The sequence below is a fragment of the Streptomyces sp. NPDC030798 genome (assembly GCF_055572275.1).
The window spans coordinates 1-56,655 of record NZ_JBVIDR010000017.1 but is presented as its reverse complement, the minus strand read 5'-3'; the positions used below and the strand labels follow the sequence as shown (position 1 = coordinate 56,655).

General features: G+C 70.7%; 51 protein-coding genes, 1 tRNA gene and 2 pseudogenes (1 of these 54 only partly in view). 30 read left to right on the top strand and 24 right to left on the bottom strand.

Features of this window, described 5'->3' with window-relative positions:
• Positions 1-84 carry the final stretch of a hypothetical protein gene (locus tag ACZ404_RS31645; protein WP_468445870.1) on the top strand. Its footprint begins 1,176 nt before the window's first position, so 84 of the gene's 1,260 nt are visible here — the last part of the coding sequence; its start codon lies beyond the left edge, outside the window; the stop codon is at positions 82-84.
• A gap of 498 nt (positions 85-582) precedes the next feature.
• On the opposite strand, the gene ACZ404_RS31640 is transcribed toward ACZ404_RS31645, so the two are convergent.
• From ACZ404_RS31640 to ACZ404_RS31620, 5 genes are all read right to left on the bottom strand, one after another.
• A complete protein-coding gene (locus ACZ404_RS31640) occupies positions 583-819 on the bottom strand; it encodes a hypothetical protein (RefSeq protein ID WP_468445868.1) in 237 nt (78 codons plus the stop codon).
• 318 nt (positions 820-1,137) lie between these two features.
• Positions 1,138-1,722: a hypothetical protein gene (locus ACZ404_RS31635; protein WP_468445866.1), complete on the bottom strand. Its 585-nt coding sequence runs from the start codon at positions 1,720-1,722 to the stop codon at positions 1,138-1,140.
• A 440-nt stretch (positions 1,723-2,162) separates the two neighbouring features.
• Complete coding sequence (locus ACZ404_RS31630) at positions 2,163-2,414, bottom strand: hypothetical protein (protein WP_468445864.1); 252 nt, start codon at positions 2,412-2,414, stop codon at positions 2,163-2,165.
• Positions 2,415-2,467: 53 nt separating this feature from the next.
• Positions 2,468-2,857 (bottom strand): hypothetical protein, encoded by a 390-nt coding sequence (locus tag ACZ404_RS31625; protein WP_468446059.1) that lies wholly within the window; start codon positions 2,855-2,857, stop codon positions 2,468-2,470.
• The gene (locus tag ACZ404_RS31620) at positions 2,851-3,216 is read right to left on the bottom strand and encodes an ATP-binding protein (protein WP_468445862.1); all 366 of its coding nucleotides are present in this window, start codon (positions 3,214-3,216) and stop codon (positions 2,851-2,853) included. The genes ACZ404_RS31625 and ACZ404_RS31620 overlap by 7 nt, the downstream gene beginning before the upstream one ends.
• 45 nt (positions 3,217-3,261) lie before the next feature.
• Here ACZ404_RS31620 and ACZ404_RS31615 point away from each other — a divergent pair, with 45 nt between their 5' ends.
• Positions 3,262-3,543, top strand: a complete 282-nt coding sequence (locus tag ACZ404_RS31615) for an ATP-binding protein (protein WP_468445860.1) — start codon at positions 3,262-3,264, stop codon at positions 3,541-3,543.
• Between the two features lie 445 nt (positions 3,544-3,988).
• Here ACZ404_RS31615 and ACZ404_RS31610 read toward each other — a convergent pair whose 3' ends face one another.
• On the bottom strand, positions 3,989-5,866 hold the full coding sequence (locus ACZ404_RS31610) for a HEAT repeat domain-containing protein (protein ID WP_468445858.1): 1,878 nt from the start codon (positions 5,864-5,866) through the stop codon (positions 3,989-3,991).
• 879 nt (positions 5,867-6,745) lie between these two features.
• On the opposite strand from ACZ404_RS31610, the gene ACZ404_RS31605 reads away from it, so the two are divergent.
• From ACZ404_RS31605 to ACZ404_RS31565, 9 genes and pseudogenes are all read left to right on the top strand, one after another.
• Positions 6,746-7,600, top strand: a complete 855-nt coding sequence (locus ACZ404_RS31605) for a helix-turn-helix domain-containing protein (protein ID WP_468445856.1) — start codon at positions 6,746-6,748, stop codon at positions 7,598-7,600.
• A gap of 97 nt (positions 7,601-7,697) precedes the next feature.
• The gene (locus ACZ404_RS31600; RefSeq protein WP_468445854.1) at positions 7,698-8,087 is read left to right on the top strand and encodes an ATP-binding protein; all 390 of its coding nucleotides are present in this window, start codon (positions 7,698-7,700) and stop codon (positions 8,085-8,087) included.
• Between the two features lie 175 nt (positions 8,088-8,262).
• The gene (locus tag ACZ404_RS31595) at positions 8,263-9,114 is read left to right on the top strand and encodes a sigma factor-like helix-turn-helix DNA-binding protein (protein WP_468445852.1); all 852 of its coding nucleotides are present in this window, start codon (positions 8,263-8,265) and stop codon (positions 9,112-9,114) included.
• Positions 9,111-9,932, top strand: a complete 822-nt coding sequence (locus ACZ404_RS31590) for an integrase (RefSeq protein ID WP_468445850.1) — start codon at positions 9,111-9,113, stop codon at positions 9,930-9,932. Before ACZ404_RS31595 ends, ACZ404_RS31590 begins: the two co-directional genes overlap by 4 nt.
• Positions 9,933-9,961: 29 nt before the next feature.
• A pseudogene (locus tag ACZ404_RS31585) lies at positions 9,962-10,126 on the top strand (integrase); the annotation flags it as partial.
• Positions 10,127-10,534: 408 nt separating this feature from the next.
• Positions 10,535-11,752 (top strand): Shedu anti-phage system protein SduA domain-containing protein, encoded by a 1,218-nt coding sequence (locus tag ACZ404_RS31580; protein ID WP_468445848.1) that lies wholly within the window; start codon positions 10,535-10,537, stop codon positions 11,750-11,752.
• Positions 11,749-12,072, top strand: coding sequence for a hypothetical protein (locus ACZ404_RS31575; RefSeq protein WP_468445846.1), 324 nt, complete (start codon positions 11,749-11,751; stop codon positions 12,070-12,072). The genes ACZ404_RS31580 and ACZ404_RS31575 overlap by 4 nt, the downstream gene beginning before the upstream one ends.
• Before the next feature lie 662 nt (positions 12,073-12,734).
• Complete coding sequence (locus ACZ404_RS31570) at positions 12,735-13,001, top strand: ribbon-helix-helix domain-containing protein (protein ID WP_468445845.1); 267 nt, start codon at positions 12,735-12,737, stop codon at positions 12,999-13,001.
• Positions 12,998-13,441 carry a PIN domain-containing protein gene (locus ACZ404_RS31565; protein WP_468445843.1) on the top strand — a complete coding sequence of 148 codons (444 nt, stop codon included), beginning with the start codon at positions 12,998-13,000 and terminating at the stop codon, positions 13,439-13,441. Before ACZ404_RS31570 ends, ACZ404_RS31565 begins: the two co-directional genes overlap by 4 nt.
• 298 nt (positions 13,442-13,739) lie before the next feature.
• Here the strand turns inward: ACZ404_RS31565 and ACZ404_RS31560 are convergent.
• Positions 13,740-13,813 (bottom strand) — tRNA-Gly (locus tag ACZ404_RS31560).
• A 522-nt stretch (positions 13,814-14,335) separates the two neighbouring features.
• Here ACZ404_RS31560 and dcd point away from each other — a divergent pair.
• The 3 genes from dcd to ACZ404_RS31545 all read left to right on the top strand — a co-directional run bounded on the left by dcd (position 14,336) and on the right by ACZ404_RS31545 (position 16,027).
• The gene (gene dcd / locus ACZ404_RS31555; protein WP_468445841.1) at positions 14,336-14,911 is read left to right on the top strand and encodes a dCTP deaminase; all 576 of its coding nucleotides are present in this window, start codon (positions 14,336-14,338) and stop codon (positions 14,909-14,911) included.
• Between the two features lie 13 nt (positions 14,912-14,924).
• Positions 14,925-15,440 carry a phosphoribosyltransferase gene (locus ACZ404_RS31550; protein WP_468445839.1) on the top strand — a complete coding sequence of 172 codons (516 nt, stop codon included), beginning with the start codon at positions 14,925-14,927 and terminating at the stop codon, positions 15,438-15,440.
• A gap of 125 nt (positions 15,441-15,565) precedes the next feature.
• Entirely contained in the window at positions 15,566-16,027 is a 462-nt protein-coding gene (locus ACZ404_RS31545; protein ID WP_468445837.1) for a pyridoxamine 5'-phosphate oxidase family protein, read from the top strand.
• Between the two features lie 103 nt (positions 16,028-16,130).
• Here ACZ404_RS31545 and ACZ404_RS31540 read toward each other — a convergent pair whose 3' ends face one another.
• The 4 genes from ACZ404_RS31540 to ACZ404_RS31525 form a co-directional block, all read right to left on the bottom strand.
• Positions 16,131-17,141: a Yip1 family protein gene (locus ACZ404_RS31540; protein WP_468445835.1), complete on the bottom strand. Its 1,011-nt coding sequence runs from the start codon at positions 17,139-17,141 to the stop codon at positions 16,131-16,133.
• A 120-nt stretch (positions 17,142-17,261) separates the two neighbouring features.
• A complete protein-coding gene (locus tag ACZ404_RS31535; protein ID WP_468445833.1) occupies positions 17,262-18,656 on the bottom strand; it encodes an FG-GAP and VCBS repeat-containing protein in 1,395 nt (464 codons plus the stop codon).
• A gap of 152 nt (positions 18,657-18,808) precedes the next feature.
• Positions 18,809-20,290: an FG-GAP and VCBS repeat-containing protein gene (locus ACZ404_RS31530; RefSeq protein WP_468445831.1), complete on the bottom strand. Its 1,482-nt coding sequence runs from the start codon at positions 20,288-20,290 to the stop codon at positions 18,809-18,811.
• Between the two features lie 217 nt (positions 20,291-20,507).
• A complete protein-coding gene (locus ACZ404_RS31525) occupies positions 20,508-21,785 on the bottom strand; it encodes an FG-GAP repeat domain-containing protein (RefSeq protein ID WP_468445829.1) in 1,278 nt (425 codons plus the stop codon).
• Positions 21,786-22,027: 242 nt separating this feature from the next.
• On the opposite strand from ACZ404_RS31525, the gene ACZ404_RS31520 reads away from it, so the two are divergent.
• A complete protein-coding gene (locus ACZ404_RS31520; protein ID WP_468445827.1) occupies positions 22,028-22,354 on the top strand; it encodes an antibiotic biosynthesis monooxygenase family protein in 327 nt (108 codons plus the stop codon).
• Positions 22,355-22,401: 47 nt separating this feature from the next.
• Here ACZ404_RS31520 and ACZ404_RS31515 read toward each other — a convergent pair.
• The 5 genes and pseudogenes from ACZ404_RS31515 to ACZ404_RS31495 form a co-directional block, all read right to left on the bottom strand.
• Positions 22,402-23,637 (bottom strand): annotated as a pseudogene (locus tag ACZ404_RS31515) (glycoside hydrolase family 27 protein); the annotation flags it as partial.
• 32 nt (positions 23,638-23,669) lie between these two features.
• Entirely contained in the window at positions 23,670-24,464 is a 795-nt protein-coding gene (locus ACZ404_RS31510; RefSeq protein ID WP_468445825.1) for a WecB/TagA/CpsF family glycosyltransferase, read from the bottom strand.
• Positions 24,461-25,534 carry an NAD-dependent epimerase/dehydratase family protein gene (locus tag ACZ404_RS31505; protein ID WP_468445823.1) on the bottom strand — a complete coding sequence of 358 codons (1,074 nt, stop codon included), beginning with the start codon at positions 25,532-25,534 and terminating at the stop codon, positions 24,461-24,463. Before ACZ404_RS31505 ends, ACZ404_RS31510 begins: the two co-directional genes overlap by 4 nt.
• Positions 25,531-26,793, bottom strand: a complete 1,263-nt coding sequence (locus ACZ404_RS31500; RefSeq protein ID WP_468445821.1) for an O-antigen ligase family protein — start codon at positions 26,791-26,793, stop codon at positions 25,531-25,533. Before ACZ404_RS31500 ends, ACZ404_RS31505 begins: the two co-directional genes overlap by 4 nt.
• 544 nt (positions 26,794-27,337) lie before the next feature.
• A complete protein-coding gene (locus ACZ404_RS31495) occupies positions 27,338-28,504 on the bottom strand; it encodes a glycosyltransferase family 4 protein (RefSeq protein WP_468445819.1) in 1,167 nt (388 codons plus the stop codon).
• A gap of 387 nt (positions 28,505-28,891) precedes the next feature.
• Here ACZ404_RS31495 and ACZ404_RS31490 point away from each other — a divergent pair, with 387 nt between their 5' ends.
• Entirely contained in the window at positions 28,892-30,352 is a 1,461-nt protein-coding gene (locus tag ACZ404_RS31490) for a sugar transferase (RefSeq protein ID WP_468445817.1), read from the top strand.
• 5 nt (positions 30,353-30,357) lie between these two features.
• Here the strand turns inward: ACZ404_RS31490 and ACZ404_RS31485 are convergent, their stop codons facing one another.
• On the bottom strand, positions 30,358-31,848 hold the full coding sequence (locus ACZ404_RS31485; RefSeq protein WP_468445816.1) for an oligosaccharide flippase family protein: 1,491 nt from the start codon (positions 31,846-31,848) through the stop codon (positions 30,358-30,360).
• 325 nt (positions 31,849-32,173) lie between these two features.
• On the opposite strand from ACZ404_RS31485, the gene ACZ404_RS31480 reads away from it, so the two are divergent.
• From ACZ404_RS31480 to ACZ404_RS31470, 3 genes are read left to right on the top strand one after another with little or no spacing between them, the layout of a single operon-like run.
• Positions 32,174-33,181, top strand: a complete 1,008-nt coding sequence (locus ACZ404_RS31480; protein ID WP_468445814.1) for a UDP-glucuronic acid decarboxylase family protein — start codon at positions 32,174-32,176, stop codon at positions 33,179-33,181.
• A 16-nt stretch (positions 33,182-33,197) separates the two neighbouring features.
• Positions 33,198-34,229 (top strand): UDP-glucose 4-epimerase GalE, encoded by a 1,032-nt coding sequence (gene galE, locus ACZ404_RS31475; protein WP_468445812.1) that lies wholly within the window; start codon positions 33,198-33,200, stop codon positions 34,227-34,229.
• A gap of 20 nt (positions 34,230-34,249) precedes the next feature.
• Positions 34,250-35,626, top strand: a complete 1,377-nt coding sequence (locus ACZ404_RS31470) for a UDP-glucose dehydrogenase family protein (RefSeq protein ID WP_468445810.1) — start codon at positions 34,250-34,252, stop codon at positions 35,624-35,626.
• Positions 35,627-35,804: 178 nt separating this feature from the next.
• On the opposite strand, the gene ACZ404_RS31465 is transcribed toward ACZ404_RS31470, so the two are convergent.
• Positions 35,805-37,058, bottom strand: a complete 1,254-nt coding sequence (locus ACZ404_RS31465; RefSeq protein WP_468445808.1) for a glycosyltransferase — start codon at positions 37,056-37,058, stop codon at positions 35,805-35,807.
• Between the two features lie 140 nt (positions 37,059-37,198).
• Here ACZ404_RS31465 and ACZ404_RS31460 point away from each other — a divergent pair, with 140 nt between their 5' ends.
• Complete coding sequence (locus tag ACZ404_RS31460) at positions 37,199-38,749, top strand: tyrosine-protein kinase domain-containing protein (RefSeq protein ID WP_468445806.1); 1,551 nt, start codon at positions 37,199-37,201, stop codon at positions 38,747-38,749.
• Between the two features lie 50 nt (positions 38,750-38,799).
• On the top strand, positions 38,800-39,429 hold the full coding sequence (locus tag ACZ404_RS31455; protein WP_468445804.1) for an arsenate reductase/protein-tyrosine-phosphatase family protein: 630 nt from the start codon (positions 38,800-38,802) through the stop codon (positions 39,427-39,429).
• A gap of 83 nt (positions 39,430-39,512) precedes the next feature.
• Here the strand turns inward: ACZ404_RS31455 and ACZ404_RS31450 are convergent, their stop codons facing one another.
• The 3 genes from ACZ404_RS31450 to ACZ404_RS31440 form a co-directional block, all read right to left on the bottom strand.
• Positions 39,513-41,375, bottom strand: a complete 1,863-nt coding sequence (locus ACZ404_RS31450; RefSeq protein ID WP_468445802.1) for a DUF4012 domain-containing protein — start codon at positions 41,373-41,375, stop codon at positions 39,513-39,515.
• Positions 41,376-41,386: 11 nt separating this feature from the next.
• Positions 41,387-41,815 carry an LPXTG cell wall anchor domain-containing protein gene (locus tag ACZ404_RS31445; RefSeq protein ID WP_468445800.1) on the bottom strand — a complete coding sequence of 143 codons (429 nt, stop codon included), beginning with the start codon at positions 41,813-41,815 and terminating at the stop codon, positions 41,387-41,389.
• Between the two features lie 207 nt (positions 41,816-42,022).
• Positions 42,023-44,305: a (Fe-S)-binding protein gene (locus ACZ404_RS31440; RefSeq protein ID WP_468445798.1), complete on the bottom strand. Its 2,283-nt coding sequence runs from the start codon at positions 44,303-44,305 to the stop codon at positions 42,023-42,025.
• A 419-nt stretch (positions 44,306-44,724) separates the two neighbouring features.
• Between ACZ404_RS31440 and ACZ404_RS31435 the strand changes: the two genes are divergently transcribed.
• The 7 genes from ACZ404_RS31435 (at position 44,725) to ACZ404_RS31405 (ending at position 52,943) form a co-directional block, all read left to right on the top strand.
• A complete protein-coding gene (locus ACZ404_RS31435) occupies positions 44,725-45,744 on the top strand; it encodes an MraY family glycosyltransferase (RefSeq protein WP_468445796.1) in 1,020 nt (339 codons plus the stop codon).
• Positions 45,745-45,838: 94 nt separating this feature from the next.
• Positions 45,839-47,674, top strand: coding sequence for a molecular chaperone DnaK (gene dnaK / locus ACZ404_RS31430; RefSeq protein ID WP_468445794.1), 1,836 nt, complete (start codon positions 45,839-45,841; stop codon positions 47,672-47,674).
• A complete protein-coding gene (grpE, locus tag ACZ404_RS31425; RefSeq protein WP_468445792.1) occupies positions 47,671-48,333 on the top strand; it encodes a nucleotide exchange factor GrpE in 663 nt (220 codons plus the stop codon). The genes dnaK and grpE overlap by 4 nt, the downstream gene beginning before the upstream one ends.
• Positions 48,334-48,405: 72 nt before the next feature.
• The gene (dnaJ, locus tag ACZ404_RS31420; RefSeq protein ID WP_468445790.1) at positions 48,406-49,578 is read left to right on the top strand and encodes a molecular chaperone DnaJ; all 1,173 of its coding nucleotides are present in this window, start codon (positions 48,406-48,408) and stop codon (positions 49,576-49,578) included.
• 5 nt (positions 49,579-49,583) lie between these two features.
• Positions 49,584-50,036: a heat shock protein transcriptional repressor HspR gene (locus ACZ404_RS31415; RefSeq protein WP_468445788.1), complete on the top strand. Its 453-nt coding sequence runs from the start codon at positions 49,584-49,586 to the stop codon at positions 50,034-50,036.
• Positions 50,037-50,384: 348 nt separating this feature from the next.
• Positions 50,385-51,491, top strand: a complete 1,107-nt coding sequence (locus tag ACZ404_RS31410; RefSeq protein WP_468445786.1) for a sugar ABC transporter substrate-binding protein — start codon at positions 50,385-50,387, stop codon at positions 51,489-51,491.
• A 408-nt stretch (positions 51,492-51,899) separates the two neighbouring features.
• Positions 51,900-52,943, top strand: coding sequence for a helix-turn-helix transcriptional regulator (locus ACZ404_RS31405; RefSeq protein WP_468445784.1), 1,044 nt, complete (start codon positions 51,900-51,902; stop codon positions 52,941-52,943).
• Here the strand turns inward: ACZ404_RS31405 and ACZ404_RS31400 are convergent.
• The 3 genes from ACZ404_RS31400 to ACZ404_RS31390 are packed head-to-tail and all read right to left on the bottom strand — an operon-like array spanning position 52,906 to position 55,843.
• A complete protein-coding gene (locus ACZ404_RS31400; RefSeq protein ID WP_468445782.1) occupies positions 52,906-53,886 on the bottom strand; it encodes a helix-turn-helix transcriptional regulator in 981 nt (326 codons plus the stop codon). The genes ACZ404_RS31405 and ACZ404_RS31400 overlap by 38 nt on opposite strands.
• On the bottom strand, positions 53,883-54,887 hold the full coding sequence (locus ACZ404_RS31395; RefSeq protein ID WP_468445780.1) for a helix-turn-helix transcriptional regulator: 1,005 nt from the start codon (positions 54,885-54,887) through the stop codon (positions 53,883-53,885). Before ACZ404_RS31395 ends, ACZ404_RS31400 begins: the two co-directional genes overlap by 4 nt.
• Positions 54,887-55,843, bottom strand: a complete 957-nt coding sequence (locus ACZ404_RS31390; RefSeq protein WP_468445778.1) for a helix-turn-helix transcriptional regulator — start codon at positions 55,841-55,843, stop codon at positions 54,887-54,889. Before ACZ404_RS31390 ends, ACZ404_RS31395 begins: the two co-directional genes overlap by 1 nt.
• A gap of 201 nt (positions 55,844-56,044) precedes the next feature.
• On the opposite strand from ACZ404_RS31390, the gene ACZ404_RS31385 reads away from it, so the two are divergent.
• Both ACZ404_RS31385 and ACZ404_RS31380 read left to right on the top strand, forming a co-directional pair.
• Positions 56,045-56,182: a hypothetical protein gene (locus ACZ404_RS31385; RefSeq protein WP_468445776.1), complete on the top strand. Its 138-nt coding sequence runs from the start codon at positions 56,045-56,047 to the stop codon at positions 56,180-56,182.
• The gene (locus tag ACZ404_RS31380; RefSeq protein ID WP_468445774.1) at positions 56,179-56,514 is read left to right on the top strand and encodes a hypothetical protein; all 336 of its coding nucleotides are present in this window, start codon (positions 56,179-56,181) and stop codon (positions 56,512-56,514) included. The genes ACZ404_RS31385 and ACZ404_RS31380 overlap by 4 nt, the downstream gene beginning before the upstream one ends.
• The last annotated feature ends 141 nt before the right edge of the window (positions 56,515-56,655 follow it).

The following is a 56,655-nucleotide window of genomic DNA, read 5'->3' as shown; positions in this document are numbered from 1 at the left end:
GCCGACCCGAACGCCAGCTACTCCGTGACCGACACCACCTACGGTCCGTTCAGCTGGCAGCGGATGTCGCAACCGCAGTTGTAACCGGCTGATCGCACAAGACGGGCTACGGATTCCTGTGTGGGAGTCCGTAGCCGGTCGCATTCCGGCCGAAAGCCCGGTGCGTACTCCATCGGCCGAAGTGTGCTGCCGCTCTCCCCAGGAGTAGCGCCTCGCGCTTTTTAGCCGACAGACCCCGACGCCCAGCCGTGCCATCAGCAACTCCGGGCAGGCGATCTGCCCCGGCCAGACGGTGTGAGGTGCCTGCGAGCAGTCGGGGCAGGGGCCGGTAATCACTGCCCGTCACCGCAGAGGGGAACAGGTCGTCGTCGGCCTGCTGCGCCTGCAGCACAAAGATTTCAGTTCGGACCACGCGGGGCCCTTGATGCCGGACAGAGGTGCTGGTGTGCGCCCTCGTCCGGCGTTGTTGATGTCGGCCGTGGATGTCAGAAGCCTTCTGATCCGTAGCTCTGTGCGGAGCGGTCAGTGACAGTCATACCGGTCGCGCTGGTGAGCTGGGCTTCCCACCGGATCTAGCGGCAGTCAGTCGTGATCAGCAAGCCAGGATCGTGCGTGCTCAAGTGCAGCTGCCGTGAGGGCGGGAGACAGCTCTGCGGACGCCCAGACCTCTAGTTGGTCATCGGGTGCTTCGAATGAGCGCGACACAGCAATCGCCAGATCGCCGCCCAGCTCCGCATACTCCATGGTCCAGCAGTCATCGATGATGTTGGTGAATCGAGTTACAGCAAAGCGTCTTCCGGCGAGTGTCACGTCACTCACGGCCGTTCATCTCCCCCAGCAACGGTCAGTTCTCCTGGAAGTGACAGGCCGGACCTCTGGTCCCCGGATACGTCGCGGATCTGCTGGAGGGTCCACCCTGGAGGTGGCTGTGCGTCTGCCATCCACAGATGCTCTCACCCGCCAGGTGTGGACCACCGCTTCGGGAGCGAGGCGGGCGGGTGCCCTGGTGGCCAGCGGATTGCGGCCTCGGGCGCGCTTGGCGCTGAGTGCCGTGGCGCACCGCGCTTCCCCGTGAGTCCCCGAACTACGGGTGGGACGGCCGCTGAGGTTCTTCACGCTGGCCAGGGCCCTGCATGCCTACGCCTCGACATCAAATCTGGGAAGATCCGGAATTCGGCCAGTGGCCACCCAGGATCTGATGACCGGCTCCGGCGGCGATCCGAAGGCGCCCGCCAGCAGGATGTGTAGCAGGAGATCGACGGCCGTTGCGAATAGCACGGGGGAGGGCTTCTGGTCGTAGCCCGCCCGGTCGATCACCAGATGGCCGGCTGGTAGGGCCCCTCTGTTGAGGTTTGCGTTCAGGCCGCCCGTCGCTTCATCACCCAGCCTTTCGGGCAGGCCCGGCAGCAGTGCACCGGGCAGCAGCCCCTGCTGTGGAGTAGGCCGGACCGTCTCCCAGAACCTGACGCGCCAAGCTATCCGGTCGCCCTCTGCCGGCACGAACTCGCCACCCACCAGAGCCCTGTGCTGCAGACGGCCGTAATTCTGTCGCAATTCCAGAACTGCGCGGGACCGGATGCCCGTGGTGACCGGGCGTGCGAGGTCCAGCCCGCTGAGCTGTCTCCTACCCAGGAGTTGAAACTCACGGCGGTCGTCGTCGACTGCCGCGCTTCGGCCGGACGTTCTCACCACAAACACGCAGAACTCCCCTGTTTCGTGCAAGATCAGAATCCGCGACGTAAGCGCGCGTTGCGGTCACATGATCCGCCGGACAGAACCTAGACGTCCGCTTTCCTCAACCACCACTCACCCCCGCTCCCATCCCGTCTGCCGTCGACCCACACACCGTGGAGCGGGCGTGGTTTAGGGCGTCAAGGTGGAGCGCCCTGCTGGACCAACGACCTTGACGCCCTGCGCCGCGTCTGCTCGGCTCTGCCTGGGTCGATGGCAGACGGGATGGGAGCGCCCCCGCGCATGCCACACTCGGATGGCACCCGCGAACGGCGCCCCCGCCATCTCGGAGCCTGAGCGCCCCCGCCGGAGGCACGTTCTGACCGGGGCGCTCCGTGTCCGGGTCTCTACTCATGGGCCGTCGCTTGCTGTGGTCCCAGGAACCAGCCCGCGCTCGTGCGGGCACTTGAACCAGTGGAGGAAGTTGTAACTCAGTCGCTGGAGCCGGTGGTTTGATCAGTCTCCGGCTTGCGGGCTTCCGCGATACGCCGGCCGTCTTGGGCTGCTCGTAGCAGTGACTGGGCTACCCGTTCGGCGTCGTCGGGGTGAAGGTAGATCTCCTGGGTCCACAGCACGGACAGGCGAACGGTGCCGTCCAGCAGGTTCGTTGCCACGTCCACCTCGACACCGCTGCCGGTGGCGTCGGTGACCTCCAGGTCCTGGTCGCTGCTGTAAGCGCTCATACCCCAGAGCATGCCTGAGGCCCGGCTTCACGTACGAGACCGGGCCTTCGGGGTCAGCCGAGAGGGGTCACCCTCGTTCGGGGTTTGAACTCGTAGGCACAGAGTGGGAGCTTTGTCCGGTGAGCTAGGGGTAGGTAGGCCACCGGTCGGATGGTCCAAGTGACGCGAGTGCCGGCGTGTGTGACTGACACTGTGCAGGGCTTCGACCGCAGTAGGGCTCGTCTGGTCTCGGCGCGGCCGTCGTGCAGCCACTCCCATGCCAGGTCCGAAGCATCCGGGTCCAAGGCGGGTGAAATAGTGCGGAGTGCGACCGCCACCCATCGGTCGGCCTGTGGTGCCGAGTAGGCGTCGAAGGATGCCAGGAGTGCTGGCCCCCGCTGCTCGGTGAGGTCTTCTGCCCAGCACTCGCACCAGAAGCCGCGGCGGGTTTTCTGACTCAGCAGGGATGACGTCCCCACAGCGCATCTGTGTATAGCTCCGTGGTGACTGTGTGGCCTTGATCGCTGTCGTGGATGACGACCCGGTGGGCGATGGCGCTGATCATGCCCGGACCTCGGCCGTGCTCGGCGTCCTGGTCCTGGTGCTCGACCTTCGGGGCCGTGGTCGTACCGCCGTCGTCCGTGACCGATACCGCGGCCACCTGAGCGGAGACCGCGACGGCCAGGTGGTAGCTGCCGTACTCCTGGCCGCTGGCGGTGTGGAGGATCGCGTTGGCGCTCAGCTCGCTCACGAACAGCTCGGCGTCTTCCGCTGAAGGCGATCCGCGCAGGATGTCACGGGCCCATCGGCGGGCCCGACTCACTCAGGCCGGCTGGAAGCAGAGAGGAAGAAGATCCGTCGCTACAAGTTGATCACCATTGATGAGGTCGGATACATCCCCTTCGACCAGGACGCCGCGAACCTGTTCTTCCAACTCATAGCCTTGCGCTATGAGCAGGGCTCTGTGATGGTGACCTCGAACCTGCCCTTCGGGCGCTGGGAAGAGACCTTCTCCGACGACGTCGTCGCGGCCGCGATGATCGGCCGCCTGGTTCACCCCGCCGAGGTACTCACCCTCACCGGAGACTCCTACCGAACCCGGCAACGACGCGAACTCCTGGCCAAGGAGAACCGCGGCCACCACGGCTGAATTACCAGCCCATGTCCCGGGCGGCCTCCCGCTGAGCTGCGGCGATCTCCTCGGCAGTCGACCCGGTCACATCAGCCTCAGCGGCCCACTCCAGACGCGACAGCTCGTCATCGTTCGCCGCCGTTGACGTCAGGTGGTGATGTCAGCCGGACTGCCCTGCGCACAGGTAGGGAAATTCCGTGCGAGCCCGACACCGCACCCGCCGTGGTCCTAGCGTTAATGCGGCCTGGAAAACGCATCTTATGCGGCCGCTGGTCCGGCGTGGTCACGGTCAATACACCTGCTGATTCAGCATCCCTGCATCCTTCAAGCGCGGTGTGGCGCGACGGGGCTACGCTGTGTTGCTGTAGTTCCATATACGGCAGCCAGTTACCCGTCGCCGGTTGGGTGAAGCGGCGGAGTTCGCCGCCGGTCAGGTAGAGGTATCCGCTTGGTGTCACGGCGCTCAGCGGCACGCCAACCACTCCCACGCCAAAGCCAGTTCCCGAATACCTTCGCTAGGGTCATTGGCGAGGCGAAGAAGTACGTCAGGGACGACGGGGTCATCTTGCCAATGGAAAAGAAGACCAAGTAAAGCTTCAGTTCTGACTGTTGAGTGCTCGTCAAACGTTAGACGCACGAGAACTTCACGGGCCTCGCTGCACCCCCGCCCCAGTTCCCCCCACAGTGATACGGCAAGATACCGGTGAGGGTATCTGTTGGAGCGTGCAAGTCGGTGGAGTGCCTCACGGACAGCAGCAGCACGAGGCAACGCAGCCTGCAAGCCCGCAATTGCGGAGTCACGAACGCCGTCGCCGCTGAAGTCGAGGATCAGAGCTACGAGGGTTTCGGCGATGTCAGCATCATTTGGCCAGCCCGTTGCCAATGCACAAACAGCAGTCTTCCTGACACGGGCGTGCTCATCGCGGGTCAGGCCAAGGAGCTCTTTGGCTATCTCAGAGTCGCCCGGCCAACTCTTCGCCAACCCGTCAACGGCGCTGCATCGGACGCCGTAATACCGGTCATTGTTCGCGAGGTGGATAAGGATGTCGCGCGTGACAGCATCTCCGGGGTATACCCGTGCAAGACCGCGTGTAGCAGATTTCCTGACGCGGTCATTGTCATCACGGACTATACGAAGGGTGAGTTCGCCGACGTCAGGATGGTCCGGCCAATTCTCCGCCAGTGCTTGCACGGCACATGCCCGGATTCCGGTGTCATCGTCGTTGGTGAGACGAAATAGGGCATCTCGAGTTTCGGGTTGTTTGGCCCAGTCGCGGAGGAGGCCGTCCAGAGCCATACGTCGGTTGTTGACGCTGGTCAGGTGTGTGGCGGCCACCAAAATGGCGAGTTCGTCTTCGGACTGGAGAGGAGCAGTAGGCATGAGGGTCTGCTGCAAAGCGTAGGCTTCGAGCTCTTCCTGGTCGTTGAGCGATTTGGCCCTGTTCAAGGCGGCGGCGATGTCGTCGAGGACATTGGGGGCGAGGAGGTCCTGTGGGAGAATAGGTTGGGGCGACAGTGTGTGGTCGCAGGGAGGTGGGAGTAGATTGAAGGCGCCTGGGTCCAGAGAGAGCCGGTGCAATTCTGCACGGGCTCGCTCCCACGATTCTTCAAGTCTGCGCATGCGTGCCGCTACTCGATAGGCTTCCTCGTGGCCGGTGCGTTTGTGGGCAAGGGCCTGCTGGGCTTCACTACGCAGCCGTGCGAGCTCTGCGGGGTCGCCGCTGGTGTGGTAGACGCGGGCCTCAAGGGCGTGATGGCCGGCGAGGATATCGCGTAAGGCGCTGATAATGTTCCACAAGGTCGCCATGAGGACCTGGGAGTCCCTCAGGGCGTAGCGCAGGCGAGTTTCGGTGTGGCGCGCCCGTTCGAGATCCACTTCAAGACGCAGGGTGGCGATGTTTTGTCCATGTGTGTTGGCCCCGGCGGTTGTGCTGTCGCTGCGGGCGGGCGTGCGCGTGATCTGCGGTTGGGGGGCGTCCTGAATAGCGTCGACCAAGGCGCGGGCCTGAATGCAGCGCTTCCGGTGCTCATCCGCGCTGAGGCCTGCTGCTCGATTGGTGATCCGTAAGAACTGGAGGGTGAACGGCCAGAGTGGACTGGGCAAGGCCTGCGCCTTTAATAGCCGGTCGATGTGCGATTTGGAGCAGGCCATCGTGCTGAGCGGGGATTCTGGCCTGCTTCCGTTGTCGACCTTCGCCGCCTTTGCGCCCTGCACTTCCAGTGCGCGGGCAAAGCGTTCAGAAATTGCTCGGGTGCCCAGACCAGCCTCTCGGGCCTGACGTTGCAAAAATTCCGCGTAGTCGAGCCGCGGGCCGCTTCCGGAACTGCCCTGATTGGTCACGGGCTGCATCCCCATCCTCGTCCTCTGCTGCTGAGCCGCCCATCCCAGACAGCCCCACCGTGTCCCTGGGACAGCTCCGGCTGCCCCGTGCCGCCGCGTTGTGGACCTACGGCTTCGCGTTCAGTGTCCCCGTTGGTCCCCATCCGTCCCGCAGGCGCTTGGAGATCGGATCCGCACGGCCCATTGTCGCCGCACCTCGCCCGGCTTCGCAGGGAAGTCGGGGATGATGCGAAGGAGGTCGTCTCCGTGACGGCTACGCCCAACGATCCTGTCGCTCTGTCCCTTGACCTGCCGGCTCCGACCGGTCTGCGAGAAGTCGCGGTACACCTCTTGTTGGCTGCGGTACCCGAGTTCCTCGGCGCCGTGGCAGCCGCCTTCATCGTCACCGTAGCCTCCTGGGGCCTGCAGCACGTGCGCCGTACCTTGACCCGCACGGATAAGGACTCGGGTCATTGACCGGGGCTCCCATCCCGTACGCCAGGGACCACGTCTGCTCGGCTATGCCTGGGTCGATGGCGTACGGGAAGGGAGCACCCCGCGCACGCCGGTACGGACCCGCAGCCAGGAACGGCGTCCTCTCCATCCCGGTGCCGGCCGATCCCCCCGCCGGAGGCACTGTTCTGACCGCGGCTGCGCTGTGCGGTGATCGACTCATGGCCACCGGGTCCTGTCCACCAGTGGGCGCGCGTTGGCGCAGCGCGGGCGGACGGCCGGAGGCAGGAGCGGCGCCCGCAGCGGGAGCCGGGAGCGCGTCCGGCGGAGCGGAGCGCAGCCGGGGCTTGGACCAGTAGAGAAAATTTGAATCATGCCGGGGGTTGTTGTTGATCAACGCGGCCTACGCACCCGGCATCTACTGGCTCGTGGTGTAGAACCCTGGACATGGGGAGTGAACGGCGGGAGCGGATGAGGGCGCTTGGTGCGCGTCTTCGTGCGCTTCGGACAGAGGCCGGCCTGACGGGTGCCGTGCTGGCGCAGCGTGCCGGTGTGGGGCAGCCGACCGTGTCCAAGGTGGAGACCGGGCGCATGGTTCCGAGCCTCGACGTGCTCGACCGGCTCTCACGTGCCCTTGAGCTGGACGAGTCGGCCGCTCATGAGGTGCGTGACCTCCTGGCCGCCGTGGCGGCTGCCGCAGACTCCGATGAATCGGGGAACAGCACAGCTCCGGTCGCTGGCACAACCGTTGACGAAGAGGTTCGCTCCGCTCGGCTGGTGCGGTCGTTCCAGTGCGTTGTTCTGCTGGCCATGCTCCAGAGCGCGGAGTACGCCCGGCACGTCTTCGAGAGTGCGCCGAACACGACGCCCGAGGCGGTCGGCCGTGCCGTCGCTGCCCGCGTGGAGCGGCAGAGCGTGTTGTACGAGCCGGGGCGGGAGTCGGTGTTCGTGCTGACGGAAGCGGTGTTGCGGACGTGGCCGGGGACTCCGGCGCTGATGCTCGCTCAGTTCGACCGGCTGCTGGCTGTCGAGAGTCTGAGCACGGTACGGCTCGGGGTGATCCCCTGGCGTCGGCCGGTGCCGGTGCTGCCTCGTCACGGGTTCACCTTGTGCGACCGACAGGCCGTCGTGGTTGAGACGTTCGCGGATGAGCGGGTGTCGGCTGACTCCGCCGAGGTGGCCGCGTACGAGGAGACGTTTGGTCGCTTCGAGCGGGCCGCGGTCTTCGGCGATGAGGTGCGGAAACTGCTGTTGCGGGTGATGGAGGAATTTCGCGACCTCGGAGACGCCATCACCCTTTAGAGGAATAATTCCTCTAGATGCCTAGCTGGTGGGCTGCGCGCGGGAATACTCTGCGGCTGTGCTGTCTAGCCCTCTAGACGAACCGAGGTGTTCTCCCATGCTCTCCAAGTGGTGCCGCGCCTTCCCCGGTCTTGCCGAGGAGGTGGCCCATGCCCGTCACTTCGTCGCCTCCGTGCTTGCCGACCGGGGCCCTGTCGACGATGCCGTCCTGGTCGTGAGTGAGCTCGCGACGAATGCCGTGCGGCACTCGCTGAGCGGCGCGGTCGGCGGCTGGTTCCTCGTCGTCGTCGGCCTCGGCGATGACCTCGTCCGCATCGAGGTGGTCGACCAAGGCGGCGAATGTGTGCCGCATCTGTGCGACGTGACCAGTCAGGCCGAGGGCGGACGCGGGCTGGTGCTGATCGCGGGCTGCGCGAAGGACTGGGGTGTGAAGAACTGGCCCGACGGCCGTTCCGTGTGGGCCGACCTGGCACGGGAGGGCGTGTGACGGCGCCCCGCTCCTCAATGGCCCGCGGCTGCCCTGCGAGCGGTGAGGGGTGAGCCCTCGGGGTGTATCTCGGCGGCGTAGCGGGTTCTTCGTGATCGGCGTTCGTACGGGTCGGCGTCTCCCGCCCATTCCGTCTAGGGCCCTAGACTCCTGGTTACTGCTAGGAGGTGAGGTCATGTCGGACGAGCTGCAACGGATCATGGCGATCGACGATCCGTATCTGCTCCTGCGCGAGGTCACGACGCGGTTGGCCGACGCACAGCAAGAGGTGACCGAACTGGCCCGCCTCCGCCGGCGTGTGGTGCAGGACCTGCATGCGCAGGGGCTGTCGTACGCGCAGATCGCGGCGAAGGCCGGACTGAGCCGCGGGCGGATTCACCAGATCCGGCACACCGGCCCGGCGCCGGAAGGGGCCTTCCTCGGCCGGGGTGCGGTCACCGTCGCCACTCCGCTGCGGCGGGACGACGAACGCGGGCGGACAGTCGTTGCCGTGGACGACGTCAGCTCCGGCAAGCGGCTGGAGGACCTGGCGCGGTCGTACGGGCTCGACGTCACCTCGGAACACGTGCCGGTCACCGGTGAGATCGACCTCAACCGGGACGGACTGGTCGTCGTCTGTGGTCCGCGCATGTCCCAGGAGATGTGGGACACCTACGCGCAAGATCCGGTCCTGCACTGGGAGCGCGCGGAAGACGGGCCCTGGACCGTGGCGGACCGGCGGACCGGGATCGTGCACCGGTCGGGACAGGACAGCGATCCGGCCCGCCCGTACGACGTCGGATATCTCGGCAGGCTGTCCCGCCCGGACGGCAAGGGCTCGCTGCTGGCCATCGCCGGCATCCACACGCAAGGCTCCCTCGGCGTCGTGCAACTGCTCGCCAACGACCTGAACACGCTCTGGGGACAGGTGGGCGACCACCGGTTCTCCACACTGGTGGGCGTCGAGTACGACCCGGAGACCAGCGAACCGCAGTCCGTCGAACTGCTCTGCCCCCTGTACCGGCACGACGAGGACACGACGGCGTGACGGTCGACCTCGCCACACTGCCCGCCCACCCCGACCGGGAAAACGAGGACTTCGCCGCCGCCGCCCCAGGGGCGGCCGTGCTCCTCGACGGCGCCGGCGTCGGCGGGGCCGAAACCGGGTGCACGCACGGCGTCGCCTGGTTCTCCTCAACGCTGGGCGGCCTGCTGCTGCGCAGCATCACGGCACATCCCGCCCGGCCGCTCGCCGACTGCCTGGCCGACTCGATCGGCCTCGTCCGGTCCCTGCACGAGGACAGCTGCGACCTCGCTTACCGGGCCAGCCCGACCAGTACGGTCGTCTGCGCCCGGATCTGCGCGGGAGCTCTGGAATATCTCGTCCTCGGTGACTCCTCCCTGCTCCTCGCCGAGAAGGGCGGCGGCCTCGCCGTCGTCACGGACCAGCGGCTGAATGAGGTCGGTGAGCGGCTGCGCGGGCCGGTCGACGAGCTGCCCACCGGCTCGCCCGAACACGCTGCCGCGCTCGCCGACTACCGCGATGCCCTGACCGGGCTCCGCAACCGGCCGGGCGGCTTCTGGATCGCCGGCTCCGACCCGCGGGCGGCCGAACACGCCCTCACAGGGGTGGTGCCGCTGGAGTCCCTGGCATCCGTGACCCTGCTGAGCGACGGCGCTACCCGCCTCGTCGACCGCTTCGAACTCGCCGACTGGCAAGAGGCGTTGGCGGTCCTTGGCTCCCTCGGGTCGGATGAGCTGATCCGCCGCGTACGCGACGCCGAGGACGACGATCCCCACGGTCGGCGCTGGCCGCGCGGCAAGACGTACGACGACGCGACCGTCCTTCACTGGGTGCTGCCGTAGCGCGCTCCCCGTGCCAGTCCTGAACGCGACGGTCCAGGCAGTCCTCCGAGAAGGCGGCGCTGATCCATCAGCACTCCGACGAGGCGCGGCAACGGGACGTGGCGGCCGGGCTTGACGACATGGTCCGCGCCGAGCGTGCGAAGCACCACAGCGACGACCGTGCGCACCCCAGGGAGAAGCCCACCGGCAGCTAGCGGAACGCCTACGGTGCGGTTGCGGTGCCAGCCGCCCACCGGTCTGGACAACAAGGAACCCCCGGGTCTCCGACCTGGGGGTTTCATCATGGAGCGGGTGACGAGAATCGAACTCGCGCTCTCAGCTAGGGAAGCGACGGCGCTCGACTGGCCCCTATGGCTATGACTTGCGCAGATGGCATTTGCTCGGGCGGTCGTGCGGGTCGGATCGCGCCGCTGTTGACCGTGATTGCCCGCTCTCACAGGCACGCTATGGGCACGGGGCGCGAAGACTGGCGGGCAGAGTGCGTTCTCGGACGGGCACGGTGTCGAGCCGGACTATATTGGACGTCCAGACGGGGAACGCCTTCGCGCGTGCAGAGAGACTGCTGCCGCGTGGTTGTCACTGGTCGGCCCTAGTGTGCCCGCGTGACGACATTTCGATCCGGCTTCACGCTCTGGCAACTGGTCCAGTCGGCACGGGAACTGACTGGGGATGCGCGCGTCCGGGAGCGCGTCGACGCGGTGCTGCACATCATGGGCGGCCTCGGTGGGACGTACGGCAAGGGCAGGCCGCTGGTGAACGCCTTGGAGGATGTGGCCCAAGAGGCCATCCTTCAGGGCGACTTCGCATTCGCCCAGCGCTTTCAGCGATTCGCCGCCTATGCCGGAGGCGAACTGTTCCTCGACATTCTTGAGAACTACTACGACGACGAAGCCCGACAGCGCAGTGAGAAACACATGCGCAGGATGGCCGCACTGGGTGCGGACAGGGCGGTCGCCGCCCTGGACGTCCTGTGCCGCGACAAGCCCGGCGCAAGCGCCGCCGACGCCCGTGACCTCTTTCGCGGCATAGCCCAGTCCGTCGACTACCTGGGCCTGGGGGACGGCGAGGGCGGGATCCGGCTGTCCACCAAGGAGGCGAGGCGACTCCAGGAATACGGACACATGGAGATGGTCCTCCGCAACCTGCCCCGGCCCGCCTCGGCCGAGGCCGCCCGGATGATGAGCGACGTCCTGGCCGATGTCGACGCCGGCATGCTGGCCCAGTTGCTCGAACTGCGGGCCAGGCAGGTCGGGCTGGCGGCCCTGCGCACCGCGGTGGAGGACCCGGACAGCTCCGAGAGTGCCCTCCATAGCTGTCTGAAGAACCAGGAATGGATCTTCGGCGGGGCCTACGCGGCCGAGCTGGCACGTCGGCAGTACACGCCGGACGCCATCCTCGACATCCCGCTCCTGCGCGGCGACGGCTCCCTGCACGTGGTGGAGCTCAAGCGCGCCAACATCAAGGACCTGGTCATACGACGCTCCGGCCACCTCATGTTGGGCGCCCCGGCGCACCGCGCGGTCTCCCAGGCGCAGAACTACCTCCGGGCCATGGACGAGAACCGCCCGAGCATCCTGGCCGAGCACGGAGTCGACACCCGCCGGGCGTCGGCGACGGTCGTGATCGGACACCCGCGGTACGTGATTGGGGACGTCACCTCCCAGGAGATCGCGGAGACGCTGCGAACCTACAACACGCACCAGGCGCGCATAGAAGTGATCACATACGAGACCCTGCTGGATTCAGCCTCCCGCATGCTGGCTCTGTCATCGGCACGGCAGGACGCAGACCCCGACCCGGACGAGGAGCCCGCCGCATGACCGACACACCACCCGCGATCGAGCCGCTCCTGGCCCGCATGTGCGGCGGTGAGATCACCGACAAGGACTACGTCGGATACTTCATGAACGAGTACGGAGAGGAACTCGTGTTCGCCCAGCGTCGGGGCGCGAAGAAGGCCCGGCTCTGGCACAGCGACGCGGACTGGAAGATGTTCCTCGTCGGCGACCACTCCATCCGGCTCGACGGCCCGATGGACGGGATGATCACCGCTGCCGACCTGATCATTAACCGCGAGGAGGCGACATGGCTGTCCTCCTGCCTCGCCGCTTCCCGCCATCTACGGCAGGGACGGAGCTGACCACGCACCGTGCTGAGGACTCAACGGACGGGCCTGGCTCAGGGGAGGCGGCCCTGCAGTCGCCATGATGCCCACATCGAAGCGGGCAGAAGGCTGCTCGGGTACTCCCTGGCGACCTACCGCTCTGATGCAGGCTCCTTCGCGGTCAAGCGCCCGCCTCCGCAAGAGATTCGCATCCATCCACGACGAGGTGCAGCGGAGGGCGGGTCTCCGCGTTGTTCGGGAACGGCGGGCTGAGGGCTGGTCGGATTGCAACGCTGTTGACCGTGGTTTTTCGTTCTTATCGGCACGCTATGGGCACGGCGCCGCAGGATTAGGTCTGGGGGACGGGCGACGGACCTTGGAAGGAGTTCGCGTCCAGGTGTCTCGTGCAGGACATGTGCGGTTGTGGATGCGTGGGTGGGACGACGCGTAGAAGGGGCCGAGCCCGTTCGACACCCTGGCGCCGCCACTGCCCACGCTGAGCCTCGCCGCACGTGGCCCGATCGAGGTGCGCACGCCACGAGTGGAGACCCGCACACTCATCCCAGGCACACCGACACGGAACAGTCTGGCACCGGAAGGGCCTGTGAGGTCGTCTCGGCCGCTCCTCGGCCACGGGACACCGGAAAGTGGTCGGCAGTCGGCATACATCGTTCCGGTACATGGACTACGCTTGGTACATGTCCATGAAACGTACCAATGTCTACGCCGACCCTGAGGACCTGGCCATCATCAAGGAGGCCGCCAAGCGCCGAGGTATAAGCGAAGCCGAGATCATCCGCCAGGGCATCCACCTTGCCGCCATGGCGAACAGGGTCTGGGACGAGCCGCTGTTCTCACGCACGTTCGAGGGGGCGGGACGCACCCTGTCCAAGTCGGAGGTCCGCGACACGGTCGCCGACGCCGTCCGGCGGGAGACCGGCTCGGATTCCGGATCCGCCGCGTGATCATTGTCATCGCCGATACGTCCGGCCTTCTGGCAGCCCTGGACTCGGCTCATCCTGAACACCGGGCGGCGAACGAGGCCATCATGGCGGCGGGCCTACTGGTCATGTCCCCGCTCCTGCTGGCTGAACTGGATCATGTGGCGACTCGCGAGCTCGGCAGGGAGGCCGCCCTCAGCGCGGTAGACGACCTGCGGGGCTGGATGAGCCGGGGTCGTGTCATCATGCCGGAGATCACGGAGGACCACCTGGGCGCCGCCCAGTCCGTCCGTGTCCGCTACCGCGCGCTGGACCTCGACCTCGCCGACGCGGTGAACGTGGCGCTTGCCGCCGACTACGACACGGACGCGATTCTCACCCTCGACCGACGAGACTTCCGGGCCGTGCGCCCGTTGGGCCGCCACAAGGCGTTCCGGGTGCTGCCCGACGACCTCCCGCTCTGACACAGGCTCCTAGGGAGTCAAGTGTCGGCTTCTGCCAGGGACTTGTGCGCCGCCTACGACGAAGCACGGGCAGGGCGGGTGTCCGCCATCGCCCAGGGACGTGAGCTGAGGGCTCGCCTCCAGCTCATCCATGTGAAAGGTCAGGTCGGCGCCATGCTGCGGACGTGACGCGGGGGTGCCCTCGTAAGGCGCTCGTCCCCCTCTGCGTGCCCAATCCGGGGGTGCAGGAGGCACGCGCAAGGCGCGGCAGCGGCTCCCTGATGAAACAAACCCCAGGCCGCTGACCTGGGGTTTCGCATGGAGCGGGTGACGAGAATCGAACTCGCGCTCTCAGCTTGGGAAGCTGATGTTCTACCATTAAACTACACCCGCGTAAGACGGACATATCGACCCGCGCGGAGTCGGTGTCCGAACGCTCGCTCACTGTACCTCATCGCAGACCCCCGGTGCTCGGACCGTGGGGTCCGCGTGCGTTTCGGGCATGGGATCCCGCTGCGGGGGAACCGAGTTGGGGGCTACGGTGGTGGGGTGGGAGAGGGTCCCGGTGGGGCCGGAGTGCCGCCTGGAGAGTCGTCTCTTTGATCCCGTAATGTGGCTTTTGCCGTCGGGTCGGTCAGCCCGACGCGGCTCTTGGGGAAGGGACTTGAGGGATTTGATGGAACGCACCGTCGTTCGCTGTGCGGACGGGCACGTCTTCAGCGCCACTTCGTTCCCGATGCAGCAGGCCGAGCGGCTCGGCCCCGGCCGGCTCGTGAGGTGTCCACGGTGTGCCCGGCTGCGCAGCGTGGTTCCGGTCGCTCTGCAGAAGCGGTAGCCGGCCGAGCTGGAGATCATCGGGCGCGCGGGGCCGTCATCGGTTGTCACGGCTCCGCGCGCCTTGCGTATCCTCGGGACGTGCTTCTCTCAGACAAGGACATCCGGGCCGAGATCGATGCCGGGCGGGTACGGATCGATCCGTATGACGAATCCATGGTGCAGCCGTCGAGCATCGACGTGCGGCTGGACCGTTTCTTCCGGGTGTTCGAGAACCACCGGTACCCGCACATCGACCCCTCGATCGAGCAGGCCGACCTGACGCGGCTGGTCGAGCCGGAGGGGGACGAGCCGTTCATCCTGCACCCCGGAGAGTTCGTGCTCGCCTCGACGTACGAGGTGATCACGCTCCCCGACGATCTCGCCTCGCGGCTCGAGGGCAAGAGCTCGCTCGGGCGGCTGGGGCTGGTCACGCACTCCACCGCCGGGTTCATCGACCCCGGGTTCAGCGGCCACGTCACGCTGGAGCTCTCCAACCTCGCCACCCTGCCGATCAAGCTCTGGCCCGGCATGAAGATCGGGCAGCTGTGCATGTTCCGGCTGACCTCGCCCGCGGAGTTCCCGTACGGCAGTGAGCGCTACGGCTCCCGCTACCAGGGCCAGCGCGGGCCGACCGCCTCGCGGTCCTACCTGAACTTCCATCGGACCCAGGTGTGAGGGCGGGCGCTCCATGACGGACACGGCCGTACGGGAGAACCTGACCTACGAGCGGTTCGGTGCCGCCGTGCGCGAGCTGGCCCAGGCCATCGCCGACGACGGGTACGAGCCCGACATCGTGCTCAGCATCGCCCGCGGGGGCGTTTTCGTCGCCGGTGGGCTCGCCTACGCGCTCGACTGCAAGAACATCCACCTGGTCAACGTCGAGTTCTACACCGGCGTCGGCACCACCCTCGAGATGCCCGTCATGCTCGCCCCGGTGCCCGACGTCATCGACTTCTCCGACAAGAAGGTGCTGATCACCGACGACGTCGCGGACACCGGCAAGACCCTCAAGCTGGTCCGCGACTTCTGCCTCGACACCGTCGCCGAGGTGCGCTCCGCCGTGATCTACGAGAAGTCCCACTCCCTCGTGAAGTGCGACTACGTCTGGAAACGCACCGACGACTGGATCAACTTCCCGTGGAGTGTCCTGCCCCCGGTGCACAGGTCGGGGCAGGCGCCCAAGGAGAACCGGGAAGCGCTCTGATCCCGCCCCGCCGGCCGGGCTGAACCGCGCGGGCGGGCCGGCCCGGGAACGGGCCTGCGGTGCAGCGGTCGGATGCGCGACCCGCCCCACGAAATGGTGGGGCGGCCGTGGATGTTGACCATGTCATGACTCAAGGACCCGCGCCGCGCCCCCTGTCCGACGAAGCCCTCTCCGACCTGCTCGGCAAGCAGCGGTTCGGCACGCTCGCCACCGTCAAGCGCAGTGGCCATCCGCATCTGACCACCATGCTGTACAGCTGGGACTCCGAGGCCCGCATCGTGCGGTTCTCCACGACCGCCGACCGTGTCAAGGTCGGGCACCTGCGACGTGAGCCGCGCGCCTCCCTGCATGTGCAGGGCGACGACGTGTGGTCGTTCGCCGTAGCCGAGGGCGAGGCCGAGGTCTCGGAGATCACGACGGTGCCTGGCGATGCGGTGGGCCGGGAACTGCTCGCGATGATCCCGCAGGCTGCGAGGCCGGAGGATGAGGACGCGTTCCTTCAGCAGTTGGTCGCCGAGCGCCGAGTGGTCGTCCGGTTGAGGGTGGACCGGCTGTACGGAACGGCACTCGACGTCGACGGCGGGTGATCCCGCGTTGCCACGGGCGGGGCAGGTGCTCGGCGCCCGAGGCAGGGAGGGTACGGAAAAGGGGCCCCGGCCGTGCCGGGACCCCTTTGTCCGGGCGGGCGGGTCAGAACGTGCCCAGCTTGACGATCGACAGCAGGGCGATCAGCTGGATCGCCGACGCGCCCAGGGCCTTGGGCCAGGGGAGGTCGTGGGAGCGGGAGACCATGAGGGTCAGCAGGGCGCCCGCGCCGATCCAGGTGGCCCAGCCGAGGAGCTGGACGAAGCCGGCGTTGCCGCCGAAGAACATCGCGAAGACCAGGCGGGGCGCGTCCGAGAGGGCCGCGATCAGCATGGAGAGGCCGACCGTGGGCTGCCAGGCGCCGTCACCGCCGAGCTGGCGGGCCAGGGTGTGGGTGACCACGCCCAGGATGAAGAGGCCGAGCACCATCACGACGGCCGTGACCAGGACGATCGGCACGGCGTCGGAGAGCGTCGCGTTGATCGCGTCCGCGCGAGCGCCGTCGAAGCCGAAGACGGCGAGCAGGCCGTAGAGGAAGGTGACGACGAGCGCCGGGACCCACATCGTGTAGTCGCGCATGCGCAGGAAGGTCTGGTTCGGGGCGAGGACGATGCCCTTGAGCAGCTCCTTCCAGTGCAGCGGCGGGCCGATCGGGCCGGCCGGGGCGGCCGAGCCGGCGTGGTAGGTCGCGCCCTGGGTGTAGCCGTCGGCCTCGTCGACCGAGAAGGCCTGGGTGTGGCCCGGGTTGTTGGCCGCGTACGGGTCGTAGGCGCCGCTCTGGCCGCCGTCGCCGAAGTACTCCGGTCCGTCGTCGCCCGGCCCCGGGTGGCCGTACGACGGCCCCTGCTGGGGGTACGGGCGCTGCGGCGCCTGCGGGTGGCCGTACGACGGCCCCGCGGGCCTGCCGTACGACGGCCCCTGCCCCTGGCCGTACGGCGGCGGCCCCTGCCGGCCGTACGACGGTCCCTGCGGCGCCTGCTGTCCCTGGGGGGTGCGGTTGTCCCGGCCCCCGCGTCCGATCCTGAATCCAGCCACGTCATCGAACGTACCTGGTCCCGGAGGGCCGCGTGCCGGACCCGGGCGTCCGGGCCCGGCTTTGCGGCCGACCTGTGACATCCCCTAAGGGGTCATCAGAGACGGTGTCCGGGTCGTGGCGGGGTCGCCGTCAGGGCCACCGTCCGGGTTCACCTCCGGGTTCGCGTCCGGGTTCATGTCCGGTCCCGGCCCCGTGCCGCCTCAGTCGAGGAAGTTGCCCCCGTACTCCGGCAGTTCCGTCCTCCCCGTGCCCGACGGCGTCCCGCTCGTGCCGCGCAGCAGCCAGGCGGTGCCGTTGGTGCCGACGGACAGGTCGGCCCTGCCGTCGCCGGTGAGGTCGCGCAGCCGGACGGAGCCGCCGAACTCGGCGAACGAGTCGGCCGGGGCGACGGCGGTCTGCGGGATCCAGGCCGAGCGGGTGCCCTTCAGGCCGCCGGAGCCGCCCCGGAAGAGCTGGACGCCGCCCTGGTCCTCCTTGCCGTCGACGTCCTCGAAGGGCACGCCGACCGCGAGGTCCGCGTAGCCGTCGCCGTTGGTGTCGGCGGCCGAGACGTCGTAGCCGAAGTTGTCGTCGGCCTCCGGGGTGCCGGAGACGCCCGACGTGGCCTGGCTGAGCGTGTTCGAGCCGCTGGGGCCGGCGGAGGTGCCGTGCCAGACGGTCACCGCGCCCTTGCCGTGGTCCTTGTCGGGCTGGGCGATGGCGATGTCGCCGTAGCCGTTCTTGTCGAAGTCGGCGATGACGGCGTTGGCGCCGAGGCCGCCGCGCCAGGCGGAGTCCAGGGTCTTGGTGGCGCCCGACGTCAGGCCGGAGGAACTGCCCTTGAGGAACCAGGCGCGCAGGGCGGGGTGGTCCTCCTGCTCGGTGAACTGTTCACCGAGCACCACGAGGTCGGTCCTGCCGTCGCCGTTGACCTTGCCGGCGGCGAGCCCGGTGGAGTACCAGCCCTCGCCCACCTTGTCGATCTTGCTGACACTCCCGGTGTGCCCGGACCTGGTGAACGGTCCCCGGTAGAGCCAGGTCTCCGAGCCGCCGATCACCGCGAGGTCGGGCGAGCCGTCCCCGGTGAAGTCGCCGGTGGCGAGGTCGGCGCCGAAGTGGGCCTGCGAGCCGTTCGCGCCGCTCTTCGGGGTGAGGTTGGTGCCGCCGGACAGGCCGGAGCGCGAGCCCCACACGATGGTGACCGACCCGCGGTACGAGGCGCTGCCCGCGGTCTCGGTCTGGTTGCCGACGACGAGGTCGGCGTATCCGTCCTTGTCGAGGTCGGCGCTGCTGAGGGAGTCGCCGAAGAGGTCGTCGTCCTCGCCGGTGCCGGGGATGCCGGGGCTGTCCTGGTGGATCACCCGCGGGTGCGCGGTGTCCAGGCCGCCCGAGGTGCCGTAGACGACGGTGACGGCGCCGCCGTTCCAGCCGCCGGGGCCGGAGACGCCCGACGAGTAGTTGGTGTACGCCAGGTCGCGGTAGCCGTCGCCGTTGAAGTCGTCGTACTGCTTGGCGACCGCGGCGGAGGCCGGGCCGGCCAGCACCAGCGGGGTCAGGCCGGCGGTCAGCAGGGCGGCGGCGAGGGCGGCAGGGGTGGCCTTGCGCGGGTGGGGCATCGGGAGGGTCCTCCGGGTGGTCGTGGGCCGGGGGTCCGGCGCGGCGCGCGGTGCGTGGGCCGGGGGTTCCTGCGGAGAGCGCGGTGCGTGGACCGCGAGCGCGGCCGGGCCCGCCGTGACGGCGGGCCCGGCCGGCTGTGGGGTACGGCGGATCAGTCCGCGAAGACGGCGCCGAACTGCGGGGCGCCGGTGGTCGAGACGCCCACGGCGGACGGCCCGAAGGAACGCGCGCCGCTCGTGGTGATCTTCGTACCGTTGGACGGCAGGTAGGTGATGCCGCCGTTGCCGCTGTTCTCGTACGAGCCGATCACCAGGTCGGCCTTGCCGTCGCCGGTGACGTCGTCGAGCTTGACGTCGGCGCCGAACAGGTCGTTCTTCTCGTCGCTGCCGGGCACGCCGGCGGTGCTCTGGGCGAAGGACTGCGCGCCGGAGCTGGTGTTCACGCCGTCGGCGGAGCCGTAGAGCACGGTGACCATGCCGGTGTTGGTGACGCCGTCGATGTCCTCGTCCGGGGTGGAGACGACCAGGTCCTGGAAGCCGTCGCCGTTGATGTCGCCGAGGTCGAGGTCCCAGCCGAAGCCGTCGCCCTTCTCGGAGGTGCCGGGGACGCTGCCGGTGTTCTGGCTGATGGCGGTGGTGCCGGCGGGGCCCTCGGCGGAGCCGTAGGTGATGTTGACCCGGCCGCCGGTGGAGGAGTCCGGGACGGGGGTGCCGTCGTCGAGGGTGGAGTCCCAGCCGGCGCCGGAGACGATGTCGCCGAAGCCGTCGTGGTTGATGTCGCCGATGGCGGTGATGATGCCGGGCTTGAGGGCCTTGGCGGTGGCGCCGCTGAGGCCTGCGGCGCTGCCGGGCAGCCAGTAGTTGGTGTTCCAGCCGTCCGGCGTCTGCGTCTCGAAGCCGTCGACCACCAGGTCGGTGCGGCCGTCGCCGTTGACGTCACCCGCGGTCAGGCTCAACGGGCCGAAGGGGTTGTCGTTGGTGCCCGACTGGATGGGGGGCGTGACGGTGGTGCGGCTGCCGTAGGCGCCGGAGGTGGTGAAGCCGCCCTTGTAGAGGTACAGGGTGCTCTTGGAGCTGCCGACGACCAGGTCGGCCTTGCCGTCGCCGTCGAAGTCGCCGGCGGCCAGGTCCTTGCCCCAGAAGTCGTGGGAACTCGCCGCCGGGTCGGACACGGTGATGCCCTTGCCGGTGATGCCGTTCGTGGAGCCCCAGAGGATGGCGACGGTGCCGCCGTCGGTGTCGGTGCCGACCTTCTCGCCGGGGGCGCCGACGGCGAGGTCGTCGAAGCCGTCGCCGTTGAAGTCGGCGTACGCCAGCTCGGCGCCGAAGTTGTCATTTGCCTCGGCGGTCCCGGGGACGCCGGAGGTGTCCTGGCTGATGACGCTGCGCTTCGCGGAGGTGACGCCGGTGCTCGTGCCGTACAGCACGACGACCTGGCCGGCTCCTGCGTGGCCGCTGACGTAGGCGGAGGCCGCCTCGGTGGCGACGTCGCCGATGCCGTCGCCGTTGAAGTCGGCCTTCGCGACCTTGACGGAGTCGGCGGCCGTGGCGGGCGAGGCGGCGAACGTGAGCAGACCGCCCGTCAGCGCGGCCGCGGTGGCCGTCGCGAGGGCGAGTCGGCGGTGCTTGTGCATGCGGGTTCTCCTGCGGCATGCGGGGGATGCCTGGCGGGCATCCGCAGTCGATGGGCTGCGGACCGTCCGGGTTCGCCCGGGTTGCCCCACGGTGTTCACCCTGGGTCGACCCGTGGTTCACGGAGCGGTCGGCGTTCATGAGACCCGCGTCGGTGCGTAAGGGTTGTACGTGAGTTCGGTAATTCTCCGAGGCTGCTGTGGCGTGGCGGGGTGACACCTACGATCCGGGCTGTCCGTCGAGGAACGCGGAGGTGGAGAACGTCACGGAGGGCGTGGCCCGCACCAGCCCCCGTCGCGTCCCGGGGTGGACGGCGACCGTGTCCCGCGTCCCGCCCCGGTACGTCCGCACCACCAGGTCCGCACACCCGTCCCCGTCGAAGTCGGCGGCGGCCAGTACGCGCGTGGTGCCGGTCGCCCTCGGTACGACGGTGACGGCGCCCTTCGTGGCCGACAGGCCGGCGCTACCCGCGCGGAACAGGCGCAGCCGGGAGCCGCTGGAGACCAGCTCGTCGAGCCCGTCGCCGTCGAAGTCGGCGGCGTCCAGCAGTGAGCCCGGGGCGGCGAGGACGGCGGGGCCGGCCGGGGCGGGCAGGTCGTAGCGCAGGGAGGTCCCGGCCGTGCCGCCGACGGCGGCGTCCAGCGCACCGCCCCGGCCGAAGCGGCCGAGGGCCACGTCGACGCCGGAGGGCAGGAGCGTGCCGGTGCGGGTGGGGCCGGCCGGGCCGCCGAGCACGACCGCGGCCCTGCCGGTGCCCTCGGTGGCGCGGACCACGAGGTCGTCGTAGCCGTCGCGGTTCACGTCGGCGGCGGGGCCGACGGGCACCTCCCCGGGGGAGGGCAGCGGGGCGCCGGCCGCGCGCGGGGCGCCTTTCCGGCTGAACGGGCCGCGCAGGTAGGAGAGTTTCCCGCCGGACGCGTGCAGCACCAGGTCCTCGCTGCCGTCCCCGTCGAAGTCACCGCACACCGGCTGGTCCGGCCAGTCGTTGCCGAAGCGGGCCCGGGCCGGGACGGCGAGCTTGACGGCGCGCCCGGTCGGCCCGGCGGGGGAGCCGAACAGGATCTGCAGTGGCACCGGGGGCCGGCCCTGCCCGTCGTACGGCGGGTCGGTGGAGACGAGGAGGTCGGTGAAGCCGTCCCCGTCGAGGTCGCAGCTCTCCTCCGCGTCGAAGGCGGCCGGAAACCGCCCCTTGGTGGGCGCCGCCTGCCGGCGCGGGCTGAGCAGCTGCCGGGCTCCCGGAGTCAGCCCGCGGGGGCCGCCGTAGACGATTCCGATACCGGCGTCGTCGGCGTGCCGGTCCTGCTTCACCAGGTCGTTGAGGACGAGGTCGCGGTGGCCGTCGCCGTTGAAGTCGTCCCGCACCTTGCTGCCCCTGCCGTGCGGTACGGGCAGTCGGGCGGGGGCGTCGGCGATCCGGCTCCGCGCCGGTCCGGCGGCGCCGCCGTCGTCGCCGGGCCCGCAGGCCGCGAGGAGCAGGGCGGCACACAGGCCCGTCACCGTACCGATCCCGGCTCTTCGCGCGCGCACCGTTCCCCCCGTCGTCCTGTCCCTGCAGCGGCGTGGCAATGATGCACGTGTTCGAGGAGGTGGGTGAGCGGCGGGTGCGGAGACGGGCCACCCAGGCGTTGTGCGGACGGACCCCGCAGGCGTTCTGCCGAAGGACCCCGCAGGCGTTCTGCGGACGGGGTCACCCGGGGCGTTTACGGGCGGCGCCCGCGCGGTCGGGGCAGGATGGGGGCATGAGCGTAGTCAAGATCAACGTGCTGACCGTCCCCGCCGAGCAGCGGGAGACGCTGGAGAAGCGGTTCGCCTCGCGGGCGCACGCCGTGGAGGGCTCGGACGGCTTCGAGTGGTTCGAGCTGCTGCGGCCGGTCGAGGGCACCGACCAGTACCTCGTCTACACCCGCTGGCGGGACGAGGAGTCCTTCCAGGCCTGGATGGAGGGGCCGATGAAGTCCGCGCACCGCGGGAGCGGCGAGGGCGGGGAGCGGCCCCGGCCCGCGGCCACCGACTCGACCCTGTGGTCCTTCGAGGTGGTGCAGCACGCGGGGCCGAGGAACGCCTAGGGCCTGGCTGCCGGTCGGTCGGTCCGGCCGGGCAGGGGTCAGCCGGCGTCGGCCGTCACCCGGAGCAGGGTGGTGGCGTGTGCGGGGACCGTCGCGGTGATGGTCCCCGTGGTGCGGGAGCCGCGGTGGAGCCACAGGTCGCGGACGGTGTAGCCGCCGGTGTCCGGCAGGCCGACGGCCGGCGCCGTCGTGGTGATCCGCTGCTCCTGGTCGGACTCGTTGAAGAGCGCCACCGTACGGCTGCCGTCCCGCATCGGCTTGGTGACGACCCAGCGCCCGCCCTCGCTGGAGACGACCTCGCCCTGCCGGCCCAGCGGGTCCTGGTCGACCGCGATCACCTCCGTGTTGCCGAGGACGGCGAAGGTCGCGTCCGTCGCCCTGCGCAGGTCGGTGCCGATGAGCAGGGGTGCCGCCATCACGGCCCACATCGAGAAGTGCGTGCGGTACTCGGTGTCCGTCATCCCGCCGTTGCCGACCTCGAGCATGTCGGGGTCGTTCCAGTGCCCGGGGCCGGCGTAGGGGGCGAGGGGCAGGTTCTGTTTCATGACCGTCAGCACGGACGCCCAGGTGTCGGCGATGTCGCCGGTGGTGCGCCACAGGTGGCCGACGCCGGCCGCCCATTCCCAGGGCTTGCTGCCGCCCCACTCGCAGATGCTGTAGACGATGGGCCGGCCGGTGGCCTGCAGGGCGTCGCGCATCGTCGTGTACCGCTGCCTGGCGTCGTGGCCCTGGTTGTTGCAGTTGTCGTACTTGAGGTAGTCGACGCCCCACTCGGCGAACTGCCGGGCGTCGCCGTACTCGTGGCCCAGCGCACCGGGGAAGCCGGTCTCGTTGTTGCACGTCCTGGTGCCCGCGCTGGTGTAGATGCCGAGCTTGAGGCCCTTGGCGTGGACGTAGTCGGCGACGGCCTTGATGCCGTGCGGGAAGCGGGCGGGGTCGGGCACCAGCCTGCCGTTCGCGTCCCGGTCGGGCAGGGCCCAGCAGTCGTCGAGGTTGACGTACTGGTAGCCGGCGGTGCTCAGCCCTTTCGCGACGATGATGTCCGCGATCTCCTTCACCATCGCCTCGTTGAACGCCGCACCGCAGTAGGTCGAGTTCCAGTTGTTGAAACCCATCGGCGGGGTGGCGGCGAGCCCGTCGGCGAGGAGGCGTTCGGCGCGTGCCTCGGCCGGCCGGACTTCGCCCGGTGCGGCCGGCGCGGCGAGGAGTGTGGCACCACCGAGCAGCGCGGCGAGCGCGCGGACGGCCGTCGGCCGGGCGGCGCGGGTGAGGAGGGGACGCATGGGGGGAGCCCTTCGTGCCTGGGCCCGGCGCATCACACCGGGAACGCGGCCTGCCGGTCCGTCGTGGGGGGCGCCGGGGCGGCCGGTTTCAGCCGGGTCCACTGGGCCGCGAGGAGCAGCAGGTAGTAGGGGTTGAGGAGCAGGTACCGGCGCCACAGCCGGCCGGGTTCCATGGCCAGCCGCCACAGCCACTCCAGGCCGTGCCTGCGCACCCACGGCGACGGTCTGCGCAGGGTCCCGGCGTGGAAGTCGAAGGCGGCCCCGACCGCGAGCAGCGGCATCGGCAGCAGCGGGCGCATGGCGTGGACGAAGACTTCCTGGCGCGGGCAGCCGAGCCCCACCAGGACGATCCGTGCTCCGGACGCGGCGATGCGGCCGGCGATCTCCGCGTCCTCACCGGGGTGCGCGGTACGGAACCTGGACGCCTCCCGGCCGGCGATCTTCAGCGCCGGGAGCCGGTTCTGCAGCCGCAGCACGAGCAGGTCCAGCGTCTCCTCGGTGGAGCCGTACAGGTACACCGGCAGCCCCTCCTCGGCCGCCGCACCGAGGACCTGGAAGGTGAGGTCGGGACCGCACACCGGCTCCGTGAGGCCCGCGCGGTGCAGCAGGTTCAGCGCCCAGCGCACCGGCTGGCCGTCCGGGGTCACCAGGTCGAAGGAGTTGAGACGCGCACCGTGCTCCCGGTCCAGCACGCCCGTCATCACCCCGTGGACGGCCAGCGCGGTCACCGCGAGCGGACGGCGTCGCCGGGCCGCGGTGAGCACGGTGTCCACGGCCTCGGGATACCGGGTGACGTCGACGAGGACGCCGAGTACGTTCCGCTTCACCGGACGGGGACCCACCGGTCCGCGTTGGCGTCGTGGATCTCCTGCAGGATCAGGGGCACGTCGTAGGTCGGCTGCCACTCGGGGTAGTGCTGCCGGAAACGGGCGTTGGAGCTGATCCACCAGATGTGGTCGCCGGTCCGGGGGGTGTCGACGTGCTCGACGAGCATCTCGTTGCCGGAGATCTTCTCGGCCAGGGCGATCGCCTCGAGGTTGGAGGCGTGGGAGTGCCGGCCGCCGCCCAGGTTGTACACCTCGGCGCTGCGCGGGGCGCGGAAGAACGCCTCGAAGGCGGCGACCACGTCATGGCTGTGGATGGCGTCCCGCACCTGCTTGCCCTTGTAGCCGATGAGCCGGTAGGTGCGCCGCTCCATGGCGCAGCGCATCACATAGCCGAGGAAGCCGTGCAGTTCGGTGGCCGAGTGGCCGGGGCCGGTGAGGGTGCCCCCGCGGAAGCAGGCCGTCTTGAGCCCGAAGTAGCGGCCGTACTCCTGGACCATGACGTCCGCGGCCACCTTCGAGGCGCCGAAGACGGAGTGCAGGCAGGTGTCGATGGACATGTCCTCGGTGATGCCGGCCGCGTAGCGGTGCCCGGGGGCGATCTCCCAGCGGGTCTCCTGCTCCACCAGGGGAAGGGAGTTGGGGCGGTCGCCGTACACCTTGTTGGTGGAGCAGTGGATCAGCGGGGCGTCGGCGCAGTGCTCGCGGACGTTCTGCAGGACGTTGAGCGTGCCGCCGGCGTTGATGTCGAAGTCGGTGTAGGGGTCGCGGGCCGCCCAGTCGTGGGAGGGCTGTGCCGCGGTGTGGACGACGAGGGCGATGTCGCGGCCGTACCGGCGGAAGACGGAGGCCAGCCCGTCCCGGTCGCGGATGTCCACGGCGTGGTGCCTGTAGGAACGGCCGAGGTCCGCGGCCAGACGGTCCGCGTTCCACGCGGTGGACGCCTCCGTGCCGAAGAACCGTGCGCGCATGTCGTTGTCGATGCCGACGACGTCGAGTCCGAGGCCCGCGAAGTGCCGGACCGTTTCCGAGCCGATCAGACCGGCCGAGCCGGTCACCACTGCGACACTCATGCCATCGCCTCCCGGGGTGAGTGGGGTTTCGTTTTCCGGCGGAGGAGAGCCCTCCGTGACCGTGCGCCCGTGAGCAGGATTCCGGCCGCCCAGAAGAAGGGGGCGGCGCCGAACGGGGACTCCAGGATCACGCCCAGCAGGGCGACGACGAGCAGGGAGATCACCAGCAGCACGCACAGCGAGGTCAGATCGTCGGGGGAGCCCCGGCGCACGGTCCGGACGACGGTGGCCGCGAGACCGGCGAGCAGGGCGGTGACACTGGCGAGACCGACGAAGCCCAGCCGGGCGAACGAGGTGATCAGGTAGTTGTGCGGGGAGCGCACTCCCATGCCCCGGCCGATGGGCAGGTCGCCGTCGGACAGCCGCAGGAAGTCGGGCCCGAACCCGACGCCGACGGCCGAGCGGACCGGGTCGTCGAGGGTGTACGTCACGACCCGCTCCCACGCGATCAGGCGGGCGCGTTTGGTGCCCTGAGCGCTCTCCACGAGCTCCGAGGACGCGGTGGCGTGCCCGTTGGTCGCGAGCAGTCGCTGGCCGGCCGGGGACAACGGAAGCATGACGCCCACGGCGAGGACCGCCGTCGCTCCCAGCAGGACCGCGCGGAGGGTGAGCCGGCCGTGCCTGCCGGCCCGGAGCAGCACGGCGACCAGCAGACAGGCGCAACAGGAGAGCAGGCCGGCCCGGTTGACCTGGGCCAGCGCCGTGCCGAGCGCGGCGGCCGCGGCCGGCGCGTGCAGCCAGATTCGGCCCCGCCTGATCCGCAGCACGGACATGCCGGCCAGGACCCCGAGCACGGCCACGTCGAAGTCGGTCCTGATCTCGAAGATCCGTGTGTTGCCCACTTCGGGCAGCGTCGCGACGACGTCCGGGACGAGTGTCGCCGGCACCATCCAGGCCAGGTGCAGCAGCAGCCCGCCGTGGATCCACCGGACCGTTCGCTCCCGGCAGCGTGCGTCGGCGCGTTGCCAGGAGCCGCCGGAGAGGTAGGCGATCGCCGCGTAGGCGAAGGGTGCCGCGTCCCGGGCGGCCGTCAGCGCGTCGCCCTGCACGTCGAGCAGCCTGAGACCCGTCACCAGCAGGAGCAGCCCGATCAGGATGCCCGGCCCGTGCACGCGGTCCCGTGGCTCGCCGGAGAGGAAGCGCGAGCAGAAGGCGTGCAGGAAGGCGAGCGCCAGCAGCGCGTCGGTGATGAACAGCGGCCCCACGTGCACATGGGAGATCCAGCGGCCACCGGTGAGCAGAACGGCGACCGCCACCATCCCGGCGACCAGCCGGGGACCGCCGGAACGCTCGCGAGCGGCTTCAGCGCTCGGGCCGACTGCCGGGATCCCGCCGGGGCGCTCGCGAGGGCTTTCGCAGCTCGAGCCGGCTACCCGCGTCCCGCCGGAAGGCCGGTGGTCGGTATCGGGGTTCGGGCTTGCTTCCCGGGGGTCGCCGGAAGGCCAGTGGTCGGTTTCGGGGTTCGGGTCTGCTTCCCGGGGGTCGCCGGATTGCTGGTGGTCGGTATGGGGGTTCGGGCCTGCTTCCCGGGGGTCGCTGGATTGCCGGTGGTCGGTTTCGGGGTTCGATTCGGCTACCCGGCAGGCGCTGGAAGGCCGGTGGTCGGTATGGGGGTTCGGGTCTGCTTCCCGGGGGGCGTCGGGGCGGCCGGGATCGGCTTCGCGGGTTCGGTCGGGTTCCCCGGGGCCGGCCGCCCGGTGGATCGGGGCCGTTCGGTCGGTCACCTGGGTCGGCGCGCCCGCCATGCGTACTCCTGTGCTCACGCTTCATCCGCCCTTCGCCGCCGCCTGTTCACCGTTCGCCCTACGCCGGTGCGGGCGCCGGGGTGCGGTGTCCGGCCGCGAGGGCCGCTTCCTGGTACGCCGTGGTGACGCGGCTGGTCCAGGCGTGCTCCGTGAAGTGGTCGGCGTACACCTGCCGGCAGTGGGCGCGCAGGGCCGGGAAGCGGGCGGCGGCCTCCGCCAGGACGGGGCCGAGCGGCCGGTCCCAGTCCGTGACCAGGCCGGTGCCGCGCTCCCGCACCGACTCGGCCACCGACGAGCCCGTGAACGCCAGGATCGGCAACCCGGCCGCGAGCGCCTCGACCTCCACGCAGGGCGCGCCCTCGTACCAGCGGCTGGGGAAGACCAGGCCGCGCCAACCCGGCATGCGCCGGCGCAACTCGGTCCGGTCGAGGTGGCCGAGGAAGCGGACCGAGGAGGGTGCGGCCGCCTCGCAGGCGACGCGGAGTTCGCCGTCGCCGACGATGTCCAGCGGCTCGCCGTCCGGCCACTGGCGCAGCAGTTCCAGCACGCCCTTCTCGGCCGTCAGGCGCGCGGCGACGAGCCAGCGGCCGGTGTCGTCGGGCGGCACCTGACCGCCGTCCGGTGCGTCGACGAAGTTCGGCACGAGCACCAGGCGTTCGGCGGCCACCCCGGCGCTCCGGTACGTCCGCTCGCTCAGCCGGGACAGGACGACCAGCCGGTCCGCGCGGGTCAGCAGCGGGTCCCGCGCCGGACCGTGCCGCCCGGCCCAGGCCAGCGGGAGGGTCGCGGCCCGGGAGTCGCGGTAGCAGCCGAACCGCAGGGCCGACCAGGGTTCCCCGTCCGGGCACCGCGTGCACACCGCTCCGGCGCGGTACAGCGTCGCCGCCGCGCACAGGGGCCGGTAGTTGTGCAGGGTCGCCACGAGCGGGCCGTTCCAGTGCCGTACCCAGGAGCGCCCGAAGTTGGGGAACAGGTTGTGGACGTGCACCACGTCGGGGGCGTACCCGCGCAGGGCGGCGAGCGGGCTGTGGCCCCGGCCGGACGCCACGCGGGCCGCGGCCCGGAGCGGATAGAAGGGGTCCCGGGCCAGTTCGTCGGTGTGGGCGGCGAACAGCTCCACCTCGTGGCCCGCCGCCCGCAGCGCGCGCACCTGGTCGCGCACGGCCCCGTTCTCCCCGCTGGGCTGTGCGGAGGAGTAGAAGCTGTGGACCACCGCGATCTTCATGACAGGACGCCTTCGCTCACTGATCATTTCGGGCAAGGGACAAACTCGCGCAACCCGGTGTCCCTTACCGGCGCTTTGCACGGGGCGGTGCCCCGATCCCACCCGTCCGGCGCAGCGCGGTCCGTGCAGCGGGCACCGCCCGGCGGGGGGCGCCGGATGCTGCTCATGGGTGAGAGTTGGCGCCGATGAGCGTCGCCGGCCGTGCCACCGTCAACACCTCCGACACACTCGATGGCGTCCGCCGCCCGCCGCAGCGCGCACGCGTCCGGCCCCTGCGGCCGTCGTCGGCGGGTTCGTCCATGGGCAGGTGCCCGGACCCGTGGGAGCCGTTGGAGCCGGTAGGAAAGGGTGACCGTGACTGTTCGGGGAGATCTGCCCTCTGTGCCGATGGCGGGGCGTGTGCAGCCGCGGTCCGAGCCGGAGCCACCCCGCAGCAGGCGAAGACGCCACAGCAAGCCCGCCTGGTATCTGCCGGCCGCGGTGGCCGTCGACGCGGTGGGCTCGGCGCTGCCGGTGTACGCGGCCCTCCGGCTGGCCGGCGACGCGCACGCCCGCTGGTACGCCCTGGCGGTGGCGGCGGCCTGGATGCTCGTGCGCGGCGCACGCGCCCGGTACGCGTGGCGCAACCTGGGGGAGAGCAGCAACGCCGCCTTCCTGCTGCGGGACTGGCTGGTCCTGGTCGGACTGCTCACCGCGGTGCGCGCCGCGACCGGCGAGCATTCGCCCCTGCATCTCGCGCTGGCCGGTCTGGTCGCCTGTCTGCCGAGCACCGCGGCCTGCCACGGCCTGACGAGCCGTCATCTCGCGTCCCGGCGACGGGGCGGGCGGGCCGTCAGCCGGGCCCTGGTGATCGGCGAGGCCGTCGCGCTCGACGGTGTGATGCGTCAGCTCGCGCGCCGCACCGACCACGAGTTCGTCGTGGTCGGGGTCTGTCCGATCGGCGACGAGGATCCCGGCTCCGTGGCCCCGGTCGCGGCGCGGCTGGACCGGCGGTCGCCGGCGCACCTGTCCGGGGACGCCGCGCCGGTGCTGGCGGCGGCCCGGGGGCTCGACGTCGACCTGGTCTTCGTGGTGTCCGGGCCGAGCATGGCGGGTGAGCGTCTGCGCCGGCTGTCCTGGGCGGTGCACGAGGACGGCCGGCCGCTGGTCGTCGTGCCCGGCCTGACCGAGGTGGCACAGCGCCGGATCAAGGTGTCGTCCGTGGCCGGTCTGACCATGCTCCGGGTGGCGCCGCCGGTCCGGCGGGGTGCGGCCCGGCTGCTGAAGGAGGTGACGGACCGGGTGGGTGCCGCCCTGCTGCTGGTGCTGCTGGCCCCGGTGTTCGCCGTGGTGGCGGCCGCGGTACGGCTGGACTCGCCGGGAGCGGTCCTGCACCGCCAGATCCGCATCGGGCAGGGCGGCCGCCCGTTCAGCCTGGCGAAGTTCCGCACCATGGTCGCCGACGCCGAGCGGCTGCGGCACGAGCTGGCCCGGACGAACGAGCACGACGGCCTGATGTTCAAGATGCGCCGCGACCCCCGGGTCACCCGGGTGGGCCGGGTGCTGCGCCGCTTCTCCCTGGACGAGCTGCCCCAGCTGTTCAACGTGCTGCAGGGACACATGTCCCTGGTGGGGCCCAGGCCGCCGCTGCCCGACGAGGTGGCCCGGTACAACGAGGTGGAGCTGCGGCGGCTGCGCGTGAAGCCGGGGCTCACCGGCCTCTGGCAGATCAGCGGGCGCTCCGACCTGTCCTGGGACGAGACGATCGCCCTGGACCTGCGCTACGTCGACAACTGGTCGCCGGCCGTCGACTTCGGCATCCTGCGCCGGACGCTGCGGGCCGTCGTCGAGGGCAACGGCGCCTACTGAGCGGGTCAGCAGGCCTCGCCGAGGTCCCGGCGGGCGAGCGCGCCCGGCAGCAGGCCGCGTTCCCGGGCCACCCGCACGCCGTGCAGGCCGGTCCCGTACCGCGCGCAGCCGAGCAGCAGCGCGGCCGCCGTCGTCACCTTGGCCGCCAGGACCAGCGCCAGGGGGCAGCTGCCCGCCAGCGCCTGCTGGACGGACCACAGGGCGAGCCAGACGGCGGCGGTGAGGGCGGCGGCCTGCGCGTATGCCTGCGCGACCGGCCGCCGCGTGGCGGGGAAGAGGCGGGCCAGCCAGGTGAGGAACAGGGCCTGCTTGACGAGCTGGCCGGCCAGCACCACCAGCATCAGCCGGTGCACCGTGCAACCGAGGAACAGGACGGCGAGGGTCCCGGCTGCGAGCACGCCGAGCTGCACCAGGTGGATGGCCGCCTTGCGTCCCACCGCGCCCATGGCCTCCACCAGCGTGCCGGAGAACTGCGCCACCAGACCGAGCGCGCTGACCAGGCCGAGGAGCGGGACCAGGGACGCGCTGCCGCGCCACTGGCCGCCGAGCAGCAGGACCACCAACTGCTCGCCGCTCCCGGCGATCACCGCCCACAGCGGGAAGAGGATCAGCGTGGTCAGGGCGGTGCAGTCGGCGTAGGAGGCGCCGAGCCGGCCGGTCTCGTGCTGGATCCGGCTGAAGGCGGGGAGCAGCACCTTGCTCGCCGCCTGCTGGATCTGCTGGAGCGGGAGCGACGCCAGCAGGGCCGCGCGGTCGTAGAACCCGGCGGCGGTGACACCGACGTAGCGGCCGATGGCGAGCTTGCCGAAGTCCTCCGTCAGGTACTCCAGGAAGCCGTTCACCGAGACCTTGCCGCCGAACCGCATGAAGTCGCGCATGGCCGGTACGTCGAACAGGGGCCGCAGTGAATGCCTGACCAGGAGATAGGGGATCAGGGCTTGGAGCAGGTACCAGCCGAGGGTGCCGTAGACGAGGCTCCACACCCCGGCGCCGAGGAGCGCGCAGGTGAGTCCGACGGCGCAGTAGCCGACGACGAAGGAGGAGAAGTCGGCGACGGCGACGGCCCGGTAGCGCATGCCGCGGCCGAGCAGTCCGACGGCCGGGGCGCCCAGGGCCATGAACAGCAGCATCAGCGCGGTCACCCGGATCATGCCGGTCAACTCCGCGGGGCCGCCGACCAGTGCGGTGCCGTAGGGCGCGATGCACCAGACGGCCGTGTAGGAGCCGCTGCCGACGGTGAGGGCGAGCGCGAGGACGACCCGTACGTCGCGGGCGGTGAGCGAGGGACGCTGCACCACCGCGGAACGCAGGCCGCCCTGGGCGAAGTTGTGCGCGAACCGAAGGACCAGGTGGGCCAGCGCCATCAGCCCGAAATCCCGGGGGGTGAGCAGCCGGGCCATGGCGGCGGCATAGGGAATCTGGACGACAATTCCGGCCGCGCCGGCGAGATAGGTCCAGCGCACACCTTTGACGGTGACGGAGGTCAGCTGCGTCATGGCCAGGACCTTCTCACGGTGCGACCGGCGTGATCCGCACGACGCGCGAGGCGTTCCGTTCACACGTAAGAGTGGTCGGCCACCGTACGGAAAAAGGCCGTCCACCCGGCTGCACAGCCCTTGGACGAGCAGCGCCCGAAGACGCTTTCGCCATATTAGCGGATTCCCGCGGCCTTCCCCGGGTTCCGCCAGACAGTGCACGGCTCGGGTTGCGCAGGCGGGAATGACACGGCATGTGCTCATATCCTTTCCGCTGTTTTGGAGAACTTCTCCGAGAACTTCTCCGAGAGCTTCTTCACCCCTTCGTGCATTCCTGGAGAATTTCATGCGCGTTGCCGTGACCGGTGGGGGCGGTTTTCTGGGCTCTCACCTGTGCGAGGCACTGCTGCGGCGTGGTGACGCCGTGGTGTGCCTGGACAACTTCAGCACGGGCCGGCCGGAGAACATCGCCCACCTGCGCAGACATCCCGCCTTCGAGGTGCTGCACGCCGATGTGAGCGTCGGCGCGGAGGTGTCCGGCCCGGTCGACGCCGTCGCCCATCTCGCCAGTCCCGCGTCACCGCCGGACTATCTGCGGCTCCCCCTGCAGACCCTCGCCGTGGGAAGCCGGGGCACCGAGAACGCCCTGGAACTCGCCCGTGCGCACGACGCCCGGTTCCTGCTCGCCTCGACCAGCGAGGTCTACGGCGATCCGCTGGTCCACCCGCAGGACGAAACGTACTGGGGGAACGTCAACCCGGTCGGGCCGCGCAGCGTCTACGACGAGGCCAAGCGGTACGCGGAGGCCGTGAGCCTGGCCTATCACCGCACCCTGGGCGTCGACGTGGGCATCGTCCGCATCTTCAACACCTACGGCCCGCGCATGCGCCGCCACGACGGCCGGGTGGTGTCCAGTTTCATCGCCCAGGCGCTCGCCGGCGAACCCCTGACCGTGTACGGCGACGGCAAGCAGACCCGCAGCTTCTGCTACGTGGACGACCTGGTCCGCGGCCTGATCGCGATGCTGGACTCGTCCGAGACCGGGCCGGTCAATCTCGGCAACCCGGAGGAGTGGACCGTGTCCGACCTCGCCGAGCTCGTCCTCGGCATCACGGGTTCGTCCGCGCCCGTCGAGTACCACCCGCTCCCCACGGACGACCCGACCCGCCGCCGCCCGGAGATCTCGCGCGCCCGGGAACACCTCGGCTGGTACCCGGAGGTGCCGGTCACGGAGGGCGTGCGCCGGACCGTGGAGTGGTTCCGGAGCCGGCCGTACGGCGATGCCGCCGACGGCCATGTCCCCGCGCCGCACGGCGAACGGCCCCTGCTGACCGTCACGGACCCCGCGCTCTGACGCCCGAGAGGTGACCATGCCAGGCCGCACCACCGTGCTGGTGACCGGCGGAGCCGGCTTCATCGGCAGCCACACCTGCGTCGAACTCCTCGGCCACGGCTACGACGTCGTGGTCGTCGACGACTACTCCAACAGCTCGCCCGGCGCGCTGGAACGCGTCACGAAGATCACCGGCCGTGAGCCGGCCGCCGTCCACGAGGTCGACCTGCTCGACCGGCGGGCGCTGTCCCGGGTGTTCGAGCGGCACGCCGTCGACGCCGTCATCCACTTCGCGGCGAGGAAGGCCGTCGGGGAGTCCGTGGAGCTGCCCGTCGAGTACTACGACACCAACGTCGGCGGCACCACGGCTCTGCTGCGCGCCATGCGCGACCACGGGGTGCACCGCCTGGTGTTCTCCTCGTCCTGCTCGATCTACGGCAACGCGACCAAGGTGCCGCTGACCGAGAAGGACCCCGCGAGCCCCACCAATCCGTACGCCGCCTCCAAGTGGCTGTGCGAACAGGTGCTCGCCGACGTGTGCCGCCGGCTGCCCGGGTTCTCCGTGCTGGCGCTGCGCTACTTCAACCCGGTCGGCGCCCACCCGAGCGGGCTGCTCGGCGAGGTGCCCCGGGCGGCCGTGCCCGACAACGTGATGCCGTACCTCGCGCGGGTCGCCGCCGGGAAGCTGCCGAAGCTGCGTGTCTTCGGTGACGACTACCCGACCGCCGACGGCACGGGCGTGCGCGACTACGTCCATGTGATGGACGTCGCCGAGGGCCACCGCGTCGCGCTCGAGCACCTCGACGACGAGCCCGGCATGCGCGTCTTCAATCTCGGCACCGGGCGGGGCACCTCGGTCCTCGAACTCGTCGCCGCCTTCCAGCAGGCCTGCGGCACGCCGGTCCCGTACGAGATCACCGGCCGCCGCCCCGGCGACGTGCCGGCCCTCGTCGCCGACCCCGGCGCGGTGTCCCGGGCCTGGGAGTGGACCACGACCCGGGACCTCACCGCGATGTGCGAGGACGCATGGCGGTTCCAGGAACTCAATCCGTCCGGCTATCCGGACTGATCCAGAACGGGCTGACCGACATGCGACTGACCGTCATCGGAACGGGATACCTCGGTGCCGTGCACGCCGCGTGCATGGCGGACCTCGGCCACGAGGTGCTCGGCGTGGACATCGACGCCGAGAAGATCGCGGCGCTGGCAGACGGCCGTGTGCCCTTCTACGAACCGGGGCTGCAGGACGTGCTGGGCAGAGCCCTCGGCTCGGGGAGGCTGCGCTTTTCCACCTCGCTCCAGGAGGCGGCCGGGTTCGGCGAGGTGCACTTCGTCTGTGTGCCCACCCCGCAGCGCCCGGACTCGCACGCCTGCGACCTGCGGGCGGTCGACGCCGTCGTCGACGCCCTGGTGCCCCGGCTGCGCGGGCGCTGCCTGATCGTGGGCAAGTCCACGGTTCCCGCGGGGACGACGGCCCGGCTGACCGCGCGCGTCCAGGACCTCGCGGCCGAGGGCGCGGATGTCGAGGTCGCCTGGAACCCGGAGTTCCTCCGGGAGGGCTTCGCCGTCGAGGACACGCTGCGCCCCGAGCGGCTGGTGGCCGGGGTGCTGTCGCCGCGGGCCGACCGGACCCTGCGCGAGGTGTACGCGCCACTGCTGGAAGCGGGCGTGCCCTGTCTCGTCACGGACCCGGCGACCGCCGAGCTGGTGAAGGTCGCGGCCAACGCGTTCCTCGCCACGAAGATCTCGTTCATCAACGCGATGGCGGAAGTCTGCGACGCCACGGGCGCCGATGTGACCACCCTGGCCGACGCGCTCGGGTACGACAGCCGTATCGGCCGCCGCTTCCTGTCCGCGGGCCTGGGTTTCGGCGGGGGGTGCCTGCCCAAGGACATCAGGGCGTTCACGGCCCGTGCCGACGAACTCGGCGTCGGCGGTGCCGTGTCGTTCCTCCGCGAGATCGACGAGGTCAACACGCGGCAGCGGCGGCGCACCATCGGCATCGCCCGGGAGATGGCGGGCGGAACGTTCGCCGGCCGCCGCATCGCCGTCCTCGGGGCCACGTTCAAGCCCGACAGCGACGACGTGCGCGACTCGCCCGCCCTGGCCGTCGCGGCGGCGATCCACCGCGAGGGTGCGGAGGTACGGCTGCACGACCCGAAGGGGATGGACAACGCCCGGGCCGTCCTGCCGCAGCTCGACTACGCCCCGGACGTGGAGAAGGCGTGCCTGGGCGCCGATCTCGTGCTGCATCTGACCGAGTGGAGCGCGTACCGCCGCATCGACCCGGCCGCGCTCGCCGCCGTGGCACCGGCGCGCAGGATCCTCGACGCGCGCAACGCCCTCGACGCGTCGCTGTGGCGGTCCGCCGGCTGGACCCTGCGGGCGCTGGGCCGGCCCACACCGCCCGCCGTGCCGAGCCAGCACACGGTGGTCGACCGGGTGACCCCCGCCGACCTGCCCTAGGGGCCCCTCCTTCCGCACCCGGATCCCGGGTGCGGACTTCGAGCGGCCGCGCCCACGACCGGCGGGTCCCGGCGAGGTGCCGGGCGACGACTGCCGCGTGGCCGGGCGACGGGCCCTGTGCGTCGCCGCCCGGCCGCCCGGCCGCCCGGCCGCAGGGCCGGGCCGGGCGGCCGGGGCCTCATCTGGCGGCGGGCACGATGGCGTCGTAGAGCTGTTCGGCGAACTCCGCCTTCGCCGTCCAGGTGTGCTTCCGGGCCCAGGACAGCGCGGCCCGTTCCATGCCCTGGCGGGTCTGCCGCTCCCTGAGCACGCCGCCGAGCGCGCAGGCGATGCGCTGCGGCAGGTCCGCCGGGTCGCCGAGCGGTACGGAGACCGCGCCGCCCGGCGCCGAGAAGTCGCTGATGCCGTGGTGGCCGAGATGGACGACGGGCAGGCCCCTGGCCCATGCCTCCAGGGTCTGGGTGCTGGAGGAGTCCCGCAGGCTGGTCATGAGGAACACGTCGGCCTCGTCGCAGGCCCGGAAGACCTCTTCGCGGGGCAGCAGACCACGGAACTCGACGCAGTCGCCGACGCCCAGGCGGTGCGCGAGGCGTTCCAGCGGGAGCCGCAGCGGCCCGTCACCGAGGACGACGAGGCGGGCCCGCGGGATCTCCGACCGGAGATGGACCAGCGCCCGCAGCGCCAGCTCGGGCGTCTTGCGGGGATGCAGCCTGCCCACCCACAGCACCGTCGGCGGCCGGTCCGGCCGGTCGCCCTCCGCCGCCATCGGCTCCCGGATCAGCGACTCCTGGATGCCGTCGGCCAGCATCAGATGCGTGTCGGTGGGGCTCAGCCGCCGGGCCAGCCGTGCGGTGTCCCGGTTGGTGGCCAGGACCACCGCGGCCTCGCGGAGCGTGCGGCGGCAGGCGGGCCGGCGGCTGAGGCAGCGCACCCACAGCAGCGTGCGCAGCAGCTCCTGCGCGTATGCGGTGCCCATGAAGCGCCGGTGGCTGTGCGGTGCCGTCTGGCCGCCGCCGACGGGGCCGAACACGAGCGGGGGCCCCAGGCGGCGCAGCTCACTGCCGCCCTGCAGGGATCCGTAGGAGACGTGGTGCACCAGGTCCGCCGCGGCGAGTCCGTTGCGCCGGGCATGGGCCAGGGCCCGGCGCTGCCAGCCGCCGTAGGTGGTGACCTCCTCGGCCATGCCGCGCAGGAAGCCGGGCAGCAGCCGGGTCCAGGAGGGAGCGGCGGGCCGCGGTACGACGTGCACCTTGATGCGTTCGCCCGCCGGACCCAGTTCCGTCACCCGGCGCGCGATCTGCGCCACGTTGTCGAACTCGGGGTGGGTGAGCACCTCCACGGTGTGCCCGCGCCGCGCCAGCGTCTCGGCCCAGCCCCAGCCGATGGCCGGCTCGCTGCCGCGGGTGGGGTCGCAGGCGAAAGAGACCAGCACGATACGGAGTCTGCGGGAAGGTGTTTCCGGTGCGCGGGCGTCTTCACTTACGATTTTCGTACGCATAAACCCCTCGTTGTTTTTCTCGCCGGGTTTTCTGGGTCTATTTCCCTCGAACGGCTTACGAATTACCGGATGTTGTGTGCGCGCGCTGTCGTGGCTGCCGGAAACGGTGGGCCAATGCACCTAATCTGGGCGCCGTATTCCGTGCTGAATTTACAAGAAGATCTGGGGTGTGCGTGGACCTTCGGGGATATCTCAAAGTCGTGGCCAGGCGCTGGCCGGCCATTCTGGTCTGCCTGCTGCTCGGTATCGGCGCGGCCGAGGCGGCGATCTTCGTGAGCACGCCGGTCTACGCCGCCCACACCCAGCTCTTCGTGGCCACCCGCTCCGGCGCGGACACCGCCGAACTGAACCAGGGGCAGTCCTTTTCCCAGGCGCGCGTCCAGTCGTACGCCGCGATCGTCGCCACGCGCCAGGTGACCGCGCCCGTGGTGCGCGAGTTGAAGCTGCCGTACGCGCCCGAGCAGCTCGCGTCCCGTATCTCCGCCGAGGCTCCGCTCAACACCGTGCTGATCAACATCACGGTCCGGGACCCGGCACCGCGACGTGCGGCACGCATCGCCGACGCCGTCGCGCAGCGCTTCGCCACCGTGGTCGAGAAGCTGGAGACGCCGAAGCGGATCCGGGGCTCGTCCGCGACGGCGTCCGCCGCCCTCGCCTCGCCCGTCTCGCTCGGCGTCACCGAGCAGGCCGTCGTGCCCAAGCGCCCCGTGTCGCCCAACAAGCTGCTCGTCCTCGCCGGCGGAGTGTTCGGGGGCCTGCTGCTCGCCGCCGGGGTCGTCGCGCTGCGCGAGGCGCTCGACACCACGGTCAAGACGAGCGACGCCCTCGGTGAACTCACCTCGCTGCCCGTCCTCGCCTCCATCCCGTTCGAGAAGGGCGCGGCCCAGCGGCGCATCGCGATGGACACCGTCGGCCACTCCGCGCGTGCCGAGGCGTTCCGCAAGCTGCGAGCCAATCTGCAGTTCGCCCAGATCGACCAGCGGCCGAAGGTCATCGTCGTCACGAGTCCGGTGCCCGGCGAGGGCAAGACCACCACGTCCGTCAACCTGGCGCTCTCCCTGGCCGACGCGGGCATGCGGACCTGTCTGATCGACGCCGACCTGCGCCGCCCGTCCGTCGCCCGCACCTTCGGACTGGTCGAGGCGGCCGGGCTGACCACGGTGCTCATCGGCCAGGCCGAGGTCGAGGACGTGGCGCAGCAGGCCGGCGGTCGGCTGTCCGTGCTCACCAGCGGCCCCCTGCCGCCCAACCCCACCGAGTTGCTCTCCTGCGCCCGGATGGCCGAGGTGCTGCGCCAACTCACCGAGACCTACGACGTGGTCGTCGTGGACAGCGCCCCCCTGCTGCCGGTCGCGGACACCGTCGGCCTCGCCCCGCTGGCCGACGGCGTGCTGCTCGTCGTACGCGCGTCCAAGACCGGCCGGGACCAGATCCGGAGCGCCGCCGAGTCGCTCGGCCGGATGGGCGTACGGGTCCTCGGCGCCGTCTTCAGCATGTCCTCGGCGCTCAAGGGCAAGGGCTACGGCTACGGCTACGGCCCGGCGGAAGTGCCCGTGCCCCGCCTGCCGGCCGGCGACGAGGAGCCCGCGGCGGCGGCCCCGCGGTCCGCCGCCGGCGAGAAGTGAGCCTCGCCGCGTCGTCACCGCGTGCGAGGCCGGATGCAGGGAGGAAACGCATGAGCACGGACACCGGCACGGGCCGCCGCCCACCGTGCGACGACCGGGAGACCGCCTTCGAGGTGCTGTTCGTCTGCACCGGCAACCTGCACCGGTCGCCGGTCGCCGAACGGCTGCTGGCCGCGGCACTGCCCGGGCCGGACTTCCGGGTCCGCAGCGCGGGCACGGCCGCCCGCCCGGCACAACTGGACGCCGTCACCCGCGCGCTCCTCGCCGAACTCGGCGGCCCGGTCCGCGAGTTCACGGCCCGGCGCCTGGACGCCGGCGACGTCGAACGCGCCGATCTGGTGCTGGGGCTGGAGCGGTGCCACCGGGAGGCCGCCGTGCGGCTCTGCCCGCTGGCGCTGCGCCGCTGTTTCACCCTGCGGGAGTTCGTCCGGCTCGCGGACGGGACCGGGGCCGGCACGCCGCGGGAGGCGGTCCGGCTGGCCGCGTCCCGGCGCGGCGCCGTGGCTCCCCCGCCGGACGGGAGCGACGGCATCGCCGACCCGCACGGCGCCCCGCCCCCTGTCCACAGGGCGCGGGCCCTCGAGGTCCGCGACGCGGTCCGGGCGCTGGCTGCGATTCTGGCTCCCTCCTCTGCCTCCCCCTCGCCCTCCCCCTCTCCTTCGGCTCCTGCCCCGGTGTGAGAGCGGTCCGCGAGACCGGCAGGCCGCTGCCGCCGCGCCCGTGAACCGGGTCGCGGCGGCAGCGGCCGTGTGTGCCGGCCCGCTCAGCCGCGGCAGGGAGCCGCGGGCCTCACCGCCGCCCGCAGCGGTGTCACCAGGGGCTGGCGCAGGATCGTCGGGGCGTGGTCGGCGTCCCGCTCGGTGAGGTGCAGGACGAGCGTGCGGTGGGACTGCCGGGGCAGTTCCACGTCGAAGAGGAAGACGGGGTGGCCGCGCTCGACGCCGGGGACCGCCTCGACCGTGCGGCCGTCCAGAGTGGCCCGCCGCAGCGTGGCCCCGGTGCCCGCGTAGTAGGACACGAGCAGCCGGTTGTCGCCCGGGTGGGTTCGGTAGGGCGGGTCGTCGACGCGCTGGGTGACGTACTCCGGCAGCCCCGAGGCCGGCGCCCGGTTGGTGAGGGTCACGGTCGCGGTGACCGAGCGGCCCGCGGCCGTGCAGGCGCCCGGTGCCCAGTCGAGGCTGCGGTCGAGGTAGTAGTCCAGCTTGGTGCCGGCCCCGTTGTTCACGACGAGGCCCGCGAACGGGCCCGGGGTGTCGGGGAGCACGCCCGAGAACGGCCGTGTCGCCAGCAGGCGCTGCTCGTCCGCGTGCGCGCTCCACACCTGGAGCCGCCCCTCCCGCTGCACGTCGCGCACGGCACTCAGCAGGGCGGGCAGCTGACGCGGGTCTGCGCTCGCCGTCATCAGGCGGCCGGCGGCGGCGCGGGCGGCGTCCACGAAGTACGCCTTGCGTTCGGCGACGTCGTCGTACTTCGCGTACGCGGCGCGCTCGGTGACGTCGACGGCGTTGTCGGCGGTGAGCGCGGTGCCGTCGGGCAGCCGGGCCGGGCCGGTGGCGTGGAGCAGGAGGCCGAGCGCGCCGGGGTCGATGGCGATCGCACCGTCGAGGCGCTCGCCGCTGTGGCTGCGCCAGTCCGCCGTCCAGATGCGGGCCGCGTAGGGGAAGTGCGGGCTCATGTTGGAGTTGGCCCACAGCGTCTGGGGCGCGTTGTTCCCGTACTGGTTCCTGAACTCGGCTCCGAGGTCGATGTCGGCGTGGCTGCCGTCCATCTCCGTGTTGTTGCCGAAGTGCTCGAAGGACAGCCGGCCCCGGTCGGCCCGCAGCACGGCGAAGGCTCCGGGGAGGCCTCCGGTGCCCCGCGCCTCGGCCGTGTTCTGGAAGGCGAGGAGGTAGTGGCGCCTGCCGTGCGAGCCGATCAGGGACGGCACCACCCGGGCCGCGACGGCGACGTTGCGGGTCTGCGGGACGAGCCGGTCGAGCTGGCCCGTGAGTTGTGCCCGTGCGCGGTCGGCGGCCGGCAGCCAGCTCGAGCCGGGCAGGCGGTGGGCGTCCTGCTGGACCTCGGCCGCGATCCGCGCGGCCCGGGTGAACGCGGGCGCCTGGCCCTCCAGTTCGGTCAGGACATGCGGGATGCCGCCCGTGCGGGCGCCCGCCGTCAGACGGGGGACGGCCTGCGCGAGGGGCGGCAGCACATCGCCGGCCAGCCGGTCCGAGGCCTGCGCGATGCCGCGCACGGTCTCCAGTGGGGTGCCGACGAACGGCAGCCGGGCCGCGGTGTACCAGGCCGGTCCGGTGGTCAGGCTGTGCGCCCGCGCGGCGTGGTCGGCCGCCGAGCGCGCCAGTCGCTCCTGCCGGGACTCCGCGGGAGGTCCGGCGGCGACCGCGCCGGTGGCGGCGGACCCCGTCGCCGCCGCGACCGACTCGCGCAGCGCGTTCAGGTCGTCCTGGGCGGCGAGGAGCTCGTGGTGGGCGAGCACGCCGGTGACACCGATCCAGGCGACCGCCGCCGCTGGAACAGCGGCGGCGGCCAGCAGCACGTTCCGGACCAGGGGGCCGCGAACGCGCCGGGGTGCCCGGCGGGCGTCCCGGGCACCGCCGGGACGCCCGGGACGGGAGAGGAAACGCACGGTGGGCAGCGTCATGAGTTGCCGCGGCGGCGGGCGACCAGGATGGTCCCTGCACCCGCGGCGACCAGAGCGGCTGCCAGGCCGCCCATGACGATTTCCTTCGTGTGGTCGGAACCGGTTTGCGCGAGGTGCGGCTTCTCCGCGCGGTGACCGTTGTCGTGGCCGTTCTCGTCCCCGTTCCCGTTCTCGTCCCCGTGGTCGTTCTCGGCCCCGTGGTGGCCGTTCTCGTCCCCGTGGTCGTTGTCGTGGTCGTGGTGCGGCGGCTTGGGCGGGTACGGCGGCTTGGGCGGGTACGGCGGGTACGGAGTGTGCGACGGATGCGGCGGGTAGGGGTTGCCCGCGGCGTGGGCGGTCGCCGCGCCTGCCAGCGGTACTGCGAAGAGCGCAGCGGCCACGGCGGCCGAGGCCACGAGAGATCGCCAGCTCGGCGATGTCGTCATCTCTTCCACTCTCCTGACTTGAGTTTGGGCAGAGCGCGGCGAGGGGCGGCGCTCAGGTCCTGGATAGTGGAATAAATAGGAAATCAGCGGCATGGCTAACGCCGTGGCGTCCATAAGCCACCGGATGGTGTAGCGCAGACAGAACAGCGACGCCCCCGTGCCCGGAGTGGGCAGGGGGGCGTCGCGGTGCTGTTCAGCGGCAGCCGGTCACTTCACCGGCTCGGGCTCCGGCTCGCTCTCGGTCTCCGCCTCGCCCGCCGGGTCGACCGGCGTCTTGACGGAGTCCAGCAGGAGCTGGGCGACGTCCACGACCTGGATGGACTCCTTGGCCTTGCCGTCGTTCTTCTTGCCGTTCACGGAGTCCGTGAGCATCACGAGACAGAACGGGCAGGCGGTGGAGACGATGTCGGGGTTCAGGGACAGGGCCTCGTCGACGCGCTCGTTGTTGATGCGCTTGCCGATCCGCTCCTCCATCCACATCCGGGCGCCGCCGGCGCCGCAGCAGAAGCCCCGCTCCTTGTGGCGGTGCATCTCCTCGTTGCGCAGGCCCGGGACCTTGCCGATGATCTCGCGCGGAGGCGTGTAGATCTTGTTGTGGCGGCCCAGGTAGCACGGGTCGTGGTAGGTGATGATGCCCTCGACCGGGGTCACCGGGATCAGCTTGCCCTCGTCCACGAGGTGCTGCAGCAGCTGGGTGTGGTGGATGACCTCGTAGTCGCCGCCGAGCTGCGGGTACTCGTTGCCGAGCGTGTTCAGGCAGTGCGGGCAGGTGGCGACGATCTTCTTGGCCGACTTGGGCTTCCTGGACTCGTCCGTGACCTTGCCGTCGTCGTCCAGCTCCTCGCCGAACGCCGTGTTCAGGGCCATGACGTTCTCCATGCCGAGCTCCTGGAACAGGGGCTCGTTGCCCAGGCGGCGGGCGGAGTCACCGGTGCACTTCTCGTCACCGCCCATGATCGCGAACTTCACGCCCGCGATGTGCAGCAGCTCGGCGAAGGCCTTGGTGGTCTTCTTGGCGCGGTCCTCCAGGGCGCCGGCGCAGCCGACCCAGTACAGGTACTCGACCTCGGAGAGGTCCTCGATGTCCTTGCCGACGACCGGGACCTCGAAGTCGACCTCCTTGGTCCACTCCAGGCGCTGCTTCTTCGCCAGGCCCCAGGGGTTGCCCTTCTTCTCCAGGTTCTTGAGCATCGTGCCCGCCTCGGACGGGAACGCGGACTCGATCATCACCTGGTAGCGGCGCATGTCGACGATGTGGTCGACGTGCTCGATGTCCACCGGGCACTGCTCGACGCAGGCGCCGCAGGTGGTGCAGGACCACAGCACGTCCGGGTCGATGACGCCGTTCTCCTCGGCGGTGCCGATCAGCGGCCGCTCGGCCTCCGCGAGCGCGGACGCCGGGACGTCCTTCAGCTGCTCCTCGGACGCCTTCTCCTCGCCCTCCATGGTCTTGCCGCCGCCGGCCAGCAGGTACGGCGCCTTGGCGTGCGCGTGGTCGCGCAGCGACATGATCAGCAGCTTGGGGGAGAGCGGCTTGCCCGTGTTCCAGGCGGGGCACTGCGACTGGCAGCGGCCGCACTCGGTGCAGGTGGAGAAGTCCAGCAGGCCCTTCCAGGAGAACTGCTCGACCTGGGAGACGCCGAAGACGTCGTCGTCGCCCGGGTCCTCGAAGTTGATCGGCTTGCCGCCGGAGGTCATGGGCTGCAGGGCGCCGAGGGCGGTCTCACCGGTGGCGTTGCGCTTGAACCAGATGTTCGGGAAGGCCAGGAAGCGGTGCCAGGCCACGCCCATGTTGGTGTTGAGCGAGACCACGATCATCCAGATGAACGACGTCCCGATCTTGATCATCGCGACCAGGTAGACCAGGTTCTGCAGCGTGGTCACGCCGAGGCCCTTGAAGGCGAGGACCAGCGGGTACGAGGCGAAGTACGACGCCTCGTAGCCCCCCACGTGGTGCAGGGCGCCCTCCAGGCCGCGCAGCACGTAGATCGCGAGGCCGATGGTGAGGATGACGTACTCGACGAAGTACGCCTGGCCGGCCTTGGAGCCCGCGAAGCGGGACTTGCGGCCCGGGCGGGACGGCAGGCTCAGCAGGCGGATCGTCATCAGGACGAGGATGCCCAGGGTCGTCATGACGCCGATGAACTCGATGTACAGCTCGAACGGCAGGAAGTCGCCGATGACCGGCAGCGTCCAGTCCGCCTTGAAGAGCTGGCCGAACGCCTGGGCGAGGGTCGGCGGCAGCGTCAGGAAGCCGATGGCCACGAACCAGTGGGCGACGCCCACGATGCCCCACCGGTTCATGCGGGTGTGGCCCAGGAACTCCCGGACCAGGGTCACGCTGCGCTGGTAGGGGTTGTCGGTCCGGGTACCGGCGGGGACGGGCTGGCCCAGCTTGAAGTACCGGACGAACTGGCCGATGGCACGGGCGAGCAGCGCAACGCCGACCACGGTCAGGACCAGCGACACGATGATCGCGGCGAGTTGCATTGGGGCTCCTGAGGCGGCCTCGAGTTTAGGCGACATTACTAAGCGGTAACTTATGTAGTCCGTCTGAGACTACCCCCATCTTCCGTCGGGATGCAGCAGAGCGCGGGGTGATCTGGGTCGCTGAGGGGGCCCTCAGTGGGACCCTGGTAGGCCCAGCAGGGGATCGCGGACCAGGCGGCGTACGGGGTGCTCCCGGGCGCCGGCCCGATTCTCCCGCCGTGTGCCGAGGGTGAGCGGCACGCCCGTACGGACGACCACCGCGACCGTGCAGCCCACGGCCAGGGGAACGCCTGCCGGCCCGGAAGGCGACCCCGTGCACCTTCTGGAGCCGTCGTTCCTATGGAGATCCGATGATGTGACAGAACAATCGGATCGTGTTATTCGTCCCGAATTGCTGCATTCGCGCCTACCTTGGAGCCGTGCTCTACGGGATCGCCGCGGCGTCCGCCGCCCTCCTCCTCACCGCCGTGCTCGCGGCGCTGCTCCGGGTGCCCGCGCTGCGCGCGGGGATCACGGACCGGCGCAGGCAGCGGCCGCTCCCGGTGCTGGGCGGGCCCGCTGTCGTCGCCGTCACCTGCCTGGTGGCGTGGGTGGGCCAGTGGAGCCGGGTGGCGCCGCTCGGCGAGGGGGTCGGCCGGCTGCTCGTCGCCGCCGCCGGGGTCGCGGTGCTGGGGCTGGTCGCCGACGTGTGGCGGCTGCGGGCCCGGGTCCTGGTCGCCGGTACGGCGGTGGCGGCGGCCTGTGTGGTGCCCTACGACGAGACGGGCCTGGGGGGCGGGCTGCTGGCCGTGGGGTGGATCGTCTTCGCCTCGCTGGCCTTCAAGGGGCTCGACCACGCCGACGGGCTGGCCGGGACGGTGGGCGTGGTGACCGCCTTCGGGGCGGGTGCCTGTGCCGCCGCCGAGGTGATGGACGGGCTCGCCGTGCTGCTCAGCGTGTTCGCCGCGGCCCTCACCGGCTTCCTGATGCACAACTGGCATCCCGCGCGCGTGGGTCTCGGTGCCTCGGGGGCGCTGTTCACCGGGTTCCTGCTGTCCTCGGCTGCGGTCTTCACGCGCGCGGGGTACGGACTCGGGCCGACCGCCGGGGTGCTGTTCTGCCTCGGGGCGGTCGCCGCCGCCGACTTCCTGCTCGTCGTGCTCGCCCGGACCGTCGCCCGCAGGCCGCTGCTGCGGCGCGGCCCGGACCACCTCGCGCACCGCCTGCGGCGGCTGGGGCTCACCCCGCAGGGCGGGGTCGTCCTCCTGGGTGCCGGTTCCTTCTCGGCGGTACTCGTGGGAGTGCTCGTGCACACCGGGTGGACCGGCGACGGGGCGGTGCTGTGGGTGGTCGGAACGGTCGTCTTCGCCGTCCTCGTACTCCTTCGCATCCCTGTCCAGCCGCCCAAACCGACGGTATCCACGCAGGTCAGAGGCCAGTTGCGTATAAGGAACGGATAAGAGTTGAGCCTGTCCGGCTCAGGTCTGTTGACCCCTGGCATCTCCTCGTGCACACTTGAGCCTGTTCCACTCAAGTCAGCTGGAGGAATCAACCATGGCACGTGCGGTCGGCATCGACCTGGGCACGACTAACTCCGTCGTCAGCGTTCTGGAGGGCGGCGAGCCCACCGTCATCACCAACGCCGAGGGCGCCAGGACCACGCCGTCCGTCGTCGCCTTCGCCAAGAACGGTGAGGTGCTCGTCGGCGAGGTCGCCAAGCGCCAGGCGGTCACGAACGTGGACCGGACCATCCGCTCGGTGAAGCGCCACATGGGCACCGACTGGAAGATCCAGCTCGACGGGAAGGACTTCAACCCGCAGCAGATCTCCGCCTTCATCCTGCAGAAGCTGAAGCGGGACGCCGAGGCCTACCTGGGCGAGAAGGTCACGGACGCGGTCATCACCGTCCCGGCGTACTTCAACGACTCCGAGCGCCAGGCCACCAAGGAGGCCGGCGAGATCGCGGGCCTGAACGTCCTGCGCATCGTCAACGAGCCGACCGCCGCCGCGCTGGCCTACGGCCTCGACAAGGACGACCAGACGATCCTCGTCTTCGACCTCGGTGGCGGCACCTTCGACGTGTCCCTCCTGGAGATCGGCGACGGCGTCGTCGAGGTGAAGGCCACCAACGGTGACAACCACCTCGGTGGTGACGACTGGGACCAGCGCGTCGTCGACTACCTGGTCAAGCAGTTCCAGTCCGGCCACGGCGTGGACCTGTCCAAGGACAAGATGGCCCTCCAGCGCCTCCGCGAGGCCGCCGAGAAGGCCAAGATCGAGCTGTCCTCCTCCACCGAGACCTCGATCAACCTGCCCTACATCACCGCGTCCGCCGAGGGCCCGCTGCACCTGGACGAGAAGCTCACCCGCGCCCAGTTCCAGCAGCTGACCGCGGACCTGCTGGAGCGCTGCAAGACGCCGTTCCACAACGTCATCAAGGACGCCGGCATCTCCATCAACGAGATCGACCACGTCGTCCTCGTCGGTGGCTCCACCCGTATGCCCGCCGTCGCCGAGCTCGTCAAGGAGCTGACCGGCGGCAAGGAGGCCAACAAGGGCGTGAACCCGGACGAGGTCGTCGCCATCGGCGCCTCGCTCCAGGCCGGTGTCCTCAAGGGCGAGGTCAAGGACGTCCTGCTGCTCGACGTCACCCCGCTGTCCCTCGGCATCGAGACCAAGGGCGGCATCATGACCAAGCTGATCGAGCGCAACACCACGATCCCGACCAAGCGCTCGGAGATCTTCACCACGGCCGAGGACAACCAGCCGTCGGTGCAGATCCAGGTCTACCAGGGCGAGCGCGAGATCGCGGCGTACAACAAGAAGCTCGGCATGTTCGAGCTGACCGGTCTGCCGCCGGCGCCCCGCGGCGTCCCGCAGATCGAGGTGTCCTTCGACATCGACGCCAACGGCATCATGCACGTCACGGCGAAGGACCTCGGCACCGGCAAGGAGCAGAAGATGACCGTCACCGGCGGCTCCTCGCTGCCGAAGGACGAGGTCGACCGCATGCGTGAGGAGGCCGAGCGCTACGCGGAGGAGGACCACAAGCGCCGCGAGGCCGCCGAGACCCGCAACCAGGGCGAGCAGCTCGTCTACCAGACCGAGAAGTTCCTCAAGGACAACGAGGACAAGGTCCCCGGCGAGATCAAGACCGAGGTGGAGTCCGCCGTCGCCGAGCTGAAGGAGAAGCTCAAGGGCGAGGACACCGCCGAGATCCGCACCGCCACCGAGAAGGTCGCGGCCGTCTCCCAGAAGCTGGGCCAGGCGATGTACGCCGACGCCCAGGCCTCTCAGGCGGCCGCCGGCGGCGCCGAGGCCCCCAAGGCCGAGGACGACGTCGTGGATGCCGAGATCGTGGACGACGAGCGCAAGGACGGTGCCGCGTGACGGAGGAGACCCCGGGCTTTGAAGAGAAGCCCGACGTCCCCTCCGGCGCCACCCCCGACGACGCCGAGCCGAAGGCCGCCCCCGAGGAGGGGGCGGCCCCGGCCGGGGACGCGAACGAGAGTGCCGGCCTGGTGGCCCAGCTGGACCAGGTGCGCACCGCGCTGAACGAGCGCACGCTGGACCTCCAGCGCCTGCAGGCCGAGTACCAGAACTACCGCCGCCGCGTCGAGCGCGACCGGGTCGCGGTCCGGGAGATCGCCATCGCGAACCTCCTGACCGAACTCCTGCCCGTGCTCGACGACATCGGCCGCGCGCGCGAACACGGCGAACTGGTGGGCGGTTTCAAGTCCGTCGCCGAGTCGCTGGAGACCGTCGCGGCGAAGATGGGCCTGCAGCAGTTCGGCAAGGAGGGCGAGCCCTTCGACCCGACGATCCACGAGGCCCTGATGCACTCGTACGCGCCGGACGTCACGGAGACCACGTGCGTGGCCATCCTGCAGCCCGGGTATCGCATCGGCGAGCGCACCATCCGCCCCGCGCGGGTGGCCGTGGCCGAGCCGCAGCCCGGCGCGCAGACCGTGAAGGCCGAGGGCGCCGAGGAGAGCACCGAGGCCAAGCCGGCCGACGACAAGGAGAACGGTGGCCCGGAGGAGGGCTGACGTAATCACCGCTGACGTGATCACCGCCGGCAGGAGCAGGGCGGACAGCAGCAGGAAGGAGGGACGTCGGGGATGAGCACCAAGGACTTCATCGAGAAGGACTACTACAAGGTCCTCGGCGTCCCCAAGGACGCCACCGAGGCCGAGATCAAGAAGGCGTACCGGAAGCTCGCCCGCGAGTTCCACCCGGACGCCAACAAGGGCAACGCCAGGGCGGAGGAACGCTTCAAGGAGATCTCCGAGGCGAACGACATCCTCGGCGACCCCAAGAAGCGCAAGGAGTACGACGAGGCCCGCGCCCTGTTCGGAAGCGGCGGCTTCCGTCCCGGGCCGGGCGCCGGCGGCGGCTCCTTCAACTTCGACCTGGGCGACCTCTTCGGAGGAGGGGGCACCGCCCAGGGCGGCGGCTTCGGCGGCGGCATCGGTGACGTCTTCGGGGGCCTGTTCAACCGCGGCGGCACGGGCACCACGCGGACCCAGCCCCGGCGCGGCCAGGACATCGACACCGAGGTCACGCTCAGCTTCACGGAGGCCATCGAGGGCGCCACGGTGCCGCTCAGGATGTCCTCCCAGGCGCCCTGCAAGGCCTGTTCGGGCACCGGCGACAAGAACGGCACGCCGCGCGTGTGCCCGACCTGCGTCGGCACCGGGCAGGTCGCCCGGGGCTCGGGCGGCGGCTTCTCGCTCACCGACCCCTGCCCCGACTGCAAGGGCCGCGGCCTGATCGCCGAGCACCCGTGCCTGGAGTGCAAGGGCAGCGGCCGCGCCAAGTCCTCCCGCACCATGCAGGTCCGCATCCCGGCCGGGGTGACGGACGGGCAGCGGATCCGGCTGCGCGGCAAGGGCGCGCCCGGCGAGCGGGGCGGACCGGCGGGCGACCTGTACGTCACGGTGCACGTGGGCGAGCACCCCGTGTTCGGGCGCAAGGGCGACAACCTCACCGTCACCGTGCCGGTGACGTATCCCGAGGCGGTCCTCGGCGGCGAGATCCGGGTGCCGACCCTGGGCGGGCCCGTCGTCACCCTGAAACTGCCGCCCGGCACGCCGAACGGCCGTACGATGCGGGCCCGGGGCAAGGGCGCGGTCCGCAAGGATGGCACCCGCGGCGACCTGCTGGTCACCGTCGAGGTGAGTGTCCCCAAGGACCTGCCGGGGAAGGCTCGTGACGCGCTCGAGGCGTATCGCGAGGCGACCGCGGGCGAGGACCCGCGGGCGGGGCTGTTCGAGGCCGCGAAGGGAGATTGACACAGATGGACGGTCGTCGGCGCAACCCGTACGAACTGACCGAGGAGACCCCGGTCTACGTCATCTCGGTGGCGGCCCAGCTCTCCGGACTGCACCCGCAGACGCTGCGTCAGTACGACCGCCTGGGCCTGGTCTCCCCGGACCGCACCGCCGGCCGCGGCCGCCGCTACTCGGCCCGTGACATCGAACTGCTCCGCCAGGTGCAGCAGTTGTCGCAGGACGAGGGCATCAACCTGGCCGGCATCAAGCGCATCATCGAACTGGAGAACCAGGTCGCCGCCCTGCAGTCCCGCGTCGCGGAGCTGCAGGCGGCCCTGGAGGGCGCGGCGGCCGCGATGCAGCAGCGCGAGGCCGCCGTCCACGCCTCCTACCGCCGCGACCTGGTCCCGTACCAGGAGGTCCAGCAGACCAGCGCACTGGTGGTCTGGCGGCCGAAGCGGCAGCAGCAGGCGGACTGAGCCCGCCGGCTCACTCGAGTGGAACACAGGGCCCGCGGGCTTCCAGCCCCCGCGGGCCCTCGCCGTGCCGGCGCCGTGTCACGCACCGGTGGATGGTTGGCCGGGTCCGTTCGATCTTGTGATCGAATCCGTTCACTCCGCCGACTCCTGGACGCCCCCCGGATGAAGGGTCCGTAAAGAGTGTTTGCAGGTGATTCCGCTACCCCTTCACAGGACAGCGGAGCGTGCTGTTGCGCGTTCGTTAAGTGATTCCGCTTGACGCCGGGTGGGCGATCCGCGTTGGCTTTTCAGACACCTGGGTCGTAAAGCAGCACCCACGTCCGGAACGCACCTGAAGTGAGCCCTCGAATGCGTCGTATCGCCATATCCGTGGCCGCATCCACGATGACCCTTTCGCTCGCCGGCTGCGGCGTGCTGAACGCGACGGGGGGTTCGAGCGACGCGAGCCCGACGAAGGGCGACGACATCACCGTGGGCGTGCTGATGCCGGAAGAGACGAACACGCGGTACGAGAACTTCGACTACCCCATCATCAAGCGGACGGTCTCGGAGCTGACCGGCAAGCGGGGCATCACCCAGTACGTCAACGCGAACGCGGACTCCAAGACGCAGGTCGGCCAGATGCAGAAGATGATCGACGCGAAGGTCGACGTCATCATCCTCGACGCCGTCGACTCGCATGTCATCGCCCCCATGGTGAAGAAGGCCAAGGACGCCGGGATTCCGGTCATCGCCTACGACCGGCTGGCCGAGGGCCCGATCGACGCCTACGTCTCCTTCGACAACGAGCTCGTCGGCGAGGTGCAGGCCCGCACGCTGCTGGAGGCGCTGGGCTCGGGCGTGGACAGCTCCGACAAGATCGTCATGATCAACGGCTCGCCCACCGACCCCAACGCCAAGCAGTTCAAGCAGGGCGCGCTCTCCGAGCTGAACGGCAAGGTGACGATCGCCAAGACCTACGACATCCAGGACTGGAAGCCGGAGATCGCCCAGGCCAGGATGGCGCAGGCGATCAGCGAGATCGGCAAGGACAACATCGCCGCGGTCTACTCGGCCAACGACGCCATGGCCGGCGGCATCATCAAGGCCCTGAAGGCGGCCGGCGTCACCAAGATGCCCCCCATCACCGGCCAGGACGCCGAACTGGCCGCCGTGCAGCGGGTGGTGGCCGGCGAGCAGTACATGAGCGTCTACAAGCCCTACTCGGCCGAGGCCGAGGCCGCGGCGCAGATGGCCATCACCAAGGTGCAGGGCAAGGACATCCAGTTCGACGCCCTCACCCAGGACAAGGTGGACAGCCCCAGCGCCAAGAGCATCCCGGCCCGGCTGGTCCCGGTGAGCCCGATGACCAAGGACAAGATCAAGGACACGGTCGTCGCCGACGGGATCTACACGATCGGCCAGATCTGCACCGCCAAGTACAAGGCGGCCTGCGCGGCGATCGGCCTGAAGTAGTCGTTCCCCGCCCCCGGTTCCTCAGCGGGACAGGGGAGGGCGGCACATGACGCGGCGCTGACAGGTGTGGTCGGACGGCGGCGTTCCGCGTCACGTGCCGCACAGGGCGGCCCTCCCGCATCGCGCCACCCCCGTGGGCGCGATGCAACGGCCCCAGCCCGACGGGGGGTGTCCGACCGGGGCCGCTCCGGGTGCCGTGCACCCGGGGGAAGCGGAACCAACGATGCCCGGGGGACGGCTGGTTCACCACCATCAGCTTGTTGCAGTGCGAGGGGCGGAGGCCGGACGATACCCGGACAAACCCATGGTTAGTCACGGCCGCGACCCGGAGAGCCGTGTTGCGGACCCGGCGGGCGCCGCGCATAGTTGCGCTGCGTAGGTGGCAGCAAACCGGGGGTGGAATGGGCGATGGCCGGGCACGGAACGGAGGAGCATCCACACGGTGCCGACCGACTGTGCGAGGCCGGGGATCGCGTGTATTCCCGGGCCGTACGGCGCGGACGTGTGCCGCGCACGGACGCGGAGCCGGTGCCCTGCCTGCTGGAGCTGGCCCTGCTGCACCCCGACCCCGACGACATGGACTGGCTGGTGCCGACCTCCCCGCAGGAGGTCATGACCCGGCTGCTGCGCGGGGTCTACGACGAGGTCAGGGAGAGCCAGCGGCGGGTGGGCTCGGCGGTGTCGGCGTTCGAGTGGTACGCCGGACTCGGCCGGCAGCTGCAGGCGCTCACGCCACCGGGTGAAGGCACGGCCATCCGCGTCCTGGACGGACTGTCCCGCATCCAGGCGGCGATGGACGAGGCGACGGCGGCCTGCACCACCGAGGTGCTCACCGTGCAGCCCGGTGGTATCCGCCGCGAGGACGAGCTGACCGAGGGCCTCCCCCGGGCGCTGGCGCTGCGCGGCCGGGGCGTGCGGATGCGCGACCTGTACACGCATGTGGCCCGGCACGGGCAGGGACTGCTCACCTACCTGGAGCTGATGGGCGACGCCGTCGAGGCGCGCACCCTGGACGAGGTCATCGACCGGCTGATCCTGTTCGACCGCACGGTCGCCTTCATCCCCGCCAACGCCGAGCGCACGATGGCCCTGGAGCTGCGCCACCCCGCCCTGGTGGCCTATCTGGTGACCGTCTTCGAACGGCTGTGGCGGCTCGCGCTGCCGCTCACGGCGCCGCTGCCCGACACCGGCATCGAGGGCATCTCGCACCGGGAACGGACCATCGCCGCACTGCTCGCCGAGGGGCACCAGGACGCGGTGATCGCCGAGCGGCTCGGCATCAGCGTGCGCACCTGCCGGGCCCACATCGCCCGCCTGTCGGACACCCTCGGCGCGGCCAGCCGTACCCAGCTCGGCGTGCGCATCGCCCAGGTCGGCCTGGACGGGCCCCCACAGGCCGGGCCGCCGGACCCGGTCAGGATTCCCGGTCGAGAATCCCCGAGCGTGCGATGAGATAGCCGAGCTGGGCCCGGCTCTCGCTGCCCAGCGTGGCGGCGAGGCGCGCGATGTGCACGCGCGCGGTGCGCACGTTCATGCCCAGCCGCTCGGCCACGACCGCGTCGGTGTGGCCCTCCACCAGCAGGGCGGCGATGGCCCGTTGGCGCGGCGTGACGCCGTTCAGGGAGGGCTGCCGGACGGCCTCGGGGAACATCGGCGTGGCCAGGCCCCAGAGCCGTTCGAAGGCCGTGACGAAGAACCGCAGCAGGGCCGGGTGCCGTACCTCCAGGGCGAGCCGTCCGTCGTCGCCGGCCGGGACGAAGGCGACCACGCGGTCGACGACGATGAGCCGGTCGGGCAGCTCGTCCAGGCCGCGCGCCGCGAAGTCGCCCCGCAGCTGCTCGAAGTTGCCGTACACGGCGGGCAGATGACGCAGGGTGTGCTGGTAGAGCGCGCGGATCCGGGCGCCGCGGTCGAGCAGCGCCTGGTCGCGCGCGAAGGCGGCCGCCGCCGCGGCCTCGCCGCGCGGACCGGTGAGTCCGGCGTGCGACTGGATGCAGAGCACCTCCTCGGCGGCACAGGCCATGGCGTCACCGATGGCCCCGTTGATCCGCTCGGTGCCGCTGAGGATGCGCAGGGTCGGGGTGTCGGCCTGCGTGCCGCGCGCGGCGTCCAGGTGCATCAGCGGCTCGAACAGCTCGGTGAGCCGTTCCTCGTGGCGGCGCTCGTCGGCGATGCGGGCGCGGGAGCCGCGCAGCAGGTGGCCCAGCAGGGCGGCCGGGGGCATGGGTTCCAGCCGGGCGAGGTCGTCGACGGCCGGGTGCAGCAGTCCGAGATCGGTGAGGCAGGGTGCGCCCGCCGCGTCGGCGGCCGGCACATGGCCGTCGCGCAGGGCCCGTTCGTACAGCGCGGTGCCCGCGTCGCACAGCTCCTCGATCCCGTGCTCGCGGTGGTTCACCGGTCCGCCTCCTCCAGCTCCAGTATCCCCGACGTGGCGATGAGGAAGCCGAGTTGGGCCCGGCTGTCGCTGCCGAGGGTGGCGGCGAGGCGGGCGATGTGGTCGCGGGCGGTACGCACGTTCATGCCCAGCCGGTCGGCGATGACGGCGTCGGTGTGTCCCTCGACCAGCAGCCGGGCGATGGCGCGCTGGCGCGGGGTGACGCCGTTCAGGGTGGGCCGGCGGACCGGCTCGGGGAACACGGGGGTGGCGAGGCGCCACAGCCGCTCGAAGGTGGTCACGAAGTAGGAGACCAGCGCGGGATGGCGGACCTCCAGGGCGAGGGTGCCGTGGTCGTCTGCGGGCAGGAAGGCCACCTGGCGGTCGGCGACGATGAGCCGGTCGGTCAGCTCGTCCAGGCAGCGGGCCTCGTTGTCGCCGTGCAGGCGCTCGTTGTAGGCGTACACGGCCGGGAGGTGGACCGCGGTGTGCTGGAAGAGGGTGCGGATCCGCCCGCCGCGGTCGAGCAGGCGCTGATCGCGGCCGTAGGCGATGTCATGGGCGCTCTCGCCGCGCTCCCCGGCCAGACCCGCGTGCGGCTGCACGCACAGCACCTCCTGGGACGCCTGGTCCATCGCCTCGGTGATGGCCTCGTTGATCCGCTGGAAGCCGCTGTGCAGGCGCAGCAGCGGTGTCCCGGCGCCGGTGCCCGGGGCGCGCGCACCGTGTCGCCGCAGCAGCGGTTCGAACTGCTCCACCAGCCGCTCCTCGCGCCGGTACTCCTCCGCGACCCGGGCCCGGGAGCCGCGCAGCAGCCGGGTCAGGGCGGCGGCCGGTGCGGCGGGTTCGAGGCGGGCGGGGTCGCCCGGGGCCGGGTGCAGCAGCCCGAGGGCGGTCAGGCACGGCGCCCGGACGGCATCGGCGGCGGGCAACCCGCCGTCGCGCAGGGCCTGTTCGTACAGCTCCGCCCCGACGGGGCACAGCTCCTCGGGCCCGTGCGCCCGGTGCTCTGCGTCGGGCATCAGTGCTCCTGGTCCTGGTCCTGCTCCAGCAGCCCGGACCGGGCGATGAGAAAGCCGAGCTGCGCCCGGCTGCCGCTGCCCAGAGCGGCGGCCAGTTTGGCGATGTGGGCCCGGCAGGTGCGCACGTTCATGCCGAGCCGGCGGGCGATCGCCTCGTCCACGTGGCCCTCGACCAGCAGCTTGGCGATGGAGCGCTGGACGCCGGTGATGCCGTCGATCGGGGGCGCGTAGGCCGGCTCCTCCAGCAGGGGCACCGCGCGCCGCCACAGCTGCTCGAACACCTTCACCAGGTACTCGACCAGGCCCGGGTGCCGCAGCTCCAGGGCGACCTGGCGGTCGTCGCGGGCGGGTATGAAGGCGACCTCGCGATCGAAGATCATCAGCCGCTCGATCAGTTCCTCCAGCGTACGGATCTCGACCTTCCCCTTGGCCATGATCTCGGCGTACGCGAGCGTCCCCTGGCTGTGCCGCACGGTGTGCTGGTACAGCGTGCGCATGGAGATGCCGCGGTCGATGACGTTCTGCCCGCGCTTGAGCGCCGTGCTGAGGACGTGCTCGCTGCGCCCGCCCCCGGGCTGCACGGTGAGCACCTCGGTGCGGCACTCGGCGGTGGCCCGCTCGATGGCCGCGTTGATCCGGTCGATGCCCTCGTGCACCGTCACGGCGTTCGTCTCACCCGTACTCTGGGCACTGATGGCCATGAATGGCTCGAAGGAGTCGGTGAGTTCGATGGCGAAGTGCCGGCGCTCCTGGATCTCGCGTTCGATCGGATGCAGGCGCTGGGCGAGCGCGGCGGCGGGCGGCACCGGCCGCAGCCAGTTCGGATCGTCCGGGTCCGGGTGCAGCAGGGCGAGTTCCAGCAGGCAGGGGGCGGGTTCGACCTCCGCGCGGGCGACGCGCCCCAGTCGGAGCGCGTCGGCGTACAGGCGCTTGCCGTCGTCACAGAGATCCGTCATCCCATGAGGATGTGTCCCGTTCATGTGAGTTTGAGGCAAATCTCCACCCCCCAGGGTCCTGTACATGCAGGAACATGATGCACCGCTTCTGTGGCTTTGACGTGGCTTGATGAGCCATCGTCTTGAGAGCGGGGGAGAGACACAGGGGAAGTGAGGACGAAGCCCATCATGTGCAAGAGAATGCTTCGCTCAGTACTTGCCGTGGCCTTCTCCACAGGACTGGTCTTCGGCACGGCGAGCTCGCTGGATCTCGGCTGGGACATCAAGCCCCCCACGACCCAGGCCAAGTCGGCGCAGGATCTCGGTTGGGACATCGTGCGGGCGGGTGTGCGGGCATGACCACCCCACCCGACGACCGCTCCTTCCGACGCGAGATGGCCACCGCCTACCGCTCCGGCTGGCACTTCATCGACCTGGTCACCGCCATCCCCCACAGCGGTGACTCGTTGATGGTGACCGTGTTCGGAGAGCCGGTCGTCGTCACCCGGGACGAGGACGAGGACGTACGGGCCTACCGGTGCCTGCGCAAGCCGCGCGGTGCCCCGCAGCCGGTGCGGTGCGCCATCCGCTACGGCATGATCTTTGTGAACCTGGACCAACGCGACCACCGGATGGCAGAACCGGAGGTCTCGGACCTTACGACCCTTTCGGCCACCCCCCGCAGTGCCTGACGCGATTCCCCCGTCGTAACAGATCGCTCAGGTGCTTCCCCCCGCAGCGGGGGGGGGGGGGGGGGGGGGGGGGGGGGGGGGGGGGGGGGGGGGGGGGGGGGGGGGGGGGGGGGGGGGGGGGGGGGGGGGGGGGGGGGGGGG

Excerpts from the sequence above, each read along its gene's own strand:
- ACZ404_RS31630 (WP_468445864.1), bottom strand. The coding sequence starts at position 2,414 with ATGAGCGCTTACAGCAGCGACCAGGACCTGGAGGTCACCGACGCCACC.
- ACZ404_RS31485 (WP_468445816.1), bottom strand. The coding sequence starts at position 31,848 with ATGACGCAGCTGACCTCCGTCACCGTCAAAGGTGTGCGCTGGACCTAT.
- ACZ404_RS31390 (WP_468445778.1), bottom strand. The coding sequence starts at position 55,843 with ATGACGGATCTCTGTGACGACGGCAAGCGCCTGTACGCCGACGCGCTC.
- ACZ404_RS31550 (WP_468445839.1), top strand. The coding sequence starts at position 14,925 with ATGACGGACACGGCCGTACGGGAGAACCTGACCTACGAGCGGTTCGGT.
- ACZ404_RS31440 (WP_468445798.1), bottom strand. The coding sequence starts at position 44,305 with ATGCAACTCGCCGCGATCATCGTGTCGCTGGTCCTGACCGTGGTCGGC.
- ACZ404_RS31410 (WP_468445786.1), top strand. The coding sequence starts at position 50,385 with ATGCGTCGTATCGCCATATCCGTGGCCGCATCCACGATGACCCTTTCG.
- ACZ404_RS31600 (WP_468445854.1), top strand. The coding sequence starts at position 7,698 with ATGCTCTCCAAGTGGTGCCGCGCCTTCCCCGGTCTTGCCGAGGAGGTG.
- ACZ404_RS31605 (WP_468445856.1), top strand. The coding sequence starts at position 6,746 with ATGGGGAGTGAACGGCGGGAGCGGATGAGGGCGCTTGGTGCGCGTCTT.
- ACZ404_RS31480 (WP_468445814.1), top strand. The coding sequence starts at position 32,174 with ATGCGCGTTGCCGTGACCGGTGGGGGCGGTTTTCTGGGCTCTCACCTG.
- ACZ404_RS31530 (WP_468445831.1), bottom strand. The coding sequence starts at position 20,290 with ATGCACAAGCACCGCCGACTCGCCCTCGCGACGGCCACCGCGGCCGCG.
- galE (WP_468445812.1), top strand. The coding sequence starts at position 33,198 with ATGCCAGGCCGCACCACCGTGCTGGTGACCGGCGGAGCCGGCTTCATC.
- ACZ404_RS31495 (WP_468445819.1), bottom strand. The coding sequence starts at position 28,504 with ATGAAGATCGCGGTGGTCCACAGCTTCTACTCCTCCGCACAGCCCAGC.
- ACZ404_RS31395 (WP_468445780.1), bottom strand. The coding sequence starts at position 54,887 with ATGCCCGACGCAGAGCACCGGGCGCACGGGCCCGAGGAGCTGTGCCCC.
- ACZ404_RS31445 (WP_468445800.1), bottom strand. The coding sequence starts at position 41,815 with ATGACGACATCGCCGAGCTGGCGATCTCTCGTGGCCTCGGCCGCCGTG.
- ACZ404_RS31500 (WP_468445821.1), bottom strand. The coding sequence starts at position 26,793 with ATGGTGGCGGTCGCCGTTCTGCTCACCGGTGGCCGCTGGATCTCCCAT.
- ACZ404_RS31575 (WP_468445846.1), top strand. The coding sequence starts at position 11,749 with ATGACCGACACACCACCCGCGATCGAGCCGCTCCTGGCCCGCATGTGC.
- ACZ404_RS31470 (WP_468445810.1), top strand. The coding sequence starts at position 34,250 with ATGCGACTGACCGTCATCGGAACGGGATACCTCGGTGCCGTGCACGCC.
- ACZ404_RS31595 (WP_468445852.1), top strand. The coding sequence starts at position 8,263 with ATGTCGGACGAGCTGCAACGGATCATGGCGATCGACGATCCGTATCTG.
- ACZ404_RS31490 (WP_468445817.1), top strand. The coding sequence starts at position 28,892 with ATGGCGGGGCGTGTGCAGCCGCGGTCCGAGCCGGAGCCACCCCGCAGC.
- dnaJ (WP_468445790.1), top strand. The coding sequence starts at position 48,406 with ATGAGCACCAAGGACTTCATCGAGAAGGACTACTACAAGGTCCTCGGC.
- ACZ404_RS31415 (WP_468445788.1), top strand. The coding sequence starts at position 49,584 with ATGGACGGTCGTCGGCGCAACCCGTACGAACTGACCGAGGAGACCCCG.
- dnaK (WP_468445794.1), top strand. The coding sequence starts at position 45,839 with ATGGCACGTGCGGTCGGCATCGACCTGGGCACGACTAACTCCGTCGTC.
- ACZ404_RS31535 (WP_468445833.1), bottom strand. The coding sequence starts at position 18,656 with ATGCCCCACCCGCGCAAGGCCACCCCTGCCGCCCTCGCCGCCGCCCTG.
- ACZ404_RS31540 (WP_468445835.1), bottom strand. The coding sequence starts at position 17,141 with ATGTCACAGGTCGGCCGCAAAGCCGGGCCCGGACGCCCGGGTCCGGCA.
- ACZ404_RS31505 (WP_468445823.1), bottom strand. The coding sequence starts at position 25,534 with ATGAGTGTCGCAGTGGTGACCGGCTCGGCCGGTCTGATCGGCTCGGAA.
- ACZ404_RS31380 (WP_468445774.1), top strand. The coding sequence starts at position 56,179 with ATGACCACCCCACCCGACGACCGCTCCTTCCGACGCGAGATGGCCACC.
- ACZ404_RS31455 (WP_468445804.1), top strand. The coding sequence starts at position 38,800 with ATGAGCACGGACACCGGCACGGGCCGCCGCCCACCGTGCGACGACCGG.
- ACZ404_RS31520 (WP_468445827.1), top strand. The coding sequence starts at position 22,028 with ATGAGCGTAGTCAAGATCAACGTGCTGACCGTCCCCGCCGAGCAGCGG.
- ACZ404_RS31405 (WP_468445784.1), top strand. The coding sequence starts at position 51,900 with ATGGCCGGGCACGGAACGGAGGAGCATCCACACGGTGCCGACCGACTG.
- ACZ404_RS31570 (WP_468445845.1), top strand. The coding sequence starts at position 12,735 with ATGTCCATGAAACGTACCAATGTCTACGCCGACCCTGAGGACCTGGCC.
- ACZ404_RS31545 (WP_468445837.1), top strand. The coding sequence starts at position 15,566 with ATGACTCAAGGACCCGCGCCGCGCCCCCTGTCCGACGAAGCCCTCTCC.